We start from the raw sequence: 57,671 nt of genomic DNA, 5'->3' as shown, positions 1-57,671 counted from the left end.
GACGATGAAGCCGAAGAAGCCCCGGCCCCTGTAGACTCTGCGAAAGAATAAACAGCGCTCCCCGCCCGTGACACCTGCGTCGCGGCGCGGAGCTGTTGCGATGGAGAACTGCATGACCCGTTACGCTCTGATCACCGGCGCTTCCAGCGGCATCGGCCTGGCGATGGCCGAAGCGCTGGCCCGACGTGGCCGCAGCCTGATTCTGGTGGCCCGACAGCGTGATCAGCTGGAAAGTATTGCGATTGAACTGACTCAACGTTTTGGCGTGGAAGTACTTTTCCGTGCCTGCGACCTCGGCGAGCCGCTCCGGCTGTCAGGGTTTCTGCTGGAACTGGAGGAAGGTGACCGACAAATCGATTTGCTGGTCAATTGTGCCGGCATGGGTACCTGCGGTCCCTTTCTGGCTCAAGACTGGATGACCGAGCAGGACCTGATCGAAGTGAACATCCTGGCGCTCACCCGCCTGTGCCATGCCATCGGAAACAGCATGGCCTTGCAGGGTGGAGGGCAGATCCTCAATGTGGCCTCGGTCGCCGCATTTATCCCCGGCCCCTGGATGAGCACTTACTACGCCAGCAAGGCGTATGTGCTGCATTTTTCCGAAGGTCTGCGCGTCGAGCTGAAAAAATGCGCGGTCAAGGTCTCGGTGCTCTGCCCCGGCCCGACACGCACCGGTTTTTTCCTTACCGCGCAACTGGACACCGGCAAACTGATCGATAACAAAATGCTGATGAGCCCTGAAGAAGTGGCGCTGTACACCGTGCGGGCCCTGGAAAAAGATCGCGCGATCATTATCCCGGGCCGAGGGAACCGTTGGCGCGCCTTTCTGCCACGGCTCGGTTCTCGCTGGTTGAACAGGACAATCGTCGGCATGATCAACAAGGCTTACTGCCCTCGCTGAAGGGTCCTACGGTAAAACACTGGGCGGGGGCATTCCCCATGAGTACACTCGGGCCAGCCAAAACAACGGAGAAAACAGCTGTGGATACTCTGTTCACCAAGATCATCAACCGGGAAATCCCGGCCAGGATCATCTACGAGGACGACCAGGTACTGGCCTTCCACGACATCGCCCCACAGGCACCGGTGCATTTTCTGGTGATCCCGAAAAAACCGGTGCGCACCCTTAACGACCTCACCGAGGACGACAAGGCCCTGGCCGGACATATTCTGTTCACCGCCCAACGCCTGGCCCTGGAATTGGGCTGCGAAAAAGGCTTTCGCGTTGTCATGAACTGCAATGAAGAAGGTGGGCAAACCGTCTATCACATTCACATGCACGTGCTGGGTCAGCGCCAGATGCATTGGCCGCCGGGCTGATTGCAATTGATCCTGTGGGCGTGGTGCACCGCCGCTCCCACAACGGCATCACAGCACTGTCACAACAACTGCAGCACAATGACCCAGCGCAAACCTTCCCCCGGCCGATTGGGTTAAACTGGCCGCCGAGATTTTCCCGGAGGTCAGCATGACTACCCAACGTCACTATTCGCCGATTGATCGTCTTCTGCTGCAAGCCGATGCCGCCATGCGCACCCTGCTGCCCTTCAGTGGCCAGCCGTACCGTCCGTCGCCAGCCATCGTCCAGCCAGATGCGCAAATGAGCGATGAAGACACCCGCCACGTGGCCGGTCTGATGCGCATCAACCACACCGGCGAAGTCTGCGCCCAGGCGTTGTACCAAGGGCAAGCCCTGACCGCCAAGCTGCCCCATGTGCGCGAGGCAATGGAACATGCAGCAGAAGAAGAAATCGACCATCTGGTCTGGTGCGAGCAACGCATCCATCAATTGGGCAGCCATACCAGCATTCTTAATCCGCTGTTTTACGGCATGTCGTTCGGGATTGGCGCAGTTGCCGGGTTGATCAGCGACAAAGTCAGCCTCGGGTTCGTTGCCGCCACCGAACATCAAGTGTGCAAACACTTGAACGAACACCTTGAGCAATTGCCGGCGGGAGATGAAAAATCCCGGGCGATTCTCGAGCAGATGCGCATTGATGAAGAACATCATGCGGAAAGCGCACTGGATGCTGGCGGCTTCCGCTTCCCGGCACCGGTGAAGTTCGGGATGAGCCTGTTGGCCAAAGTGATGACCAAGAGTACTTATCGGATCTGACCGTAGGAGCATGGCTTGCCCGCGATGGCGATCTCGAGGACGCTATCGCGGGCAAGCCATGCTCCTACGAAGGTTTTGCGACAGACATAAAAAAGGCGACTGCCGTGAGGGAGTCGCCTTTTTTTGCCCGTAAATCTTACGCCATGTTGCGTGCGTAGAAGATCTCTAGCATTTCGTGTTTCACACGGTCAGTCACCTGAGCACGTTGCTCGGAAGACAGGTTGCTGGTGGCGTCACCGAACAGGTAGTTATCCAGTTCGAAATTCTTCAGCAGCATTTTGGTGTGGAACAGGTTTTCCTGGTACACGTTTACGTCGGTCATCTGGTACGCGTCGTAAGTGTCGTCGGACAGGTAGTTCTGGATCGAGTTGATCTCGTGATCGATGAAGTGCTTCTTGCCTTCAACATCGCGGGTAAAGCCGCGCACACGATAGTCCACGGTCACGATGTCCGAATCGAACTGGTGAATCAGGAAGTTGAGCGCTTTAAGCGGTGAAATGACCCCGCAAGTCGACACGTCGATGTCCACACGGAACGTTGCAATACCGCTGACCGGATGGATTTCCGGGTAGGTGTGCACCGTGATGTGGCTCTTGTCGAGGTGGGCCAGGATAATTTCAGGCAGTGGGCCCGGGGACTCTTCGATCTGGCTGTCGGTCGGGGTCACCGGCTCTTCAGAGATCAGAATTGTGACGCTGGCACCCTGTGGTTCGTAGTCCTGACTGGCGATGTTCAGGATGTTGGCACCAATGATATCGACAACTTCCGTGAGGATCTGCGTCAGGCGTTTCGCGTTGTACTCTTTATTGATGTACTCAACGTAGGCCTGTTGGTCTTGCGGGGTTTCCGCGTAGCAGATGTCATAGATGTTGAAGCTCAAGGTCTTTGTCAGGTTATTGAACCCGTGGAGCTTGAGTTTGCTTTTCACCGTTAAAAACTCTCTATGTATTGCGGCCCGGCCGCGTGATCAAGCATGCCCGTCAGATGCGAACGACGCACCTGCGTAGGACGGTTAACACCTCTTCGCGATGGCGATTTTGGTTGTCTGTTCGGGACTGCGGCCTGTCGGTTGACAGGCCACGACCCTGAAAAAAGTGGCGCATTATGCAGACGTCAGCTTGGGTTCGCCAGAGTCTGCACCGCTTTTATGATAGTTGAATGTCGACTCAACCGAGTTCGATGATCTCGTAGTCGTGGGTAATCGCCACGCCTGCCGCGCCGAGCATGATCGAAGCCGAGCAATACTTCTCAGCCGACAGCTCAATAGCGCGTTTGACCTGGGCTTCTTTCAGCCCACGGCCCTTGACCACGAAGTGCATGTGAATCTTGGTGAAGACCTTCGGGTCTTCGGTGGCACGCTCGGCTTCGAGGAAGGCTTCACAGCTTTCGACGGCCTGGCGGGACTTCTTGAGGATGCTCACCACGTCGAAGTTACTGCAACCGCCGACACCCAGCAGGAGCATTTCCATCGGCCGGACACCCAGGTTACGACCGCCGGCATCGGGCGGACCGTCCATGACCACGACATGACCGCTGCCGGATTCACCGAGGAACATGGCTTCGCCAGCCCATTGGATGCGTGCCTTCATCGCCAAGACTCCACTGTCTAAAAAAAGGGTCGCCAGCTTAGCACAGGGCCCTGGTTTGACAGCGTTTCGCCTTCCTGGGACGCAAGTGTCGACGCCGTAGGTAAATGTTCGAATGTTGCAGGAAGTGTCTGTTAAGCTGACGCCAATTCACTGGCGCATGGCCAGCTTTGCATTGACCATTGTCAGCGACTCATAAAAAAACCAAAACACACCGTGAAGTCTTTTCGGGATACAACCATGGTTGCTATTGCCCCAACACCCAAAATCAAGAACCTCGACAAGCTGTTGATGCATTGTCAGCGTCGGCGCTATGCGGCCAAGAGCAACATCATTTGTGCGGGTGATCGCTCGGAAACGTTGTTCTTCATCATCAAAGGCTCTGTCACGATCCTGATTGAGGATGACGATGGTCGTGAAATGATCATCGCCTACCTGAACGCCGGGGACTTTTTTGGTGAGTTGGGCCTGTTTGAACAGGCTGGCCTGGAACAGCAGCGCAGCGCCTGGGTACGCGCCAAGATTGAATGCGAAGTCGCGGAAATCAGCTACGCGAAATTCCGCGAGCTGTCCCAGCAAGACCCCGACATTCTTTACGTGCTTAGCGGACAAATCGCACAGCGTCTGCGCAACACCACGAAAAAGGTCGGAGACCTGGCGTTCTTCGACGTCACTGGGCGCGTCGCCCGCTGCCTGCTGGAACTGTGCAAACAGCCCGACGCGATGACTCACCCGGACGGCATGCAGATCAAAGTGACCCGCCAGGAAATCGGGCGGATTGTCGGCTGTTCGCGAGAAATGGTCGGCCGCGTGCTCAAGGATCTGGAAGAGCGCAACCTGGTGGACGTCAAAGGCAAGACCATGGTGGTCTTCGGCACGCGTTAACCTTCAAACATCCCTGCCAGCAACTGGCGATACAGCGTGTCGAGCCGCCCGAGTGCATCGGGCGCGGCGAACTTCTCATGCAAGGCGATATGGCTTTCGGCGCGAACCCGCTGCTCCAGACCGCAGGCTTCATTGAAGCGGTTGACCGCCGCAACCATCGACTCACGCTCGTTATCCAGCAACAAAGCACCGTGAACCAACCCGACCGGACGCGTACCGCCCTTGCTCTGGCGCCAGCGTTGAGCGGTGCCGACCATTTTGCGACCGTCGAGGTTGACGTTGAAACGGCCATCGCAGAACGCGCCATCGATTTCGCCAAGGGACGACTTGCCGCCCAACTCTTCCAGTAACTGACAGATCGGATCGCAGAGTCGGCGATAAGCGGTTTCAATCCGGTTCTGGTCACCTTCACTGCGGGGTGGCGCGTAGACCAGGGCAATGTTGATAGTGGACGCCGATTGCGGCACCGGCTCACCGCCGGTTTCACGCAGAAGAACCGGCCAACCGGCTGCTGCGGACACTTCACACGCAGTCTCGAAACCGGGCAAGCGATTCAAACGGCGCGGCATGACCAGCGCCCGATCACTCGGCTGCCAGAACAGCAGGCCGAACTCGGCGTCGCCGGCGCAGACCGAGGCCAACAGATCCTGTTCGGCTTGCAGGCCGGTTTCGACGGTCAGAGAGAGGATTGAGGTCATAAGGTATTCCGTTGGACATGAAGTCTGTGGTGGTACTTATGCCGCCATCGTCGGAACGCCGCCCGGAGACAAGCTCGGCTCCTACATGGGTTCTCCTGTAGGAGCCGAGCCTGCTCGGCGATGGGGTCGACTCGGTCTGCGTGTAATCAGTCGAGTGTAGAACCACTCACCGCGGTACCACGCTCCGGGAAGAACAGACGTTGCAGCTCGGTCCCCGGGCTTTCGGCGCGCATGAACGCTTCGCCGACCAGGAAGGCGTAGACGTCGCTGATTTCCATCAGTTCGACATCGGCACGGTTGAGAATGCCGCTCTCGGTGATGACCAGGCGATCACGCGGGATACGCGGCAACAAGTCGAGGGTGGTTTCCAGGCTGACATCGAAGGTGTGCAGGTTGCGGTTGTTGATGCCGACCAGTGGGGTGTCGAGGGTTTTCAAGGCCCGCTCCAGCTCGTCGCCATCGTGGACTTCCACCAGCACATCGAGATTGACGCTTTTGGCCACGGCCGCCAACTCGGCCATCTTCACGTCATCCAGCGCGGAGACGATCAACAGCACGCAGTCGGCTCCCAGCGCCCGGGCTTCGACGATCTGGTAAGGATCGATCATGAAGTCCTTGCGGATCACCGGCAGTTTGCACGCGGCCCGGGCCTGTTGCAGGTAGGCATCGGCGCCTTGGAAAAAATCGATATCGGTCAGCACCGACAAACACGTCGCGCCGCCCTTCTCGTAGCTTTTGGCGATGTCGGCAGGAACGAAGTTCTCGCGGATCACGCCCTTGCTCGGCGAGGCTTTCTTGATTTCGGCAATCACCGCTGGCTGCTTGAGCTTGGCTTGCGCCAACATCGCCTTGGCAAAACCACGGGGTGCATCGGCCGCCTTGGCCAGACTTTCCAGCTCGGCCAGGCTCACACGAGCGCTACGCTCGGCGACTTCCTGGACCTTGCGCGCCAGAATGTTTTCCAGAACCGTCGGTACACTCATCCTTCATTCTCCACTTTGAATACCGCGGTAAATGCACCCAACTCCTCCAGCTTCTCGCGAGCGAGGCCTGTGTGCAGCGCATCGTGCGCCAGGGCAACGCCTTCTTTCAAACTGGTTGCATGGTCAGCGGCATACAACGCGGCACCGGCATTGAGCATGATCATTTCGGCAGCTTTCTGACCGCTTTCGGTTTTGCGTTTGCCCAAGGCATCGCGAATCAGCTCCAGCGAAGCATCCGGGCTATCGACGGCCAGCCCATGCAGGCTCTGGCTCTTCATGCCGAGGTCTTCCGGCTCGACCCAATACTCGGTGATCTGGTCATTCTTCAATTCGGCCACAAAGGTCGGCGCTGCCAGACTGAATTCGTCCAGGCCATCCTTCGAGTGCACCACCAGCACATGCTTGCTGCCCAGTCGCTGCAGGACTTCAGCCAATGGCCGGCACAACGCCTGGTTGAACACGCCCACCACCTGATGCTTCACACCGGCCGGATTCGTAAGCGGGCCGAGCATGTTGAACAAGGTACGCAGGCCAAGATCCTTGCGCGGACCGGCGGCGTACTTCATGGCACGGTGGTGAGTCTGGGCGAACATGAAACCGATGCCGACGTTGTCGATACAGCGTGCGACTTGAACCGGGGTCAGGTTCAGGTAGATGCCCGCCGCTTCCAGCAGATCGGCGCTGCCGCTTTTGCCCGACACCGCACGATTGCCATGCTTGGCCACGGTGCAACCGGCCGCCGCAACGACGAAGGCAGAAGCGGTCGACACGTTGAAGATATTCGCACCGTCACCGCCGGTACCGACCACATCGACCACGCCGTCGAGTGTCTTGAGTTCGACCTTGTCCGCCAGCTCGCGCATGACCGACACGGCGCCGACGATTTCGTCGATGCTTTCGCTCTTCATGCGCATGGCCATCATGAACGCGCCAATCTGTGCGTCGGTGCATTGGCCGGTCATGATTTCGCGCATCACATCGCGCATCTCATCGGTGCTGAGGTCGAGGTGATCGACGATACGGCCCAGGGCTGTCTTGATATTCATGAAAAGTCCTTAGCGCGTGCCGCCGGTTTGTTTGAGGAAGTTAGCGAACAATTCGTGGCCCTGTTCGGTGAGGATCGACTCAGGGTGGAACTGCACGCCTTCGATGTTCAGTGTCTTGTGGCGCAACCCCATAATCTCGTCGACCGAACCGTCTTCAAGCTGCGTCCATGCCGTCAACTCCAGGCAATCGGGCAGGGTTTCGCGCTTGACGATCAGCGAGTGATAACGGGTCACGGTCAATGGGCGATTCAGCCCTGCGAATACGCCCTTGTCCTCGTGGAATACCGGGCTAGTCTTACCGTGCATGACTTGACGGGCGCGGACCACATCACCACCAAAGGCCTGGCCGATGGACTGGTGGCCGAGACAGACGCCCAGAATAGGCAGTTTGCCGGCGAAATGCTTGATCGCTTCGATCGAGATACCGGCTTCGGTCGGGGTGCAAGGACCGGGGGACACCACGATGCGCTCGGGGTTGAGGGCTTCGATTTCAGCGATGGTCAGCTCATCGTTGCGCACAACCTTGACCTGGGAGCCAAGCTCACCGAGGTACTGCACAACGTTGTAGGTAAAGGAGTCGTAGTTATCGATCATCAGCAACATGGCGTTTTTGAACCTCTTGAATTCACTGACTTTAAAGATGGCCTTCGAATGATCGACCCGCAGGGCGCTGCGCTTTATCAGGTGCTGGAGTAGCGCCAGCAAAGCGGCATTTCAAACGGGTAAAGGCAAAGCGGTACAGGTCCGGCGGGGCCGGCAAAAGAATTCAGGCGCGCCAACGCCAGCGGGCGTGTGCCTTGATGACTTGATCCAGGAGTTTACTGATGATCAACACGGGGAAGGTCTCATTCATACGTCTCGGCACAGTAACTTAGCTGGGCAGAGCGTGCAATATGGCCGGGGCTGCTGCTTGCGAAACTATCAAAGGCTTCGCGACGGATGGCAAAAGGCCGGAAGTTTTTGGTACTGTCGTTTCGTTCACCTAAAACAATAAATAAACGGACTTGCTCATGATCAAACAGACGTTGTTTGTACCGCTCGCAGGATGCTTGCTCGCAATGGCCTGCGCCCAGGCGTACGCCGCGCCGAATCCATACACCAGTTTCGTCGTCTTCGGCGACAGCCTCAACGACGCCGGGACCTTTGCCGACACCGGCGGACCTGCCGGGGCGACACAACGCTTTACCAACCGGACGGGGCCGGTTTATCTGGATGGCAGCGGCGAAGTCCGCTCACTCAACTCCACGCAGATACTGGGTGGAAAACTCGGGTTCACGGCGGACCAGACCGCTTCATCGAACTCGGCGGTCCGCGCCAGCAACGGCCAGCCCGATGGTAATAACTGGGCCGTCGGCGGTTATCGCACCGATCAGATTCTCGATTCGATCACCACCACGTCCGACACGGGGGCTCGTGTCCGTGCCGGATACTTGCCGTCGAACAACTTCCGTGCCGACCCGAACGCACTGTATTACCTGTCGGGTGGCGGTAACGACTTCCTGCAAGGTCGCGTTACCAGCCTGCCCCAAGCCAGTGCCGCCGCCGACCGACTGGCCGACAGCGTGCAGACGCTGCAAGGCGCCGGCGCCCGCTACGTCATGGTCTGGCTGCTGCCCGACATCGGCTTCACCCCTGCATTCAACGGTTCCCCGCTGCAAGCATTCACGTCTCAGCTCAGCGCCCAGTTCAACACCGAACTGGTCAGCCGACTGCAGAACATCAATGCTGAAATCATCCCGCTCAACATTCCGGTACTGCTCAAAGAGACGTTCGCCAACCCGGCGCAATTTGGCTTGGCCACCGACCAGAACCTGAGTGCCACCTGCTTCAGCGGCAACAGCTGCACTGAAAACGCCCGTTACGGCATCAACAGCGCCACACCCGATCCGACCAAGCTGATCTACAACGACGCGGTGCACCCCACCGAAACCGGGCAGCGCTTGATTGCCGATTACGCGTACTCGCTGTTGGCGGCGCCGTGGGAGCTGACGCTATTGCCGCAAATGGCCCAAGGCACCTTGCGTGCGCATCAGGATGAACTGCGCAACCAATGGCTGGCCGATTGGGAAAACTGGCAAGGCGTCGGCCAATGGCGCGCCATTGTTGCCGGCGGTGGCCAGCATCAGGACTTTGACGGGCAGGACAGTGTCGTCAGCGCCGACGGTAACGGTTACAACCTGAACATCGGTGGCAGCTACCGCCTCAACGATGCCTGGCGCGTCGGCGTGGCCGCCGGTTTCTATGACCAGAAACTCGAAGCCGGTGCGAGCGACTCCGACTACAAGCTCAACACGTATATGGGCACGGCATTCGCCCAGTACCAGGAAAACCGCGTATGGGCTGACGCAGCGTTGACCGCCGGGCATCTGGATTACGACAGCCTCAAGCGTAAATTCCAGTTGGGTGCCAATGAACGCGGTGAAAAAGGCGATACCAGTGGCTACGTCGAAGCCTTCAGCGCTCGCATTGGTTATGACATTGCGCAGCAAGCCAGCAGTCCTTGGCACCTGTCGCCCTTTGTCAGCGCTGATTTCGCCAAGGTGAAGGTCGACGGTTACTCGGAAGACGGCGCTGATGCCACAGCGCTGACCTTTGCCGATCAAGAGAGCATCTCCCGGCGCCTGGGTATCGGTTTGCAGGGCAAATACCAGATCACGCCACAAACCCAGGTGTTTGGCGAAGTGGCTCACGAGCGTGAGTACAACGACGACGCCCAGGACGTGTCCATTCACCTCAACAGCCTGCCGAACAATCAGTTCACGCTGGAAGGCTACACCCCGCAAACCAACCTGAACCGTGTGAACCTGGGTGTGAGCCACAACCTCACCAAGGACCTGGCACTGCGCGCCAGCTACGTCATTCGCAAGGATGACGACTTCACTCAACAAGGCATCAACGTGGGCGTTGCGCTGGACTTCTAAATCGCAGGTCATAAAAAACGCGGCGCCCTCACAGGCGCCGCGTTTTTTTATGCCCGCAAATCCAATGTGGGAGCGAGCCGGCTCGCGATAGCGGAGTGTCAGTCGACATCAATAGTGAATGTCAGTCCGTCATCGCGAGCAGGCTCGCTCCTACAGGGGGTATTGCGTGAACTCAGGCGTCCGGGGTCTGTTCTGCCAAAGCTACGGCACGGAACATTGCGCGGCGTTTGTTCAGGGTTTCTTCCCATTCCAGCGCCGGGACCGAGTCGGCGACGATGCCGCCACCGGCCTGCACGTGCAGTTCGCCGTTCTTGATCACGGCGGTACGGATCGCAATCGCCGTGTCCATGTTGCCGTTCCAGGCAAAGTAACCGACCGCGCCGCCGTAGACACCGCGCTTCACCGGTTCCAGCTCATCGATGATCTCCATCGCGCGAATCTTCGGTGCACCCGACAACGTACCGGCCGGCAGAATCGCCCGCAGCGCGTCCATCGCCGTCAGCCCGGCCTTCAACTGCCCGGTAACGTTGGACACGATGTGCATCACGTTGGAATAACGCTCAATGACCATCTTCTCGGTGAGTTTCACCGATCCGATTTCCGAGACCCTACCGGTGTCGTTACGACCCAGGTCGATCAGCATCAAGTGCTCGGCGATTTCCTTGTCATCGGACAGCAGGTCTTTTTCCAGCGCCAGATCGGCTTCTTCGTTGGCCCCGCGTGGACGGGTACCGGCAATCGGGCGCACGGTAATCAGGTTGTCTTCGACCCGCACCAGCACTTCCGGGGAACTGCCAACGACATGGAAGTCGCCGAAGTTGAAGAAGTACATGTAAGGCGTCGGGTTGAAGCAGCGCAACGCCCGGTACAGATCGATAGGTGCTGCCTTGAAGTCAATCGACATGCGCTGGGACGGTACGACCTGCATGCAGTCACCGGCCAGGATGTATTCCTTGATGGTGTCGACAGCTTTTTCGTAATCGTCCTGGGTGAAGCTCGAACGGAACACCGGATCAGCCGACTGTTGCTTGCTGAAATCCAGGCCACGGCGCGGCGTGATCGGCTGACGGAGTTTTTCCAGCAGCTCTTCCAGACGCTCCTGGCCTTGCTCGAACGCACCGGCCTGCGATGGATCGGCGAGCACAATCGCGTGCATCTTGCCGGCGAGGTTGTCGAACACCACTACTGCATCCGAAACCATCAGCAGAATGTCCGGCACGCCCAGTGGATCCGGGTTCGGGCATTTGCCCAGACGCTTCTCCACATACCGCACGCAGTCATAACCGAAATAGCCCACCAGACCGCCGTTGAAACGTGGCAGACCAGCGATGGTCGGCACGTTGTAACGGGCCTTGAAGGTTTCGACGAACGCCAGCGGGTCTTCAACGTCGTGGCTTTCGGTCTCGACACCGTCGACGGTCACACTGACATGATGGTCATGCACCCGAAGAACGGTGCGGCATGGCAGGCCGATAATCGAATAACGGCCCCACTTCTCCCCGCCCTGAACCGATTCCAGCAGGTAGGAGTTCGGCTCGTCGGCCAGTTTCAGGTAGATCGACAGCGGCGTGTCGAAGTCAGCCAGGGTTTCGCAGGCAAGCGGGATGCGGTTGTAGCCGGCAGCGGCCAAACGCAGGAATTCTTCGCGGATCATGGGGTAGCCTCGTGGCTTGAGGGTCTAACAGTCAGGTATGCAAACGCGCCGGTATGCCGGCCAGGAACAAGTCAGGCGCGCCAACGCCAGCGGGCCAGGGCCTTGATGACTTTCATCCAGAGTTTGCGAGTGACCACCACGATGGCGTTTCCAGCAGGGGGTTGAACAGCGTCGAGCAACGTTATCTCAGCGGCCGGATCCAGGCAACCGGGAATTAGCTTGCGCAAATCGTCGATGACCAGCGCTGGCGATTCCTCGGCAATCGGCCGGCCATGGTTGTAGCCATAACTGAGCGCCACACACTTGACCCCCGCCGCTTTTGCCGCCTGCACATCGCTGCGCGAATCGCCGACGAACAAGGATTGCGAAGCCGGAATGTTGGCCATTTTCATTACGAAAAACAGCGCGGCCGGATCGGGTTTTTTCTGCGGCAGGGTATCGCCGCCGATGATCCATTTGAAGTAGCGGCCGATTTTCATCTGATCCAGCAGCGGCGCGACGAAACGCTCCGGCTTGTTGGTGATCAGCGCCATCTCGACACCCTGCTTGTGCAGCCACTTCAAGGTGTCGCGCACACCGGGATAGACCACGGTCAGCTCATGGCTAGCGCCATAGGCCTGCATGAAAATTTCCAGCGCGTGTTCGGCCTCGACGTCATCGACGGCCGCATGCTCGATGCCACCCGCCAATGCACGACGCACCAATACCGGCGCGCCGTTACCGACCCATTCACGGACCGACTCGATGCCGGCAGGCTTGCGGCCCAGCTTGAGCAGCATGTGATCCACAGCCGCTGCGAGGTCCGGGACCGAATCGATCAGCGTGCCATCCAGATCGAACATCACCAGCCGCGGCAGACGCCCCGGGAACAGCTGCTCAAAACCACTCATGGGCGAGCCAACGCCAGCTCGGCGCGCATCTTCTCGATCACTTCCTGATAGTTCGGTGCGTTGAAAATTGCCGAACCGGCGACGAAGGTGTCAGCCCCCGCCGCCGCGATTTCACGAATGTTGTTCACGTTCACGCCGCCGTCGATTTCCAGGCGAATGTCACGCCCGGAGGCATCGATCAACGCCCGTGCTTCACGCAGTTTGTCGAGGGTGCCGGGTATGAACTTCTGCCCGCCGAAGCCCGGGTTGACGCTCATCAGCAAGATCATGTCGACCTTGTCCATCACGTACTTGAGCACGTCGAGCGGGGTCGCCGGGTTGAACACCAGGCCCGACTTGCAGCCGCCCTCGCGGATCAATTGCAGCGAGCGGTCGACGTGCTGCGAGGCTTCCGGGTGGAAGGTGATGTAAGTCGCGCCGGCTTCGATGAAGTCACCGACGATACGGTCCACCGGGCTGACCATCAGGTGCGCGTCGATCGGCGCGGTCACGCCGTATTTGCGCAACGCAGCGCACACCATCGGGCCAATGGTCAGGTTCGGTACGTAGTGGTTGTCCATGACATCGAAGTGCACGAAGTCGGCGCCGGCGGCCAGGACGTTGTCCACTTCTTCACCCAGGCGGGCGAAGTCGGCGGAGAGAATCGACGGAGCAATGACGAAGGGCTGCATGACGCACCTTTTTTGAGCAGAATCACGATGGCGCGCATTGTATACCTCATACTTTGGCGCGCGCACTGTGACCGCGATGATTGGGGCTGCCTTCGATCAATAAGTCACGAGGAGCTCTAGTACGCCGCCCGATAGATTTTCTCGATATCGACGGCGCTCAATTTGCGCGGATTGTTGCGCATCAGGCGCTCGATCCCCGCCGCTTCTGCGGCCATCGCCGGGATGGCGTCTTCGGGAACGCCGAAGCTGCGCAGCCCCTGCGGAATTTCCACCGCAGCGCACAACCCGGTCATCGCCTCCACGGCTTTATCTGCCGCTTCGTTGGCACTCAGATGAGAGGTCTTCACCCCCATGGCCTCGGCAATATCCTGCATGCGTTCGACGCAGGCCATCTTGTTCCAGGTCATGACATAGGGCAGCAGCAAGGCGTTGCTGACGCCGTGGGCGATGTTGAAACGTCCGCCCAGCGGATACGCCAACGCATGCACCGCGCCGACCCCGGCATTACCGAATGCCATGCCGGCCATCAGGCTGGCGGTGGCCATGTCTTCGCGGGCTTGCAGGTTGGACGGATTGGCATAGGCCTTGGGCAGCGCCTTGGCGATCAGTTTGATGGCGCCGATGGCGAGGGCGTCGGTGATCGGCGAAGCGTTGACGGACAGGTAGGATTCAATGGCATGCACCAGCGCATCGACGCCGCTGGCAGCGGTGACACCGCGCGGGCAAGTCAGGGTCATTTGCGGGCTGACCAGCGCCACGTCCGGCAACAGATAGTCGCTGACGATGCCTTTTTTCAGCTGCGCGACCTTGTCGGAAAGGATCGCCACGTTGGTGACTTCAGAGCCGGTGCCGGCGGTGGTCGGGATCGCGATCAGCGGCGGCCCTTTGCGCGGCACCTGGTCGATGCCGAACAAATCTTCCAGCGCGCCGTGGTAACCGGCATACGCCGCCACGCTCTTGGCAATGTCGATGGCACTGCCGCCGCCCAGACCGATCAAGCCGTCATGCCCGCCGTCGCGATACACCCGCATGCAATCTTCGACGATCGCGATTTCCGGGTCTGGCAGCACCCGATCAAATATCTCGTAGGTCCGGTCCCCCAGCTGTGCCAGCGCCAGTTCGACCGTGCCGGACTTGACCAGCGCCGCGTCAGTGACAATCAGCGGGTTATCGACATCCAGACGCGTCAGTTCAGCGGCGAGCTGCTCGATGGCACCTGCGCCGGTGATCAGTTTGTGAGCGATTTTGAAAGAGGAAAGACTCATCGTGCGCAGCCTCTTATAGGTAGGGGAGCTGGGCACAATAGTAGCTGGGGATTGGGGTTTGTCTGCTATTCAGGTCGTGAATAACCGAGTGGCCATTCCGATTGTTCCCACGCTCTGCGTGGGAATGCTTCAACGGACACTCTGCGTTCGGCTCGAAACGGGACGCAGAGCGTCTTGGGCTGCATTCCCACGCGGAGCGTGGGAACGATCATCGGTGTGAAATCTTAGACCTGGGCGGTGCGCAGTTTTTCGCTGCGACCGCGCAGCCATTCCAGGGTCAGCAGCAGGATCACCGAGAAGGCGATCAACAGCGTCGCTGCGGCGGCGATGGTCGGGCTGAGGTTTTCGCGGATCCCGCTGAACATCTGCCGTGGCAGGGTGGCTTGCTCGGGACCGGCGAGGAACAACGTCACCACCACTTCATCGAACGAGGTTGCGAAGGCAAACAGCGCCCCCGAAATCACGCCCGGCGCAATCAGCGGCAACGTCACCCGGCGAAACGCGGTCAGCGGCGATGCACCGAGGCTTGCAGCGGCACGCACCAGGTTATGGTTGAAGCCCTGCAACGTCGCCGACACGGTGATGATCACAAACGGCACACCCAACACCGCGTGCACCACGATCAGCGAGAAGAAGCTGTTGCCCAATCCGAGCGGGGCAAAGAACAGGTAACTCGCCACGCCAATGATCACCACCGGCACCACCATCGGCGAAATCACCAGTGCCATGACCAGCGCCTTGCCAGGAAAATCACCGCGGGTCAGGCCAATCGCCGCGAGTGTGCCGAAGACCATCGCCAGCACCGTCGCCGCCGGGGCAACAATGATGCTGTTCTTCAGTGCGCGCATCCATTCGGCCGAGGCGAAGAAGTCCTGATACCAGTGCAGCGAAAAGCCTTGCAGCGGGTACACCAGGAAACTGCCTGAGTTGAACGACAGCGGAATGATCACCAGCACCGGCAGAATCAGGAACAACAGAATCAAGCCGCAGAGAATCCGCAAACTGTAGAACCACACCCGCTCGACGGGCGACATATAAGGACTCAGCATTTCGTTCTCCCCTTAGCTCAGGCGCAGGCGGCTGGCGCCCACCAGCCAGCTGTAAATCAGATAAAGCACCACCGTCGCCAGGAGCAGCAGGCCGCCGAGTGCGGTCGCCATGCCCCAGTTGATGCTGGTGTTGGTGTAGAAGGCGACGAAGTAGCTGACCATCTGATCGTTCGGGCTGCCCAGCAATGCCGGGGTGATGTAGTAGCCGATGGCGAGGATGAACACCAACAGGCAACCGGCGCCGACACCGGCATAGGTCTGCGGGAAGTACACCCGCCAGAAGCTTGCAAACGGATGGCAGCCGAGGGAAATCGCGGCACGCATGTAGGTGGGCGAGATGCCTTTCATCACGCTGTAGATCGGCAGGATCATGAACGGCAGCAGAATGTGCACCATCGAGATGTAGACGCCGACACGGTTGAACACCAGCTCCAGCGGTTTATCGATGATGCCCATGGCCATCAGGCCGCTGTTAATCAGGCCGCCCGATTGCAACAACACGATCCATGCCGCAACACGCACCAGGATCGAGGTCCAGAACGGCAGCAGCACCAGAATCATCAACAGGTTGCTTTGACGCGAAGGCAGGTTCGCCAGCAGGTAGGCCAGTGGATACGCCAGCACCAGGCAAATGGCCGTGATGATCAGCCCCATCCAGAAAGTCCGGGCGAAAATATCGAGGTAGATCGCCTGGTCGGGCGTGGCCGGGGCAATTTCGCCGAGGTCATCGATGCGATGATCGACAGCCGCCAGCAAGTAGTAAGGCGTAATGCTGCTGACGTTGCGGCGTACCGCCTGCCAGTAGGCTGGATCACCCCAACGCTCGTCGAGACCTTCCAGCGCTTCTTTATAGGAGGTCGGTTCGGTGGCGAACGGCAAGGCGCGAGCCGTTTTGGTCAGCAGGCTGCGATAGCCGGCCAATTCCATGTTCAGGCGCTTGGACAAATCGCCCAGGGTTTGATTCTTGCGGGCTTCGGCGAGGTCTTCGCTGGCCGCTTTGTATACCGGTTCAGCGGGCAAGCCTCGGCCGTCCCAGCTGGCGATGGCCGACACGGTGCGCGGCATGCCGCCGACCACTTCCGGGTTGCCCACGCTTTTGTAGAGCAGCGCCACGATGGGCACCAGGAACACCAGCAACAGAAACAGCACCAAGGGCGCGATCAAGGCCTGGGCTTTCCAGCGGTTGACCCGCTCGGCGTGCTTGAGTCGCTGCTTCAAGGTGGGGTCAGTGCCCGCGTTCAGGGGAATGGCGGTGGCCATGGCGTACTCCGGAAATCTTTGATCGTTACAGAGGCAGGCGCTCCCTGTAAGGGAGGCCACCTCTGTTCTTGTTAGCTACACATCGCCCCTGTAGGAGCATGGCTTGCCCGCGATAGCGTCGGCACATTCAACATGAATGTTGAATGACACACCTTCATCGCGGGCAAGCCTTGCTCCTACAGGAGTGGATAAGCCCACAGGGTGGTCTTATTTTGCAGCCCAGGAGTTGAAACGCTGCTCCAGTTGCTCGCCGTTGTCAGCCCAGAAGCTGACGTCGATCTGCACCTGGTTGGCGATGTTTTCCGGGGTGGTCGGCATGTCTTTCAGGACATCCTTGGACAGCAACGGAACGGCTTGGGTGTTGGCCGGGCCGTAAGCGATGTTTTCCGAGTAGGTCTTCTGCTGCTGTGGCATCACCGAGAAAGCGATGAATTTCTTCGCCGCTTCAGCGCGTGCCTTGTCCAGGCCTTTTGGAATCGCCCATGCGTCGAAGTCGTAGATGCCGCCATTCCACACGACTTTCAGGTTGCTTTCTTTCTGCACGGCAGCGATCCGGCCGTTGTAGGCCGAACTCATGACCACGTCACCGGAGGCGAGGTACTGCGGCGGTTGTGCGCCAGCTTCCCACCACTGGATGCTTGGCTTGAGTTCATCGAGCTTCTTGAACGCGCGGTCCTGACCATCTTTGCCGGCCAGCACTTTGTAGACGTCTTTCGGCGCAACGCCGTCGGCCATCAGAGCGAATTCCAGGGTGTACTTGGCGCCTTTACGCAGGCCACGTTTGCCCGGGAATTTCTTGGTGTCCCAGAAATCCACCCAGCTGGTTGGCGCGGAAGCCAGTTTGTCGGCGTTGTAGGCCAGCACGGTCGACCACACGAAGAAGCCTACGCCGCATGGCTGGATGGCGCCTTTGACGTAGTCTTCGGTTTTGCCGAACAACTTCGGATCCAGCTGCTCGAACATGTCTTCGTCGCAACCACGGGACAGTTCTGGCGATTCAACTTCGACCAGGTCCCAGGACACGCTCTTGGTGTCGACCATGGCTTTGACCTTGGCCATTTCACCGTTGTACTCGCCCGCCACGATCTTGCCGTTGCCTGCCGCTTCCCACGGTGCGTAGAAGGCTTTGACCTGCGCAGCCTTGTTCGCCCCGCCAAAGGACACCACGGTCAGGTCCGGGCCGGCAGCCATTGCGCTTGCCGCCCCCATCATGCCCAGTGCCAGAGCGGTGAATTTCAGGGATCTCAACATTTATTGTTCTCTCCACGTGCAGGGTTGGTGTTGTTGAAGCCGGGGCGATCAGTTCGCCTCTAAAAGTGGGTCGAGCGCGCGAACGTGTTCGACCTGCCAGCCAAGCGGTACCACGTCGCCGACAGCCAGCGCGGGATCGAGCTCGGCAATCGGTTGTTTCACGAAGAAGTCAGTCTTGCCGCAGACTTCCAGGCGAACCCGGACGTGGTCGCCCAGATAGATGAATTCCGCCACCCTCCCTGAGAAGCGGTTGACGCATGACTCGCTGGAACCATTGAGGCTGATACGCTCGGGGCGAATCGACAGGGTGACGGGTTCGCCGGTCTTGCCGACGTTGACCGCCAGCGCTTCAACCTTCTCGCCGCGACCCAGTTCAACGATGCAGCGGTCGCCGGTCTGGCTATGCAAGCGGCCGTTGAGGCGGTTGTTCTCGCCGATGAAGTTGGCGACGAAGGTGTTTTTCGGTTCTTCGTAAAGCGTACGCGGCGGTGCGATCTGTTGAATTTCACCTTGATGGAACACCGCAACCCGGTCAGACATCGTCAGGGCTTCGCCCTGGTCGTGAGTCACGTAGACCACGGTCACACCGAGGCGTTGATGCAGGTGCTTGATCTCCATCTGCATGTGTTCGCGCAGTTGTTTGTCGAGTGCGCCGAGCGGTTCGTCCATCAGCACCAGTTGCGGCTCGAACACCAACGCACGGGCCAACGCCACACGCTGTTGCTGACCGCCGGACAGTTGGGCCGGATAACGTTGAGCAAAGGCGTCGAGTTGCACCATGCTCAGGACGCGCTTGACCTTGTCGCTGACATCGCTCTTGTTCAGACCGCGCACGGTCAACGGGAACGCGAGGTTCTCGGCGACCGTCATGTGCGGGAACAATGCGTAGTTCTGGAACACCATGCCAATGTCGCGCTTGTGCGGCGGCACGTTATTGATGGCGCGCCCGGCCAACAGGATTTCGCCCGCGGTCGGGGTTTCGAAACCGGCGAGCATCATCAGGCTGGTGGTCTTGCCGGAGCCGGACGGCCCGAGCAAGGTGAGGAATTCGCCTTTGCGAATGTCCAGGTTGAGGTCTTTGACGATCAGGTTCTCGCCGTCGTAGCTTTTTTGCACTCCACGAAAGCTGACCAGAATATCGCTGGCCCCTGCGCTTGAATCGACCTGGCTCATACCCACACCTTTGTTATTGATGACTGCTGTGGGACTAAGCCTAGTGGACCCTGCCGACCACGCAAATCGGGGTGCAGGAGAGAATCGCCTCAGCCGGATGGAAGTTTGGGGGTAGGGATTGCCCTACAAGGATCAAACTATGTCGACTGACACACCGCAATCGCGAGCAGGCTCACTCCTACACTGTTCGGTGGCGGGTTTTAGAGGAGTTTGTGTTCCATCGCGTACTTCACCAGTTCCGCCAGGGACGTGATGTTGAGCTTCTGCATCAGCCGCGCCTTGTGGGTGCTGATGGTTTTGTTGCTCAGTGCCAATTGCTGGGCGATGTCATTGACGTTAACGCCTTGGGCAAGACGTTCGAACACCGAAAACTCGCGCTCTGAAAGCAATGAATGCAATGGCCGTGAATCGGTCAGGCCGACTTCGAACACCATGCGGTCGGCGAGGTCCGGATCGATATAGCGCCCGCCCGCCGCCACTTTGCGGATCGCCGTCAGCAGCAGGGCCGGATCGCTGTCCTTGGTCGCATACCCCGCAGCGCCGACCTTCAACGCCCGGGCGGCCATTTGTGCTTCGTCGTGCATCGACAGCACCAGGATGGCGGGTGGATTGTTTAGTGCACGAATGCGCGGAATCGCTTCCAGGCCATTGACGCCCGGCATGGAGATATCCAGCAATACCACCTCGCAGGGCACATGCCGCAAGGTCTCGAGCAACTGTTCGCCATTGCTCGCCTCCCCCACCACCAGCAAGTCCTTGGCCAGGCCAATCAATTGCTTGATGCCTTCGCGAACGATGGTGTGGTCTTCAGCTACCAGTACACGGATCACAGTCTTCTCCATATTCAAGATCATTCGCGAGCAGGCTCGCGAAGGCGTCAATACAACCAACACCTATTCTTCAAACTTCATCCACCGGCACGCGCACACTCAGGGTGGTGCCTTCACCCGGTTCACTTTCAAGCGACAACTGCCCGCCCATGATCAACACCCGCTCACGCATGCCGACAATCCCGAAGGAGGTCGGCCTGCCGGTCGCGGCGACAAATCCTACGCCATCATCGCTGACCGTCAGACACAACTCGTCGCCGTCCAGCGACAATGACAGTTCGACAGTATGCGCCTGGGCATGACGCATGACATTGGTCAGGGCCTCCTGAAGGATCCGGAACAAACCAATTGCCCTCGCATCGCTGAGCAGTGGCAGATTGTCCGGCACCTGCACCAAACAAGGGATTTGTGTGCGCGCCTCGAAACGCCGGGCCTGCCATTCGATGGCAGACGCGATCCCGGCATCCAGGATCGGTGGTCGCAGCGCCGTGGCCACGTCGCGCACCAATTGGAACAGCTGGGCGATCAAGCGCTTCATGCTGTTCAAGCGTTCGTTCAGACCCGGGTCGAGTTGGGCGTAGGCCAATTCGCACATGGACGTTTCCAGTTTGAGCACGGTCAGCATCTGACCCAGTTCGTCGTGGACTTCCCTGGCGATACGGGCCTTTTCCTCTTCGCGCACGCTCTCCAGATGGGCAGACAACTCGCGCAACTGCTCGCGGGAGCTGGCGAGTTCCAGCTCAATACGCTTGCTCTCGCTGATGTCCCAGACGATACCGTCCCAGACATAGGTGCCGTCTTCGAGCCGACGGGTGATGGCTTTGATTTCGGCCCAACGCTGTTCACCCGAACGGGTCAGGATCCGTCCTTGCCACGACCAGTCGCTGTCAGTATCGAGCGCAAGGTCCTGAGTCTGGTGATAGCTCGCCTTGTCGTCCGGGTGTACCAGGCTGCGCAAGCCTTTGTCGCGATGGGCCAGGGTAGCCGGCGAGTACCCTACCAGGCTTTCACTGCCTTCACTGATGTAGGCAAAGTCGATTTGCCCTGTCACCAGCGCGCGCTCCAGGCGAAAGACCAGCCCGGGAACGTTGGCAGCGATCCCCTGCAACCGGGCCTCGCTTTCCTGCAACGCGGCCAATGCCCGACGACGCTCGGTGACGTCATTGAGGTAGACCACCAGGTATTCGCCATCACGGAAGCGCATAAAGCTCAACGAAACATCCGTCGGCAAAATGCTGCCATCGGCCCGCACGCACTGGGTTTCGAAACTTTGCGGTCCGTCCTCGCTGGCCCGTGCGCGCTTCCATAAGTTCAGCCAGCGATCCATGTGCAAACCAGGCTCGAAGTCGATCAGCGGCCGATCAATGATCCCGCCCGGTGGGTAGCCGAGCATGGTTTCTGCGGCGCGGTTGGCGTAACGCACATGGCTGTCCCAGTTGACCCAGAGAATACCGACGGTGCTCTGATCGATGGAAAACTGCGTCAGGCGCAGCGCTTCTTCGCTGGCCTCACGCAGGGCAATGTCTTCGCGCGCGGCCAACAGGCGCTGCTCCAGACTGTGTTGTTGGCGCCGCTGCCAGATCACCACGGCCATGCTGCTCAGCATCACCACGGCGAGCAGCAGACAGAGGTTTTGCCAGAAACCCGGGGACTCGGAGAACCTTGGATACTTGGGCTGCAGCCATTGGTTGTGCAGTTGCTCCAGGTCTTTTGCCGGGATTGCCCGCAGCGCACTTTCGACGATGCCGGCCAGCTCAGGCCAATCCCGGCGAGTGGCCACTCGCAGCAATTGCGGCAAGCCGATATCGCCCACCACGACCAGCCCGGCGAATTCGGGTTCAGCAATCAAACGCCCCAGCTGTGCTTCATCGACCACCGCGTAGCCGGCCTGCTGACTCAGCAACAATTGCAGCGCCTGGCGCTCGATCGGTACGCCTTGCAGATTCAGATGCGGGTAATTGCTGCGCAGATAATCGGCGGTCGCGCTGGGCATGCGCACCGCTACGCGGGTCTGGCTGTCGAGCTTCTCCAACTCCACGACACCGGTGCCTTTCTGATCGCTGACCACCAGTTGCGGCACCCGCATGTACGGGTCGGTAAATTGCCAAAGCCGCAAACCGGCCGGGGTTTGAGTCAACCCTACCGCGATGTCGACTTCCCCCTCGCGCGCGGCGTCTTCCAGTTGTGCGACATCAGGAAAATTGCGCCAGCGCAGCTCAACATTGAGGGCCTGGGCCAGCCACTTCATCAACTCGATGTTAACCCCTGACAGCCGTTGCAAGCGCCGATCATATTGAGCATACGGGGCCTGCAACACCACGCCGACCCGCAATTCATCATGGGTGGCCAGCCATTGCTGTTGCACAGGTGATAGCCGTGCGACATGGGTCGGTGGTGCAGACCCCGCCCACCCCATCAAGGGAAACCATAAACAGCCGATAACCCACAGGCAGCGAAAACGCATCATCGAAGTCTCACACACTGACAAACACTGACTAACCCATTAGGCTGCCGGAATCACTTCTGGCCTGGAATATCCGATGCCCCCTGTCTACCGCCTGGCACTGCCAGCATTGTGCCTGTCGCTGATCCTGCCTTGTGCCTTTTCTGTCGAGGCCGCCGACCCGGCGCCTGTCGTTGAAGAAAAACCCGCAGAAGAAAAACCGGTCGAACGCCAGCCATTGCTTGAGCGTAGTCAGGAAGAAGCGACAGCACTTGAGCGAAAAATCCCTGCTCAGGAACAGCAACAACTGCAAGCCGGCACCGACAATTTTCTCGCCTTGTGGAAGCCGGCCAATACCGCCGAGCCCAAGGGCGCAGTGATTATCATCCCTGGCGCCGGCGAAACAGTTGACTGGCCTCAAGCAATCGGCCCATTGCGCCGTCAATTGCCCAACGCCCAATGGAGCAGCCTGAGTATCACCTTGCCCGACTTGCAAAGCGACGCCATTGCACCTCGCATCGTCGAAGTCGCGCCGGCACCTAAAGTGCCGGAAGCCGTCAGCAAAGACTCCACCACCGCAGCCCCGATCGAGCAGGCTGCTGGCGGTGAAGCAGACGTGGCGGACAAGGCCATCGCCGAAACCAGCGAGGAGCAAGCCAAGGCCGACGCCGAACGAATCTTCGCGCGTATCGACGCCGCCATTGCCTATGCCGAACAACAAAGCGCCCGCAGCATTGTCGTGCTGGGCCATGGTACGGGCGCTTACTGGGCCGCGCGCTACTTGAGTGAGAAGCAGCCCTCGCAAGTGGAAAAATTTGTGATGGTCGCCGCCCAGACGCCGGTTGCGGCGAAGCCTGAGCTGGCCGAATTGACGCCGACGTTGAAGCTGCCGACGGCTGATCTGTTCTATAAGGACAAAGTAGCGGATCGCAACGCAGCGCTGGAGCGTTTGCAGGCCAGCAAGCGTTTGAAGGCATCGGCGTTCAGCCAGGTTTCGCTCAAGGCATTGCCCGGCGATGCCAAGGCGGAGCAAGAGCAACTGGTGCGCCGGGTGCGCGGCTGGTTGAATCCGCAAAACGCGGCGGACTGACAGACCGCATCGCCCGATTCGCGGGCAGGCTCACTCCCACATTTCAACCTGCGAACACAGGTCCATTGTGGGAGCGTGGCTTGCCCGCGATCGCGGCATCACCGGCGACAGATCTCTTTCCTGCTAACGAAAATCCCGCCGCTCACGAATCAACGTGTAAGCCGTGTGCAGATCACGCGTCTTGTCCGTTGCCTCGCGAACCTGCAATGCCGTCGCCCCGCTGCCGGCAATCTTGTCCGGGTGATGGCGACTCAGCAGGCGCCGATACGCGCGCTTGATCTGCGCTGGCTCACTGGTGGTCGACACGCCCAAAAGCCGCAACGCATCCTGATAGGTAATGGCGTTGCTGACCTGTGGCCGTTTGTGCTGCTCATAATCGGTCGCCAGCGCCTGAACCTGGTGCGGCGTCCAGCCCAGCCACTTCCCCCACTGGGCAATCAGCTCGCGCTCGCGGTGACCGGCCCGGCCATCGGCCCAGACCATCCGCCAACAGGCGCGCAAGACACCTTCTGCTGCATGAGGCTGAGCACTCAGGCGCCGCAGATAGCCGCGTAACCGGTCATTCCCCGACTTGCCCCGATTGAACGCGGCAATGGCACGCCGCTGCGCCGAATCAGACATGTCCAAAGAGCGCATCTCTTGGCGAGCCTGCTGGATGTGACCCTCCACCACCCGACCATCGCACTTGGCCAACCGACCCAACAACACGAACAGCAGTTCATCGTTGCGCAGCATCGGACGACCGCCGAGCTTTTCCAGCAAATGCCCAACGCTTTGCAGGTGCAAGCGCCGATCCAGCGCCTGCCCCAATAAGGCACCGAGCATGGCCCCCGGAATGCTGGCTATGGCAAAACCAGCTCCGGCTCCGATCAGAGTCCCTGGCCACAACATCTCAGCGGCTCGCTTCTATCAGTGTTTCAACTTCGGCCAGGCGTTCGTGCGTGCCGACATCCACCCACAGGCCTTTGAGCCGCTCACCGCTGACTTGCCCCTCTGCCATGGCTTTGCGCAACAGCGGCGCGAGCTTGAAAGCCCCGTCCGAACACCCCTCGAACAACTGCGGATGCAGCACTGCGATGCCGCTGTAAGTCAGGGTTGCTGCGCCCGGTTGGCCATCGCTCACGTGCCCGTCGGCCAACGTGAAATCGCCGACCGGGTGATGGGCCGGGTTGTTTGCCAATACCAGGTGAGCCAGCCCGGCAATGGGCTGGTGCAGCACGCTGAAATCGTAGTCGGTCCAGATGTCACCGTTGACCACCACAAAAGCATCGTCACCCAGCAACGGCAGTGCCCGGAAAATCCCGCCACCGGTTTCCAGCGGCTCACCTTCGGGCGAGTACGCAATGCTGACGCCGTAGCGCGAACCGTCGCCCAGATAATCTTCGATCTGCTGACCGAGCCAGGCATGGTTGATCACGATCTCGGTAAAACCGGCTGCCGCCAGGGCGCGCAGGTGATACTCGATCAGCGGCACGCCGCCAGCGCGAACCAGCGGCTTGGGAGTGGTCAGGGTCAGCGGGCGCATGCGCTCGCCTTTGCCTGCGGCCAGAATCATTGCCTTCATGCATGGACTCCGGCGCGCAGACTGGCGAGCAGTACATCCAGTTCCGCCAGTTCAGGACGGCGGGCGATCACCGCCTCTATATAAGCAAAGAAGCGCGGCACGTCGGCCAGGTAGCGCGGCTTGCCGTCACGATGGCAAATGCGGGCGAAGATGCCGATGACTTTCAAGTGACGTTGCACGCCCATCAGGTCGCTGGCACGCAGGAAATCCTCGAAGTCCGGTTGAACCGGAATGTCGAGCGCAGCAGCTTGCTGCCAGTAATTTTCAAGCCAGCCGCGCACACGCTCTTCAGGCCAGCTGAGGAAGGCGTCCTTGAACAGGCAGGTCACGTCGTAGGTCACGGGACCATACACCGCGTCCTGGAAATCCAGCACACCCGGGTTCGGTTCGCTGAGCATGAGGTTGCGTGGCATGTAGTCGCGGTGCACCAGGACTTTGGGCTGCGCCAGAGCGCTGTCGATCAGCAGATCGCTGACCTGCTGCCACAACACTTTCTGCGCAGCATCGAACTCGATGCCCAGTTCGTGTTTGACGTACCAGTCAGGGAACAACTCCAGCTCGCGACGCAGCAGCGCGACGTCGTAACTCGGCAACGGCGCCACCATCGGCAACTGCTGAAAAGCCAACAACGCTTGCAGGGCGTCGTTGAACAAATCGTCGGCGTTTTCGCTGTCGATCACGTCCAGGTAAGTCTTGTTGCCCAGGTCATTGAGCAAAAGAAAACCGCGCTCAAGGTCTTCGGCATAAATTTTCGGCACATTTATTCCGGATTTCGCCAGCAAAAAAGCGATATCCACGAAGGGTTTGCAGTTTTCCTGGGGCGGCGGAGCGTCCATCACGATGAAGCTTTTGCCCTCGCCTTCCCAGCGAAAATAGCGCCGAAAACTCGCGTCACTACTGGCCGCAGTCAGTGTGGCCGGGGGTACGACGCCCCAACCTTGTTCTGCAAAGAGAATCGCCAACTGCTCATCGAGCCAAACTTTCAGGTGTTGCAAACGTACATCTTGGTCAGGCATTGCAAGGGTCTCCGACGGCGCTAGCCGTCAAGCGGGTCATGCTTTATTATCCAGCATCTTTTTCAGACCATCGAGAGGCGTGCGGCCCACACCGCGGGCAGATGGCACGCAGGAAGCCCGGACTAATAAGATGGCATTGAAATCCCCCGCGTTTCGTAAAAAATTTCCGTTGTTGGTTACCGGCAGTCTGCTGGCCCTGCAACCCCTAGCCACTTCATTCGTGGTCGCCGCGGAACAGTATGACTGCTCAGTCTCTGCTTCGGGCTCCTGGGACTGTGCGCCAAAATCGCCGGCGGCGGCATTGCCACCGCGTCCCATCCATGAGGGCAGCGCAGTTTCCGCCACTGGCGAAGCCGCAGCCGAGAACGGCTCCAGCGAAGACACCGGCGCCAAGCCCGCACTCGTTACCGAGGCCAAAGGCCGCGGCATGAAGTCGCGCAGTGAAGATTACAGCCACCTCGACTGGGTGCCACGCGAAAATCTCACTGCCGCGCAATTGGCTGAAACCGGTCCTTACTGCTCTGGTTCCTATATCGAACCGATTCGTCCTGGCATGAATGACAAGACGAATAAAAGTGACGCGCCCACCTTTATCGGTGCCAAGGCCTCACGCTACAACACCGAAGATCAAGTCGGCACGCTGGCCGGAGACGTCGTGTTGCGTCAGGGCAGCATGCAGGTCGAGTCCGACGAGGCCAGCCTGTATCAGGCCGAGAGCCGCGCCGAACTCAATGGCGACGTGCGTATTCGCGACAACGGCGCGCTGATCGTCGGCGACCACGCCGATGTGCAGCTCGACACCGGTGAAGCCAAGGTCGACAACGCCGAATACGTGATGCACAAATCCCGCATCCGCGGTAACGCGCTGTACGCCAAACGTGCGGAAAACGCGATCATCCGCCTCAAGGATGGTACGTACACCACCTGCGAACCGAACAGCAACGCCTGGCAGCTAAAGGGTAACAACATCACCCTGAACCCGGCGACCGGCTTCGGCACCGCGACCAACGTGACATTGCGGGTCAAGGACATTCCTGTCCTGTACACGCCGTACATCTACTTCCCGATCGACGACCGTCGCCAGTCCGGCTTCCTGCCGCCGACCATCGGCACCGGCAGCGATACCGGCTTCATGCTGGTCACACCGTATTACTTCAACCTGGCACCGAACTACGATGCCACGTTGTACCCGCGCTACATGGAAAAGCATGGCTTGCTGATGGAAGGCGAATTCCGCTACCTGACCAAGTCCAGCGAAGGTCAGTTCGGTGCTGCGTACCTCAACGACGAAGATACCGATCGCAGCAAGCAGACCGACTACCAGAAAGACCGCTACATGTATAACTGGCAGCACAAGGGTGGTCTCGACTCGCGAGTACTCACGCAGGTCGATTACACCAAGATCAGCGATCCGTATTACTTCCAGGATCTGCAGACTGACCAGATCGGTGTAAAAAGCGCCGACTACGTGAACCAGCAAGGCTCGGTCACCTACCGTGGCGACGACTATGTCGCCCGTATCAACGCTCAGGCCTATCAGCTGGCGACCGTTTCCAACATCACGCCGTATGATCGTTTGCCGCAGATCACTTTCAATGGTGCTTTGCCAAATCATCCCGGCGGGCTTAATTTCGCGTACGACACAGAAATCGTGCGGTTTGACCGTGACCTGGAAAACGGCACGTTCACCGACGAGGACGGCAATGTGTCGCCGCGCCTGGACACCAACGTTCAAGGCCTGGCACGTGCCACCGGTGATCGTCTTAACCTGGCACCCTCTATGAGTCTGCCAATGAGCACGACGTATGGTTTCCTGACGCCAAAGCTCAAGTACCAGTACACGCAGTACCAACTGGACCTCGACAGCATCGGCAAGTCTCAGATTGCTGCACAGACCCCAGAGGTGGACAAGCTCAACGGTACTTTCGACAACAGTCAAAACCGTGGCGTACCGATTGCCAGTATCGACAGCGGCTTGTACTTCGATCGCAACACCCAATGGTTCGGCAAGAACTATCGCCAGACCCTTGAGCCGCGTCTGTACTACCTCTATGTGCCAGAAGTGGACCAGGAAGACATTCCTGTTTTCGACACCAGTGAATACACCTTCAACTACGCGTCGCTGTTCCGTGACAACCGCTTCTCCGGGTCCGACCGTGTCGGCGACGAGAACAAGCTGTCGCTGGGCGTCACCAACCGCTGGATCGAAGACGATGGTTTCGAACGTCAGCGCATCAGCGTAGGCCAGGCCTTGTACTTCAAGGATCGCGAAGTCCAGTTGCCGGGTATCGACGCAAAAACCCGCACCGATGCGCAGTCAAATGTTTCGCCTTACGCACTGGAATACGAATACCGCTGGAACCGCGATTGGCGCACCACGGCCGACTACAACTGGGACCCGGACAGCCGCAGCCCTCGCTCGGGCAGCGCGATGTTCCACTACCAGCCTGAGGACAACCCGAACAAAGTCATCAACGCCGGCTATCGCTATCGCAATGACCAGGTCCGTTATGACCAGAACACCGGTAAGTGGTCCGTGGGTGGCGGTGACTATGGCACCCCTGGCCAGCCTGGCTACGTGAAGGACTACTACAAGATCGAGCAGCACGACTTTTCGGTTATCTGGCCGATCGTGCCTCAATGGAACGCCATCAGCCGCTGGCAGTATGACTACAACCGTGACCGTACCCTGGAAGCCTTCGGTGGTTTCGAGTACGACAACTGCTGCTGGAAACTGCGCCTGATCAACCGTTACTGGGTTTCCTATGACGAGTTCAGTCAGCAGGCTCCACAAAACGAAAAAGGCGACCACGGCGTCTTCCTCCAAATTGTTCTGAAGGGACTCGGCGGCCTCACCGGCGCCAAAGTAGAGAGTTTCCTCGACAAAGGCATCCAAGGTTATCGTGAACGTGAAGACCAAGCTTTCTGATTGTCTGCGCCCGCTCTTGCTGGGCGCGCTGTTCCTGGGTACTGCGGCCAACGCCGCCGTACAGTCCATCGATAAAGTGGTGGCCATCGTCGACAACGACGTGGTCATGCAGAGCCAACTGGACCAACGCGTCCGTGAAGTTCAGCAAACCATTGCCAAGCGCGGCACTGCCGTGCCACCAGCCAGCGTGCTGGAGCAGCAGGTGCTTGAGCGTCTGATCGTCGAAAACCTGCAACTGCAGATCGGCGAACGTTCGGGCATCCGCATTACCGATGAAGAACTGAACCAGGCGGTTGGCACCATTGCCCAGCGCAATAACATGTCGGTGGATCAATTCCGCGCGGCCCTGACTCATGACGGCCTGTCTTACGACGACGCCCGTGAACAGATTCGCCGTGAAATGGTCATCAGCCGTGTGCGTCAGCGTCGTGTGGCCGAGCGCATCCAGGTGTCGGAACAGGAAGTGAAGAACTTCCTCGCGTCCGACCTCGGCAAGATGCAACTGTCCGAAGAGTTCCGCCTGGCCAACATCCTGATCCCGACACCGGAAAGCGCCAACTCCGATGCGATTCAGAATGCCGCCAAGCAGGCCGATTCGATTTACCAGCAGCTCAAGCAAGGCGCTGACTTCAGTCAGTTGGCAATCGCCAAATCCGCCAGCGAAACCGCACTGGAAGGCGGCGACATGGGCTGGCGTAAAGCCGCTCAATTGCCCCCTCCGTTCGATCGCATGCTGAGCTCGATGTCCATTGGCGAAGTCACACAACCGATGCGCACACCGGGCGGCTTCATCATCCTGAAGATCCTCGAAAAGCGTGGCGGCCAGACCCAGGTACGCGACGAAGTGCACGTGCGCCACATCCTGGTCAAACCAAGTCCGATCCGCGATGAAGCCAAAACCAAGGCTCTGGCTCAGTCGCTCTACTCGCGCATCGAGGCGGGGGAAGATTTCAGCGAACTGGCGAAGAGCTACTCGGAAGACCCGGGTTCCGCCCTCAACGGCGGTGACCTGAACTGGGTCGACCCGAACGCACTGGTACCGGAATTCCGCGAAGTGATGGCCAAGACCCCACAAGGTCAGTTGTCCAAGCCATTCCAGACCCAATACGGCTGGCACGTTCTGGAAGTCCTTGGCCGTCGCGCCACTGACAGCACTGCCCAGGCTCGTGAGCAACAGGCGATGACCGTACTGCGTAACCGCAAATACGACGAAGAGCTGCAAACCTGGCTGCGTCAGATCCGTGACGAAGCGTACGTAGAGATCAAACTTCCTGGTGCAGACCAGGCAGCGCAGTGAAACCCAAGCGTTTCGCGCTGACACCCGGCGAACCGGCCGGCATAGGCCCTGACCTGTGCCTGCTGCTCGCCTCGCAAGCCCAGCCACACCCCCTGATTGCCATTACCAGCCGCGACCTGCTCCTTGAGCGGGCCGCGCAGCTGGGTGTGGTTGTCGATGTATTGCCGGTCACCCCGGACAGTTGGCCGGATGTACCCGCACCCGCCAACAGCCTGTATGTCTGGGATACACCGCTCAATGCACCGGTCACCGCCGGCCAACTGGACAAGGCCAATGCCGCTTTCGTCCTGGAAACCCTGACCCGCGCGGGCCAAGGCTGCCTGGACGGGCATTTCGCCGGCATGATCACCGCCCCCGTGCACAAGGGCGTGATCAACGAATCCGGCATTGCCTTTTCCGGGCACACGGAGTTTCTCGCTGACCTGACCCATACCGCCCAAGTGGTGATGATGCTTGCCACCCGCGGATTGCGCGTGGCACTGGTCACCACTCACCTGCCCCTTCGCGAGATTGCCGATGCAATCACACCGGAGCGTCTGGAGCGGGTCACACGAATCCTGCATGCCGACCTGCAAGACAAATTCGGCATCGCCCAGCCACGCATCCTGGTCTGCGGGCTTAACCCGCATGCCGGCGAAGGCGGACACCTGGGCCATGAAGAAATCGACATCATCGAACCTACATTAGAGCGCCTGCGCGGTGAAGGCATGGACCTTCGCGGCCCCCTGCCCGCCGACACTCTGTTTACCCCCAAATATCTGGAGCACTGCGACGCGGTGCTGGCGATGTACCACGACCAGGGGCTGCCTGTGCTGAAATACAAAGGCTTCGGCGCGGCAGTCAACGTGACCCTCGGCTTGCCGATCATCCGCACGTCAGTCGACCACGGCACCGCCCTGGATCTGGCCGGCAGTGGCAGAATCGACACCGGCAGCCTGCAAGTCGCCCTGGAAACCGCCTACCAGATGGCCGAGACCCGTTTATGACCGAGCATTACCAACACAAGGCGCGCAAACGCTTTGGCCAGAACTTCCTGCACGATGCCGGTGTTATCGACCGCATCCTGCGCTCCATCCATGCCAAAGCCGAAGACCGCGTATTGGAAATCGGCCCGGGCCAGGGTGCGCTGACTCAGGGCCTGCTCAACAGCGGCGCCCAGCTGGACGTAGTGGAACTGGACAAGGACCTGGTCCCGATCCTCAATCAGCAGTTCGCCGGCAGGAGCAACTTCAGCCTGCATCAGGGTGACGCCCTGAAGTTCGACTTCAACAGCCTGAATGCCGCGCCGGGCAGTCTGCGCGTGGTCGGCAACCTGCCGTACAACATCTCTACACCGCTGATTTTTCACCTGTTGCACAACGCCAGCCTGATCCGCGACATGCACTTCATGCTGCAAAAAGAAGTGGTCGAGCGCATGGCGGCGGGTCCTGGTGGCGGTGACTGGGGCCGCCTGTCGATCATGGTTCAGTACCACTGCCGGGTTGAGCATCTGTTCAACGTCGGACCGGGCGCATTCAATCCGCCGCCAAAAGTTGATTCGGCCATTGTGCGCCTGGTGCCACACGCGGTACTGCCGCATCCGGCCAAAGACCACAAACTGCTGGAACGCGTCGTTCGCGAAGCGTTCAACCAGCGCCGCAAGACCCTGCGCAACACCCTCAAGTTGCTCCTGAGCAATGCCGAGATCGAAGCGGCTGGCGTCGATGGCAGCCTGCGTCCCGAGCAGCTCGACCTGGCCGCTTTCGTGCGCCTGGCCGACAAGCTCAGCGAACAAGTCCTGAACAAACCCGCCGCCGACTGACAGGTGACGAGCGTTATCGGGTAGGACGCCAGACGCGATGTCTGGTTTACTACCCGATACTTGGCCTAGACTGAACTCCATCAGCTAAGCCCCGCGTCCCGCTTCGTTTTTAAGGCCTCTTGCATGTCCGATCCTCGTTATCAGGTCGACGTCAGCGTCGTCACCCGCTATCTGGCAGAACAATCGCAACCCGAGCAAAGCCGCTTTGCCTTTGCGTACACCATTACCGTGCACAACAACGGCGAGTTACCGGCCAAACTGCTGTCGCGGCATTGGGTGATCACCGATGGTGACGGGCATGTCGAAGAGGTTCGCGGTGCCGGCGTGGTTGGCCAGCAACCGTTGATCGAGGTGGGCGAGAGCCACACGTACAGCAGCGGCACGGTCATGACCACCAAGGTCGGCACCATGCAAGGCACTTATCAGATGATTGCCGACGACGGTAAGCATTTCGACGCCATCATCGCTCCATTCCGTCTGGCGGTGCCCGGAGCCTTGCACTGATGGCAACGTACGCGGTCGGCGACTTGCAAGGCTGCCTCGAGCCCCTGCAATGCTTGCTTGAACAAGTCGCCTTCGACCCTGCAAAGGATCACCTCTGGCTGGTAGGCGACCTGGTCAACCGCGGCCCGCAGTCGCTGGCGACACTGCGCTTTCTCTACGGCATTCGCGAATCGCTGGTGTGTGTCCTGGGCAACCACGACCTGCACTTGCTGGCCGCCGGGCATAACATTGAACGCCTGAAGAAAGCCGACACCCTGCGCGAGATACTCGAAGCGCCTGATCGCGCGGAACTGCTGGAATGGCTGCGCCAGCAAAAGCTCATGCACTACGACGAACTGCGCAACATCGCACTGGTTCATGCCGGCATCCCGCCCCAGTGGTCGTTGCGCAAAGCCCTGAAATACGCCGCCGAAGTTGAAGAGGCGCTGCACGACGACAACCGTATCGCGCCGTACCTCGACGGTATGTATGGCAACGAACCGGTGAAATGGGACAACGACCTCAAGGGTGTAGCCCGCCTGCGTGTCATCACCAACTATTTCACCCGCATGCGTTTCTGCACTCGCGAGGGCAAACTCGACCTCAAGAGCAAGGAAGGCGCCGACACTGCACTACCGGGCTATAAGCCATGGTTCACTTACAAAGAGCGCAAGACCAAAGACCTGAAGATCATCTTCGGTCATTGGGCTGCACTCGAAGGCCAGTGTGACGAGCCGGGGATCTTTGCCCTCGATACCGGTTGTGTGTGGGGTGGCGCCATGACGCTGATGAATGTCGACACCGGCGAGCGCCTGCAATGCAAATGCGACGACCAGGGCCATAGCACTCCACCAATCGCCCCAATCACTACCGAACAATCGCCAGCCAGCGCCCCGCGCCAGACTGCGTTACCGACGAGCCACAGGAGCCCGCCATGAGCGAATTCAAACGTATCCCCCCAGAGCAGGCTCAGGCCCTGCGTGAACAAGGCGCCGTGGTGGTCGATGTTCGCGACCCTGCTACCTTCGCCGCGCTGCATATCAGCGGCTCGAAGCATCTGGACAACCATTCCCTGCATGCCTTTATCCAGGGCGCAGACCTGGACGCCCCCACCGTCGTGGTCTGCTACCACGGCAATTCCAGCCAGGGCGCCGCGGCCTACCTGATTAGCCAGGGATTCTCGGACGTCTACAGCATGGATGGCGGTTTTGAGCTGTGGCGCACGACCTATCCTGCGGAAACAGCGCAAGGCACCTCGGAATAATTTTTTTGTAACGTGCGAGCCCCCGTGCCCCGCGGGCTCGCGCGATGGCAGACGAACGGTCTGGCATAACTTATTACGTATCTCGCCTTTACCTCCCGAATTCCCAACTATCCTTAAGCGCAGGCCATCCAAAACAGGGGAGAGCCGGTACACCGGCGCGCGGGTCATCGGGAGTAGCTTTCGGCGTAGTCAGCACCGAAAGAGTTCTGGGGGGTAAACAGCAACCGCCTGTTCGGTTGCTGCCAGCATCGACTGAGTGATCCGGCGTCGGCTCCACGTATCGAGCGAGGTGACGTCATGAGTATCTTTAGCCACTTCCAACAACGCTTCGAGTCCACACGCCAGGAAGAACTCTCACTGCAAGAGTATCTTGAGCTGTGCAAAAAGGACCGCAGCGCCTACGTTTCCGCCGCCGAGCGTCTGCTGCTGGCCATCGGAGAACCGGAGCTGCTCGACACCTCGACCAACTCGAGACTGTCGCGAATCTTTTCCAACAAAGTGATCCGTCGCTATCCGGCCTTTGAAGACTTCCACGGGATGGAAGAATGCATCGACCAGATCGTGTCGTATTTCCGTCATGCCGCTCAGGGCCTGGAAGAAAAGAAACAGATCCTCTACTTGCTTGGCCCCGTCGGTGGCGGTAAGTCATCCCTGGCCGAGAAGCTGAAACAACTGATCGAAAAAGTGCCCTTCTACGCAATCAAGGGCTCACCGGTATTCGAGTCGCCACTGGGTCTGTTCAACGCCACCGAAGATGGCGCGATCCTCGAAGAAGACTTCGGCATCCCGCGGCGCTACCTCAACACCATCATGTCGCCATGGGCCACCAAGCGCCTGGCCGAATTCGGCGGCGACATCAGCCAGTTCCGGGTGGTGAAACTCTATCCGTCGATCCTCAATCAGATCGCCGTGGCCAAGACCGAGCCGGGTGACGAGAACAACCAGGACATCTCGGCTCTGGTGGGCAAGGTCGATATCCGCAAACTGGAAGAATACCCACAGAACGACGCCGATGCTTACAGCTACTCGGGCGCCCTGTGCCGCGCCAACCAGGGGCTGATGGAATTCGTCGAAATGTTCAAGGCGCCGATCAAGGTGCTGCACCCATTGCTGACCGCCACCCAGGAAGGTAACTACAACAGTACCGAAGGCCTCGGGGCGATCCCGTTTACCGGGATCCTGCTGGCCCACTCCAACGAATCGGAATGGCACACCTTCCGCAACAACAAGAACAACGAAGCGTTTATCGACCGGATCTACATCGTCAAAGTGCCGTACTGCCTGCGGGTCAGCGACGAAGTGAAGATCTACGACAAGCTGCTGTTCAACAGTTCGCTGGCCAAGGCCCATTGCGCGCCCGACACCCTGAAAATGCTTGCCCAGTTCACCGTGCTCTCGCGCCTCAAGGAGCCGGAAAACTCGAACATCTACTCCAAGATGCGTGTGTACGACGGTGAAAACCTCAAGGACACCGATCCGAAGGCCAAGTCGATCCAGGAATACCGCGACAACGCTGGTGTCGACGAAGGCATGAACGGTCTTTCGACCCGCTTCGCGTTCAAGATCCTGTCGAAGGTCTTCAACTTCGATCCGCACGAAATCGCCGCCAACCCGGTGCATTTGCTGTACGTGCTGGAACAACAGATCGAACAGGAACAGTTCCAGGCTGAAACCCGCGAGCGCTACCTGCGCTTCCTCAAGGAGTACCTGGCACCGCGTTACATCGAGTTCATCGGCAAGGAAATCCAGACCGCTTACCTCGAATCGTACAGCGAGTACGGCCAGAACATCTTCGATCGCTACGTGCTGTACGCCGACTTCTGGATCCAGGACCAGGAATACCGCGACCCGGAAACCGGCGAAATCCTCAATCGTGTCGCCCTGAACGAAGAGTTGGAGAAAATCGAGAAACCGGCCGGCATCAGCAATCCGAAGGATTTCCGCAACGAAATCGTCAACTTCGTGCTGCGCGCCCGGGCCAACAACAACGGCAAGAACCCGACCTGGCTCAGCTACGAAAAACTTCGGGTGGTCATCGAGAAGAAAATGTTCTCCAACACCGAGGACCTCCTGCCGGTCATCAGCTTCAACGCCAAGGCCAGCAAAGAGGACCAGCAGAAGCACAACGACTTCGTCACACGGATGGTCGAGCGCGGTTACACCGACAAACAGGTCCGACTGCTGTCCGAGTGGTACCTGCGGGTCAGAAAATCACAATAACCCGCTGCCGGTCAGACCGGTTGTCGTCAGCCAGAGGCCTGTGCATGCATTTTCTGTTACACAAGCCTCTGGAAGGTGTTCGAAAGTCGGTAGCGAGTTCAAGCAGCATCCACAGCGCTTGGGGGAGCGTCGCATATCCCTTGGCCCTCGGTTCGATGCTGCACCACCGCTCGCCCCTTTCAGGACAGCTTCTAAGGAGCAGTCATGAGCTATGTGATCGACCGACGTCTCAATGGCAAGAACAAGAGCACGGTGAACCGTCAGCGGTTTCTGCGGCGTTACCGTGACCACATCAAAAAGGCTGTCGAAGAGGCGGTCAGCCGGCGGTCCATTACCGACATGGAACACGGCGAACAGATCAGCATTCCCGGTCGGGACATCGACGAACCGGTGCTTCATCACGGTCGCGGCGGCAAACAAACCGTCGTACATCCAGGCAACAAGGAGTTCACCAGCGGCGAGCACATCGCCCGCCCACCCGGAGGTGGCGGCGGCAGAGGCCCCGGCAAGGCTGGCAACTCGGGTGAAGGGATGGACGAATTCGTCTTCCAGATCACCCAGGAAGAATTCCTCGAGTTCATGTTCGAAGACCTCGAATTGCCGAATCTGGTCAAACGCAACCTGACCGGCACCGACACGTTCAAAACGGTGCGTGCAGGCATCAGCAACGAAGGCAACCCGTCGCGCATCAACATCATCCGCACCCTGCGTTCGGCCCACGCACGGCGCATTGCCCTGTCCGGCAGCAGCCGGGCGAAACTGCGTGAAGCCAAAGAAGAACTTCTGCGCCTGAAGCTGGAAGAACCGGACAACTTCGGCGATATCCAGAAAATCGAAGAAGAAATCGAAAAACTCAGTGCGCGCATTCATCGCATCCCGTTCCTCGATACGTTCGACCTCAAGTACAACCTGCTCATCAAGCAGCCCAATCCCAGTTCCAAAGCGGTGATGTTCTGCCTGATGGACGTCTCCGGCTCCATGACGCAGGCGACCAAGGACATCGCCAAGCGCTTCTTTATCCTGCTGTACCTGTTTCTCAAGCGTAACTACGACAAGATCGACGTCGTGTTCATCCGCCACCACACCAGTGCCCGCGAAGTGGATGAAGAAGAGTTCTTCTACTCGCGCGAAACCGGCGGCACCATCGTGTCCAGTGCCTTGAAACTGATGCAGGAGATCATGGCCGAGCGTTATCCGAGCAACGAGTGGAACATTTATGCCGCCCAGGCTTCGGACGGCGACAACTGGAATGACGATTCGCCGATCTGCCGTGACATTCTGATCAACCAGATAATGCCGTTCGTGCAGTACTACACTTACGTTGAGATCACCCCGCGCGAACATCAGGCCCTGTGGTTCGAGTACGAGCGCATAGCCGAAGCCTTTTCTGACACTTTCGCCCAGCAGCAACTGGTCTCGGCCGGGGATATCTACCCGGTCTTCCGTGAACTCTTCCAGCGCAGGTTAGTGACATGACCGCCAAAGAGCAGAAGCGCCAACCCATTTCCACCGGCTCCGAATGGACGTTCGAGCTGATCCAGGCCTATGACCGCGAAATCAGCCGCCTGGCAGCTCGTTACGCACTCGATACGTACCCCAACCAGATCGAAGTCATCACCGCCGAGCAGATGATGGACGCCTACGCCTCGGTCGGTATGCCACTGGGGTACCACCATTGGTCCTACGGCAAACACTTCCTCAGCACGGAAAAGTCCTACAGTCGCGGGCAGATGGGGCTGGCCTACGAGATCGTGATCAACTCAGACCCGTGCATCGCTTACCTGATGGAAGAAAACACCATCTGCATGCAGGCGCTCGTCGTGGCACATGCCTGCTACGGGCATAACAGCTTTTTCAAAGGCAATTACCTGTTCCGCACCTGGACCGACGCCAGCTCGATCATTGATTACCTGGTGTTTGCCAAGCAGTACATCATGCAGTGCGAGGAGCGCCACGGCATCGACGCGGTGGAGGACTTGCTGGACTCCTGCCACGCACTGATGAACTACGGTGTCGACCGCTACAAACGCCCCTACCCGATTTCCGCTGAAGAAGAACGGCGCCGGCAAAAGGATCGGGAAGAGCATTTGCAGAAACAGATCAATGATTTGTGGCGCACGATTCCAAAAGGCGCAGACAAGTACAGCGACAAGGACAATGCACGCTTCCCCGCCGAACCTCAGGAAAATATCCTGTACTTCATCGAAAAACACGCGCCGCTACTGGAGCCTTGGCAGCGGGAAATCGTGCGGATCGTGCGCAAGATCGCTCAGTATTTTTACCCTCAGCGCCAGACCCAGGTGATGAACGAAGGCTGGGCCACGTTCTGGCACTACACGTTGATGAACGACCTGTACGACGAAGGCCTGGTCACCGACGGCTTCATGATGGAGTTCCTGACATCCCACACCAGCGTTGTGTTTCAACCCGGCTTTGACAGCCCTTACTACAGCGGAATCAACCCTTACACCCTCGGGTTTGCCATGTACCGGGACATCCGGCGGATGTGCGAAGAACCCACCGATGAAGATCGCCACTGGTTCCCGGAAATTGCCGGCACCGACTGGCTGTCAACCATCAAGTTCGCCATGAGCAGCTTCAAGGATGAGAGTTTTATCCTTCAGTACCTGTCACCGAAAGTGATTCGCGACCTGAAACTGTTCAGCATTCTCGATGACGATCAAAAGGACGACCTGCTCGTACCAGCGATTCACGATGAAGAAGGCTACCGAATCATCCGTGAAACCCTGGCGGCGCAGTACAACCTGGGCAATCGCGAACCCAACGTGCAGATTTACAGCATTGACCGGCGCGGCGACCGCTCCCTGACCCTGCGCCACCAGCAACACGACCGCAAACCGCTGGGCGAGTCCACCGAGGAAGTGCTCAAGCACCTGCACCGCCTGTGGGGTTTTGATATCCACCTGGAAACCTTGCAAGGCGATCAGGTGATGAAAACCCATCACGTTCCACCCAGAAACGAGCATAGCGAAGGGGATTACGGCCGGCTGGACTTGGCCGTCATTCATCTTTGAGCGGGTTTGAGCCTCCGAAAGTTCGACGCAACGGTTATTCTGTCGAGCTAACGGAGGTTTTTTATGCAGATTTATAAAGTCGGCGGTGCCGTACGTGATCGCCTGCTCGGCAAACCTGTCACCGATATCGACTGGGTCGTGGTGGGCGCCACCACTGAAGAGATGCTCGCCAAGGGATTTCGCCCGGTCGGGGCGGACTTCCCGGTATTTCTTCACCCTAAAAGCGGTGAGGAATATGCCCTTGCCCGTACCGAACGCAAGAGTGGACGCGGATATGGCGGTTTCGCCTTTCACGCCAGTCCCGAAGTCACCCTCGAAGAAGACCTGATCCGTCGCGACCTGACGATTAACGCCATGGCCGAGGACGATCAGCAAAACCTGACCGACCCCTACCATGGCCAGCGCGATCTGGAAGCCCGCCTTCTTCGTCACGTTTCCCCCGCGTTCGCCGAAGATCCGCTCCGTGTCCTGCGCGTCGCCCGTTTTGCAGCACGCTATGCGCCGCTAGGTTTCAACGTCGCGCCCGAGACCATGGAGTTGATGCGCCAGCTCAGCGAATCGGGCGAACTGGAAGCGCTGACCGCCGAACGCAGCTGGAAAGAAATTTCCCGAGCATTGATGGAAGATCAGCCGCAAGTGTTCATCGAAGTGCTGCGCGGGTGCGGCGCTCTCAAGGTGCTGATGCCTGAAGTTGACGCGTTGTTTGGCGTCCCCCAGCCCGAGGCTCATCACCCGGAAATCGACACCGGGGTGCATACGCTGAGCGTGCTCGAGCAAGCGGCGCATCACAAACAACCGCTGACCGTGCGCTGGGCCTGCCTGCTGCATGACCTGGGCAAAGGACTGACACCCGAAGAAGACTGGCCCCGGCACATTGCCCATGAACACAGGGGTTTGAAGCTGATCAAAGCGGTCAACGAACGGTTCAAGGCACCGAGAGATTGCCAGGAACTGGCACTGCTGGTGGGCGAATATCATACCCATGGTCATCGCGCCCTGGAGCTGAAGCCTTCGACGCTGCTGGATTTGCTACAGAGTTTTGACGTCTACCGACGACCTCAGCGGTTCGAAGAATTTATCCACGCGTGTGAGATGGATGCACGCGGACGCAAAGGTCTGGAACAGAGAACTTATCCACAGGCGGATTATTTGCGCGGTGCGGCGACGGCAGCCAGAAGCGTGGCGGTCCAGCCGCTGCTGGAGAAGGGCTTCAAAGGGCCGGAGTTGGGTGAAGCGATCAAGCGTGAACGACTGAAGGCGCTGAAGGCCTACAAAGAAGCGGCGTCTGTCTGAAAGCTATCGCGGGCAAGCCCGCTCCCACAGGTACGATGCAACCCTTGTGGGAGCGGGCTTGCCCGCGATGATGTCAGTCAAATCACAGCAAATTCGAAGGTGTTAGCTGCTCGCCACGCCACTCAAACGCAACCGGCGCCAATACTTGATCAATCTGCGCTTCGCCCCACAAGGTCGCAAAGCTCTTTCCTACACCCGGATGCACGCGATCAGGCGCAATCAGCGATAACGGCCACAGCACGAAAGCGTTCTTCAAAATTTCGGCTCGCGGCAGGATCAAACCATCAAAATTACCCACCAGATCACCAAACAGCAGGACGTCGATATCCAGCGGCAATCCCTTGCGGTCCGGTGCGTAGCGACCGTTGTCCGCCTCGATGAATTTCAATCGACGGTCGAGCTCCATCAGCGGCAGATCGGTGTAAGCCGACACCACGAAATTGAAGAACGGCCCGCTCTTGATGCCCACTGGCTGGCTTTCGAACACCGCCGAACAGCGGATATCCACCAGAAACTCCGCAAGGGCATCCAGACCTGCCTGCAAATGGGTTTCACGCTCGATATTGCTACCGAGCCCGAGGTACACCTGAGTCAGCGACATCCGCGCTCGATCTCCACGCCCACACCACCGGTGGCCGCCGGGACAGCGCCAGGCTTGGTCAGCTTGAGGCGCATCCAGGTGATCTTGAATTCATTCATCAGCACTTCAACCAGACGCTCGGCAAAAGTCTCGACCAGTTGGTATTGCGCCTGCTCGGCAAACGCCTGGATGCGCGACGACACACTGGCGTAATCGAGCGCCAGGGTCAGGTCGTCACCGGCGGCGGCCGGGCGATTGTCCCAGGCGAAGCTCAGATCAAGACGCAGGCACTGTCGGATGCCTCGCTCCCAGTCGTAGGCACCGATCACGGTGTCGACTTCCAGGCCCTCGATAAACACTCTGTCCAAGCACTTTTCTCCGCTGCACGACAAGGGCGCAATGCGCCGTTAGAATCAGGGCGTCCTCGCCCGGAATAGTTAGCATGTTTTGGTTATTGGCGATCCTCGCCTACCTGCTCGGCTCGCTGTCCTTCGCCATTTTGCTCAGCCGCCTGACCGGGAGTCCCGATCCGCGAATGAGTGGCTCAGGCAATGCCGGTGCCACCAACATGTTGCGCCTGGCCGGCAAGAAACTCGCCGTCCTGACCCTTCTCGGCGACCTCTGCAAAGGCTTGCTGCCCGTGCTGATCGCCGCTCTTGCCGGTCTTTCGCTGCAAGAACAGGCCTGGATCGGCATCTGCGCCGTCATCGGCCATCTGTTTCCAGTGTACTTTCGCTTTCGCGGTGGCAAAGGTGTCGCCACCGCGGCCGGCATGTTGCTGGGGCTATACCCGCCCGCCGCGTTGCTGGCGGTCTGCGCCTGGCTGCTGACATTCTACCTGACCCGCACCAGCTCACTCGCCGCCCTGATCGCCACACCCCTGACGCTGCCGCTGCTTGCCTGGCAAGAACCGGCGGCGTTGCTGCCCATGAGCGTGCTCACCGGGCTGATTGTCTGGCGTCATCGCGGCAATCTACGCGACCTGTTTGCCGGGCGCGAACGGCATTTTTAAATACCGGACGTGAGCGCGGCTCATCAAAGCGCAGACAACTGCTCCATCGGCCAACGCGCCTGCACGCTGATCGCCAAAGATTCATGCTGGCCGGCCTGCAAGCGCTGGCAACCGGCAAACGCGATCATCGCGCCATTGTCGGTGCAGAACTCCGGGCGGGCATAAAACACATCACCCTTCATGTCGCCGAGCATTTTCTCCAGCGAGGTGCGCAGGGCCTTGTTGGCGCTGACGCCCCCGGCAATCACCAGGCGCTTCATGCCCGCTTGCTTCAGGGCTCGCTTGCACTTGATGGTCAAAGTCTCCACCACGGCCTGCTGGAACGCCAGAGAGATGTCGCAACGGGCTTGCTCGCTGTCGTCCCCGGCGCTGACGCTTTGCTGCCAGGTGTTCAGGGCGAAGGTTTTCAAGCCACTGAAACTGAATGCCAGGCCTGGACGGTCGCACATCGGACGCGGAAACGTGAATCGTCCCGCAACACCTTGCTCGGCCAGACGCGCGATTTCCGGGCCGCCCGGATAATTGAGCCCCATCATCTTCGCGGTCTTGTCAAAGGCCTCACCGGCGGCATCATCCAGCGTCTCGCCCAAAAGCGTGTACTGACCGATCCCGTCGACCTGAACCAACTGCGTATGACCACCGGACACCAACAAAGCGACGAACGGGAATTCGGGCGGTTGCGTCTCCAGCATAGGCGCCAGCAAGTGGCCTTCCATGTGGTGCACACCCAAGGCCGGAATACCCCAGGCAAAGGCCAGCGCCTGGGCGCAGGAAGCCCCCACCAGCAACGCCCCAACCAGGCCAGGACCCGCGGTATAAGCGATCGCGTCGATCTCGGTCGGCACACAGTCAGCTTCGGCCAACACCTGACGAATCAAGGGCAGCATCCGTTTCACGTGATCGCGCGAGGCCAGCTCCGGCACCACACCACCATAGGCGCGGTGCAAGTCGATCTGACTGAACAGTGCGTCGGCCAACAGCCCGCGTTCACTGTCATATAATGCGACGCCGGTTTCGTCGCAGGAGGTTTCTAATCCCAGTACTAGCATGGGTTTGCGCCTTGTTTAGGCTGAATTCGAAGGCGCGCATAATAGTCGCCGCGTGATGCCCCGACCAGCGGTTTTCGATCAGAGGCTTTGCATTCCGAGCGATGAGGAGTTAACATCCGCAACCCTTAAAAACCGACGTCTTCAAGTGCTCTTTTGCCGCGAGGATGTTGACCCCGGTAATGAATGAAGGTAGCTCTGGATGCCAGCCGTCAAAGTAAAAGAGAACGAACCCTTCGACGTAGCTCTGCGTCGTTTCAAGCGCTCCTGCGAAAAAGCCGGTGTACTGGCTGAAGTTCGTAGCCGCGAATTTTACGAGAAGCCAACTTCCGAGCGTAAGCGCAAAGCAGCAGCCGCTGTTAAGCGTCACGCGAAGAAAGTTCAGCGCGAACAGCGCCGCGCCGTTCGTCTGTACTAATACACAGACGATCGTAGCAAGCTTCTGCCAAGCCCGGCTCTCAGCCGGGCTAATGGCATTTGCGTAAAACGCTTGATGCTTCACTGTCGAAGCCGCAGACGCGACCAAGACAAACCTGCTTTACAGCGTCAGACCTGGCTCTTTTGCCAGCGGTGCACGTCTTTTCTGACGAGCCTTCCAAGGCTACTGACGAGCACACCCACTGATTCCTCTCACGACGATCAGCCCAAGGCACCTGCTTGCGTGCCCGCTTATTGAGCTATCCGAGGCCATCGACAGGCCGCAGCGGATTCAGCGCAACACTTTCAAACAGTCGATTACTGATTGGTATTAACGTCAGTGGATTTTCGGCAGATACACTCCCCGATAGCGATTACGCAGACGACACCGGTCGAGCCGCACTTTTTGCGCGCCTCAAACAACGACCCGCGTCCGGCCGCCCTTCGTTAAAGGTCCATTTCAGCGCAGATGACGAGAACGCCATGGCCGGGCTAATTCCCCAGAGCTTCATTGACGACCTTCTGAACCGCACCGACATCGTCGATGTGGTCAGCTCGCGCCTGCAATTGAAAAAGGCCGGCAAGAACCACACCGCTTGCTGCCCGTTCCACAAAGAGAAAACCCCGTCTTTCAGCGTCAGCCCCGACAAACAGTTCTATTACTGCTTCGGCTGCGGTGCTGGCGGTAACGCCCTCGGCTTCATCATGGACCACGACAACCTGGATTTCGTCCAGGCCGTCGAAGAACTGGCCAAAGCAGCCGGTATGGAAATCCCCCGTGAAGAAAGCGGTCGGGCGCACAAACCGCGGCAACCAACCGATTCGCCGCTGTATCCGCTGCTCACCGCTGCCGCCGACTTTTATCGTCAGGCGCTGAAAAGCCATCCGTCACGCAAAGCCGCGGTGGATTACTTGAAGGGCCGCGGACTGACCGGCGAGATTGCCCGCGACTTCGGCCTCGGCTTTGCCCCGCCGGGCTGGGACAACCTGTTCAAGCACTTGAGCAGCGATACCCTGCAACAAAAAGCCATGGTCGACGCCGGGCTGCTGATCGAGAACGCCGAAACAGGCAAACGCTATGACCGCTTCCGCGATCGCGTGATGTTCCCGATTCGCGACAGCCGTGGGCGCATCATCGCTTTCGGCGGCAGGGTACTGGGCGACGACAAACCGAAATACCTGAACTCACCGGAAACACCGGTCTTCCATAAAGGCCAGGAACTCTACGGTCTTTATGAAGCACGCAAAAACAACCGCAACCTCGACGAAATCATCGTCGTCGAAGGCTATATGGACGTCATCGCCCTCGCCCAGCAAGGCCTGCGCAATGCCGTCGCGACCCTGGGCACCGCCACCAGCGAAGAGCACTTGAAGCGTCTGTTTCGCGTCGTGCCCAACGTGCTGTTCTGTTTCGACGGCGACCAGGCTGGCCGTAATGCCGCCTGGCGGGCACTGGAAGCGACACTGCCCTGCCTACAAGACGGGCGGCGCGCACGCTTTCTGTTCCTGCCGGAAGGCGAAGACCCGGATACATTGGTTCGCTCCGAAGGCACGGATGCCTTCCGTGCGCGAATCAACCAGCACGCCCAGCCACTGGCGGATTATTTCTTCCAGCAGTTGACCGAGGAGTCGGACCCGCGCTCGCTGGAAGGAAAGGCCCACATGGCCACCCTCGCCGCGCCGCTGATCGACAAGGTACCGGGTGCCAACCTGCGCATCCTGATGCGCCAGCGTCTGAGCGAAATCACCGGGCTTAGCGGTGAAGCCGTCAGCCAACTGGCGCAAAGCGCCCCGCAGGAAGCGCCACCGGCATACGATCCAGGCATCGATTACGACGCCATGCCCGATTACAGCGACTACCATCAGCCGCAGTCACAAGAGATGTACGCGCCGCAGCAGGAGTGGACGCCGAAAAAACCCGGCGCTGGCGGCAAGAAGTGGGACAAGAAACCCTGGGACAAGAATGGCAAACGCGGTGGCGATCGTGATCAACCGAGCGCCCCGCGCACTCCAATTGCCGTGGAAGCCCCAACGCTGATCGCACTTCGAACCCTCATTCATCATCCAGACCTGGCCGGCCGGGTAGAAACCGCCGACCATTTCGCCAATGAGAGCAATACCTACGCACAGCTGCTGGTCGCACTGATCGAAGCGGTGCAAAAAAATCCTAAGCTAAACTCAATTCAGCTTATGGCCCGCTGGCACGGGACTGAGCAGGGGCGTTTGCTCAAGGCATTGGCGGAAAAGGAATGGCTGATTGCAGGTGACAACCTTGAACAACAGTTTTTAGACACCATTACTAGGCTATCAGCCGCTCAACACACGGATAGCCTGGAAGTACTAATCAGGAAAGCAAGGCAGCCAGGATTGACCGCGGAGGAAGCAAATCAGATAGCAAATCAGATGCGCGACCTATTAAAACGCAATATGGCTGTATCAAACCCGACCTCAACTGGCGCGTGAGGTCATAGCTCAGGTATAATCCTCGGCTTGTTTTTTGCCCGCCAAGACCTTCAGTGGATAGGGTGTTATGTCCGGAAAAGCGCAACAGCAGTCTCGTATCAAAGAGTTGATCACACTTGGTCGTGAGCAGGGTTACCTGACTTACGCGGAGGTCAACGACCACCTGCCGGAGGATATTTCAGATCCGGAACAGGTGGAAGACATCATCCGCATGATCAATGACATGGGGATCAACGTATTCGAGGTTGCGCCAGATAAGGATTCCCTTATGCTGGCCGACGCCGATACCGACGAAGCCGCGGCCGAAGAGGCAGCAGCAGCGTTGGCAGCGGTCGAGACCGACATTGGTCGCACCACCGACCCAGTGCGCATGTACATGCGTGAAATGGGTACGGTAGAGCTCCTCACACGTGAAGGCGAAATCGAAATCGCCAAACGTATTGAAGAGGGCATCCGCGAAGTGATGGGCGCAATTGCGCACTTCCCTGGCACGGTTGACCATATTCTCTCCGAATACACTCGCGTCACCACCGAAGGTGGCCGCCTGTCCGACGTCCTGAGCGGTTATATCGACCCGGACGACGGCATTGCACCGCCTGCTGCAGAAGTGCCACCGCCGATCGATCCGAAAGCCGCTCCCGCTGCCGACGACACCGACGACGATGACGCCGAAGCAACGGATGACGAAGAAGAAGCCGAAAGCGGCCCGGATCCGATCATCGCTGCACAGCGTTTTGGCGCTGTCTCCGATCAGATGGAAATCACCCGCAAGGCGCTGAAAAAGCACGGTCGTGGCAATAAGCTGGCAATCGCCGAGCTGTTGGCCCTGGCTGAGCTGTTCATGCCGATCAAACTGGTTCCGAAGCAATTCGAAGGCCTGGTCGAGCGTGTTCGCAGTGCCCTGGATCGTCTGCGTCAGCAAGAGCGCGCGATCATGCAACTTTGCGTTCGTGATGCCCGCATGCCGCGTGCCGACTTCCTGCGCCAGTTCCCAGGCAATGAAGTTGACGAAAGCTGGACCGATGCACTGGCCAAAGGCAAGAGCAAATACGCTGAAGCCATTGGTCGCCTGCAACCGGACATCATTCGTTGCCAGCAGAAGCTGACCGCGCTGGAAACCGAAACCGGTTTGACGATCGCCGAGATCAAGGACATCAACCGTCGCATGTCGATCGGTGAGGCCAAGGCCCGCCGCGCGAAGAAAGAGATGGTCGAAGCGAACTTGCGTCTGGTGATCTCCATCGCCAAGAAGTACACCAACCGTGGCCTGCAATTCCTCGATCTGATCCAGGAAGGCAACATCGGCTTGATGAAAGCGGTAGACAAGTTCGAATACCGCCGCGGCTACAAATTCTCGACTTATGCCACCTGGTGGATCCGTCAGGCGATCACTCGCTCGATCGCCGACCAGGCCCGCACCATCCGTATTCCGGTGCACATGATCGAGACGATCAACAAGCTCAACCGTATTTCCCGTCAGATGTTGCAGGAAATGGGTCGCGAACCGACTCCGGAAGAGCTGGGCGAACGCATGGAAATGCCTGAGGACAAGATCCGCAAGGTATTGAAGATCGCTAAAGAGCCGATCTCCATGGAAACCCCGATCGGTGATGACGAGGACTCCCATCTGGGTGACTTCATCGAAGACTCGACCATGCAGTCGCCAATCGATGTCGCCACTGTTGAGAGCCTTAAAGAAGCGACTCGCGAAGTGCTGTCCGGCCTCACTGCACGTGAAGCCAAGGTTCTGCGCATGCGCTTCGGTATCGACATGAATACCGACCACACCCTTGAGGAAGTTGGTAAGCAGTTCGACGTGACCCGTGAACGGATTCGTCAGATCGAAGCCAAGGCACTGCGCAAGCTGCGCCACCCGACGAGAAGCGAGCATTTGCGCTCCTTCCTCGACGAGTAACAACAGAACCCCCGGCCCAGGCCGGGGGTTTTGCTTTATGCAGATTAAATCCCCCGCACATCCCCCCCACCGCTTAGCCCGTCTACACTCGAAACATTCCCCCGAGCCATAACGAGACCGTTATGCCCAGACTGCCGACCGTGCTTTTTTTGCTGTCGCTGATGACCTGGACCGCAACGGCTGGCGCGCTGACTCTGACCGACGACGAACGTAGCTGGCTGACCGCACACCCGGATTTACGCTTGGGTGTGGACGCGTCATGGCCGCCATTTGAGTTCCGCGACGAACAGGGCCGCTATCAAGGCCTGGCCGCGGACTACATCAACGTGATCCGCCAAAGGCTGGCGATCAAACTCACGCCCATCGAGCCGGTCAGTTGGACGGTCGTACTGGAACAGGCCAAGCAAGGCAAGCTAGACATGTTACCGGGCATCATGTCGACCCCGGAACGCCAGTCATACCTGTCGTTTACGCGCCCCTACCTCGACTTTCCGATTGTCATCCTGGCCCATGTCGGCGGCGCCCAACCGCACAAGCTCGAAGACCTGTACGGGCTAAAGATTGCCGTGGTGGAAAACTATGCGCCGCATGAGCTACTGCGCACCCACCACCCAGACTTGAATCTGGTGCCGATGTCCAATGTGAGTTCAGCCTTGCAGGCGCTGGCCACCGATGAAGTAGACGCCGTGGTGGGCGATCTCGCTTCCAGCGTCTGGAGCCTTCGTCAGCTCAAGCTCGAAGGGTTGTATGTCAGCGGCGAAACCCCGTATCGCTATCAACTGGCAATGGCCGTGCCCCCCAACAACAAGGTGCTGGTCGGCATTCTGGATAAAGTGCTGGCGGACATGAGCCCGAGTGAAATCAGCGCCATTCAGGAACACTGGGTCGGAAATGTCCTGGATCACCGTAGCTTCTGGTCGGATCTGCTGGCTTACGGCTTGCCGGGGCTGCTGTTTCTGATGGTCATGCTGGCCGTGGTGATTCGGATCAATCGTCGACTGAGTTCTGAAATTGCTCGTCGGGTCGACCTCGAACAGGAGCTGCGCAGCAGCGAGTACCACTATCGCGGGCTGGTCGAGAGTCTGTCGGCCATCGCGTGGGAAGCACGGATCAGCGATTACACCTACAGCTACGTGTCGCCACACGCCGAAGACCTGCTGGGATATCCCCTGTCCCATTGGCTGATTCCGGGGTTCTGGCGCAATATCATCCACCCTGCGGACCTGACACGGGCTCAAACCTACTGCGATCACGAAGTGCTGGCCGGGCGCGATCACAGCGTTGATTACCGGGTCATCACCGCCGATGGCCGCTGCCTGTGGGTGCGCGACATCGTCAGCCTGATCGAGCACGGCCATGAGCCGGTGTTGCGCGGGTTGATGATCGACATCAGTGATGCCAAGCGCACTGAAGAGGCGCTAAGCCTTTCCGAGCAAAAATTCGCCTCGGTATTCCAGCAGTGCCCGGACATCCTGGTGATCGCGCGGCTTAGTGACGGTTGTCTGCTGGAGGTCAACAAAGCGTTCGAAGAACAGATTGGTCTCAAGGCCGAAGAGGTCATAGGCCAGACCGCCACCGACCTGAACATCTGGGGCATACCCGGTGTGGGTCCCGGCCTGCTGCAACGTCTGCAGGCCGGCAGTATCCGCAACCTGGAAATGCCCTTTCGTCGCAGTAATGGCCACGTGTTTACCGGCCTGATTTCCGCCGAACCCTTTGATCTCGATACCACTCCCGCCCTCGTAGTGGTGGTGCGTGACATCAGCCAGCTAAAAGAAACCCAGCAACAACTGCAAACCTCCGAAGAGAAATTCGCCAAGGCCTTTCATGCTTCCCCAGACGGTTTGTTGCTGTCGCGCCAGAGCGACGGGTTACTGCTGGAGGTCAATGAAGGATTCAGCCGCATTACCGGTTTCAACAGCGCAATGTCCGTGGACCGGTCGGCCCTGGACCTGGGGATATGGGTCAACCTCAACGAACGCAAGCAAATGCTCGACCTGCTGCACCGCGATGGCTTCGTCCGCGACTTCAGCTGCCACATCCGCCGCAGCGACGGGCAGATCCGCCTCTGCGAGGTATCGAGCCGTCCGCTGCCGATCGGCGATGAAGATTGCATGCTGACCATTGCCCGGGACATTACCGAGCGGCACCTCATGCAGGAAAAGCTGCAACAGGCCGCCACCGTGTTCGAAAGCACAGCCGAAGGTGTGTTGATCACCGACACCCAACAGCACATCAGCGCGGTCAACCGTGCCTTTACCGAGATTACCGGCTACAGCGAGAGCGAAGCGCTGGGCCACACCCCTCGCCTGCTCGCTTCGGGCCTCCACGACAGCGCATTCTATGCCGCGATGTGGCATCAGTTGACAGCCGAAGGTCATTGGCAAGGCGAGATTTCCAACCGCCGCAAGAACGGCGAACTCTATCCGAGCTGGCTGACCATCAACGCTGTGCGCAACCGGGAAAAATTCATCACCCACTTTGTGGCGGTATTTGCCGATATTTCCAGCCTCAAACACGCCCAGGCCAAACTCGACTACCAGGCGCATCACGACCCACTGACCGGCCTGCCAAACCGCACGCTGTTCGAAAGCCGACTACAAACCGCACTCAACTCGCAGAAGGAAAACGGCGGCCAGGGCGCAGTGCTGTTCCTCGACCTGGACCGCTTCAAGCACATCAACGACAGCCTCGGCCACCCGGTCGGTGACCTGCTGCTCAAAGGCATCGCCGTGCGCCTCAAAGAGCAGTTGCGCGATATCGATACCGTTGCGCGCCTTGGTGGTGACGAATTCATCATTCTGCTACCGGGCCTTCAGCAATCCAGCGATGCCGACAATATTGCGACCAAGCTGCTCAACTGTTTCTCCGCGCCCTTCCAGGCCGGGGAGCATGAGTTTTTCATCAGCGCCAGTATCGGCACCAGCCTGTACCCCAACGACGGCTGGGACGTCGCCACGCTGGTCAAAAACGCCGACGCGGCGATGTACCGCTCCAAGGCCAAGGGGCGTAACCGGGTTGAAAGCTACACCCGCGACCTCACCGCACAGGCCAGCGAACGCGTGGCGCTGGAACATGAGCTGCGGCGCGCCATCGAGCGCAACGAACTATTCCTGCATTACCAACCGAAAATCAGCCTCGCCGACCATCGACTGGTCGGCGCCGAAGCGCTGATTCGCTGGCATCACCCGACCTTCGGCACCGTGCCGCCGGAACACTTCATTCCCCTGGCCGAAGAAAACGGCATGATTCTGCAAATTGGCGACTGGGTACTCGAGACGGCTTGCCGGCAGATGCAAGAGTGGAATCAGGTGTATGAATGCCTCGGCCCGCTCTCGGTCAACCTCGCAGGCGCCCAACTGCGCCAACCGAACCTGTTGGGGCGGATCGAACAACTGCTCAAGGACAGCCATCTCGCGCCGGGTTTTCTGCAACTGGAGATTACCGAAAACTTCATCATGAGCCAGGCCGAAGAAGCGCTGGCGGTGCTGCACCAACTCAAACAACTGGGTGTTCAGTTGGCCATCGATGACTTCGGTACGGGCTATTCGTCGCTGAGCTACCTCAAGCGCTTGCCGCTGGATATTCTCAAGATCGATCAGTCGTTCGTCCGCGGCCTGCCTGACGATCCGCACGATGCGGCGATCGTTCGCGCGATCATCGCGCTGGGCCGCAGCATGCAATTTACCGTCATTGCCGAAGGCGTCGAGACCGTGGCCCAACAGGAATTCCTCACTGCCGAAGGCTGTGAACAGATCCAGGGCTACATCGTCAGCCTGCCGCTGCCCCCCGACGAATTTGCCGCGACGTTTCTTCGTATAGCCGTATCCGATTTTTCGGATAGCACAGCCGAGAAACCGTCGCTATAATCCGCGACCTACTGAGGGCCTATAGCTCAGTTGGTTAGAGCAGAGGACTCATAATCCTTTGGTCCACGGTTCAAGTCCGTGTGGGCCCACCAAACAAAAAAGCCGCGCTAATGCGCGGCTTTTTCGTATGCGACGAGCTGGTTTTCTTTAAGTTGTATGTCGCAGCTATCAGATGACGCCCGCCAAGGTTGTAGGCAACATCTGATTATCTTGTGATGGGCACTTTGCTGCCTTGTTGCGCTTTTGTTCGACGGGATACTCTCCGGACGTCACTGCCAATGCAGTGATCGGGCTTGGAAACCCGTCGAATCAAAACGTAACAGCGCCCCTGATTACGATTGCAGCAGCTTATCTGCAACCTGAGTTATGGCGGCTGTGCGCGGGACGTCTTAGGGCGTGCCGGTTCCTTGATTCCCGGTTTTCCAACCTGCGCACAGCTGCCACCCATTCGCTTGGAAACGAAATTGGCATCTCCTCAAATCAAGGAAGTTGACCATGAACAACCAATCAGAACTAAAAACCATTGGCTTCACTCCGTTCATATACTGCTCGGATCAGGCGTTATTCAACGTCAGGCCCGGTGTCCCCATCGTCGAAGCATTGGCACAGGCCTCCAATCTGCTATTCCTCGCCAAGGCATTTGCCGAGGATGCCGCCTACACAAAGGACACCGACCACCACGCTTGGGCCGCGCATTATCTGACGGCGATGAGCAAGGCGGTAATTGATGATGTGGTGAAAGTGCTGACACCGCGACCTGCGCGGACCGCGACGGAATCCGAGTAACAGCACTCAACAGGATTATGCCCCGAGTATTCGAGACCTTCAGCTCATCGTCACGAGTGTCGTGACGCATTCGCCGATACGCGACCTGGCACTCACTACTGGCCAATCACTATCAACGTTGTGTATGTTCGCGCCTCATCGTCGAAGGGCACGTTCGACTCAATCGAGACAAAAGGAATTTGCGGATGAAGAAAGCCATTTTTACCAGCCTGTTCACAGCACTGATTGTTGCAGGCAGCCCTGCGATTGCCCAAGCGAAAGCCAGCGTTGCCGATGTTTTTAATGGAAAAATGTTGGGCACTAATCTGCGTCACTTCGAATCGGTTGCCGGCGTCGCACGTGAGAGTTCGGGCGATCATCACTCTTATGAGGTTCAAGGTTGCCAAATTACGGCGACTGCCGGTGGCGGCACAATAAGTGAACTGCGCATGGAGCTTTCGCCGACCTGCCAAGCCGACTTGAAATCCTTCATCGGTGAATCGTTCGCACCGGCCGCCAACAAGCCCCTGACCTTCGGAAACTTTCAACAAGCGGCTGGGGACCTGAATTTCTACGCGGACTGCCTGACCATGTGCGGCAACGCTGCCGATCCGTCGGTTTTTGCGCTATGGGACGGCCCGCGAGCTGTGGACTTCCGTCAGGTGTTGCTGGAAGTTGTGCTGGTCAGCGATCAAGCGCTGAAAGCCTCTAACCAGTGGCAGGCCAGCATGACCAAGGTCAAGGGCGAAGATTTTGTCACCGATACTCGTTTTAACTGTGAGAGAGATTTCGACGCGCAGGCGCAGCAAAGCTTCCAGGCTGTGCAGGTTACCGCGATTACCATCGGCTCCGAACTGCCGACTCCTGGCTGCTGAGCGGCCAAACAGAAAAGCCGCGCTAATGCGCGGCTTTTTCACGCCCGTGATTCAGCCGTCACTTGGGCAATGTCTAGCAATCACATAGCCCCAGTTCGAATATCGACCACAAGCGCCCCGCCGAACGAGTCTGTAACATGCTCAGCCATTGAACCGTGCCACTGGAGCCACCCCTTGCCTGACATCCGCCCGCCCGTGCTTGATGAAATCGACCGCCAATTGATCGCAGCCTTGCAGATCAACGCCCGCGAGAGCGTGGCCATGCTGGCCCGGCAATTGGGCATCGCGCGCACGACCGTCACGTCGCGACTGGCGCGCCTGGAAAAGGCCAAAGTCATCACCGGTTATGGCGTGCGCCTCGGTCAGCGCGTGGTCGATGGCGGATTGCAGGCGTATGTCGGGATTACCGTGCAACCGCGCTCTGGCAAGGAAGTGCTGCGCCGGCTCAGTGCGATGGCTCAGGTTCAGCAGTTGTGTGCGGTAAGTGGCGAATTTGATTATGTGGCGTGGTTGCGTACCGACTCGCCAGAGCAGCTGGATCAGTTGCTGGATCAGATCGGCAGTGTGGATGGGGTGGAGAAGACGACGACTTCGATCATTCTGAGCAGCAAGATTGATCGGGGGCAGCCGGTTTGACATTCCAACTCAGGTTTCATGGGCGCCTGAGCTGACGCCATCGCGAGCACGCTCGCGCCTACAGGGGATCGAATTGTCATTCTGATTCAACGCCACGTCATATTGACCATTAAAATGGCAAATCGACGACATATTGCGTCTTATTAACGTGTTCTACGCTCACTAGAATGGCTGCCATCTTTTCCTATACTCAGACGCGCATCCCGCGTCGGGTCGCCAGCAAGGTCAGCCATGAACAAGAACAATCGCCATCCTGCAGACGGTAAAAAACCAGTCACCATTTTCGGCCCGGACTTTCCTTTCGCCTTCGACGACTGGATCGAACACCCGGCGGGTCTGGGCAGCATTCCTGCGCACAACCACGGTGCCGAAGTAGCGATTGTCGGTGCTGGTATCGCCGGCTTGGTGGCGGCTTACGAATTGATGAAACTGGGCCTCAAACCCGTCGTCTACGAAGCCTCGAAAATGGGCGGGCGCCTGCGTTCCCAAGCGTTCAATGGCGCTGAAGGCATCATCGCCGAGCTCGGTGGCATGCGTTTTCCGGTCTCGTCCACCGCGTTCTATCACTACGTCGACAAGCTCGGTCTTGAGACCAAACCCTTCCCGAACCCGCTGACCCCCGCGTCGGGCAGCACCGTGATCGATCTGGAAGGCAAAACCCATTACGCACAAAAACTGGCAGATCTTCCTGCACTGTTCCAGGAAGTAGCTGACGCCTGGGCCGACGCCCTGGAAGCCGGCTCGCAGTTCTCCGATATCCAGCAAGCGATCCGCGACCGCGACGTGCCACGCCTCAAGGAGCTGTGGAACACCCTCGTCCCGCTGTGGGACGACCGCACCTTCTACGACTTCGTCGCCACCTCCAAAGCGTTCGCCAAGCTGTCGTTCCATCACCGCGAAGTGTTCGGCCAGGTCGGTTTCGGCACCGGCGGCTGGGACTCGGATTTCCCCAACTCGATGCTGGAAATCTTCCGCGTGGTGATGACCAACTGCGACGATCATCAGCACTTGGTGGTCGGTGGGGTGGAACAGGTGCCACAGGGTATCTGGCGCCATGTGCCGGAACGTTGCGTGCACTGGCCTGAAGGCACCAGCCTCAGCTCCCTGCACAACGGAGCACCGCGTACCGGCGTGAAGAAGATTGCCCATGCACCGGGTGGCCGTTTCGCCGTCACCGACAACTGGGGTGATACCCGCGAATACGCCGCGGTGCTGACCACTTGCCAGAGCTGGCTGCTGACCACCCAGATCGAATGCGACGAAAGCCTGTTCTCGCAAAAAATGTGGATGGCGCTGGATCGCACGCGCTACATGCAATCGTCGAAGACGTTCGTGATGGTCGACCGCCCGTTCTGGAAGGACAAGGACCCGGAAACCGGCCGCGACTTGATGAGCATGACGCTCACCGATCGCCTGACCCGTGGCACCTACCTGTTCGATAACGGCGACGATAAGCCGGGGGTGATTTGCCTGTCGTACTCGTGGATGAGCGACGCACTGAAAATGTTGCCGCAGCCGGTGGAAAAACGCGTGAAGCTGGCGCTGGACGCGTTGAAAAAGATCTACCCGAAAGTCGACATCGCAGCGCGCATCATCGGCGATCCGATCACCGTATCCTGGGAAGCCGACCCGCATTTCCTCGGGGCCTTCAAAGGCGCCCTGCCCGGCCACTATCGCTATAACCAGCGCATGTACGCGCATTTCATGCAAGACGAGATGCCAGCCGAGCAACGCGGGATTTTCATCGCTGGCGACGACGTTTCGTGGACGCCGGCCTGGGTTGAAGGCGCGGTGCAGACCTCACTCAACGCGGTGTGGGGCATCATGAAACATTTCGGCGGTGAAACTCACGCCGAGAACCCGGGTCCAGGTGATGTGTTCAACGAGATCGGACCGATCGCCCTGCCCGAGTAAGAGGAGTCCGAAATGCGCGTAGCCCTTTACCAATGTCCACCGCTGCCCCTGGACGTCGCCGGCAATCTGCAACGTCTGCAGCAATTGGCCCAGGAAGCGAAAGGCGCCGATTTGCTGGTAGTGCCGGAGATGTTCCTGACCGGCTACAACATCGGCGTCGACGCCGTCAGCGTCCTCGCGGAGGTGCACAACGGTGAATCGGCGCAACACATTGCGCGCATTGCCAAGTCTGCCGGGATCGCCATTTTATATGGCTACCCGGAGCGCACCGAAGACGGGCAGATCTACAACGCCGTGCAGTTGATCGACGCCCAGGGCGAGCGGTTGTGCAACTACCGCAAGACTCACTTGTTCGGCGACCTCGATCACTCGATGTTCAGTGCTGGCGAAGATGACTTTCCAGTGATTGAGCTCAATGGCTGGAAGCTGGGCTTCCTGATTTGCTACGACATGGAGTTTCCGGAAAACGCTCGACGCCTGGCGCTGGCCGGTGCCGAGCTGATCCTGGTGCCGACGGCAAACATGATTCCCTTCGACTTCGTCGCCGACGTCACCGTCCGCGCCCGTGCTTTCGAAAACCAGTGCTATGTGGCCTACGCCAATTACTGCGGCCATGAAGGCGACATCCACTACTGCGGCCAGAGCAGCATCGCCGCGCCGGATGGCAGCCGCATCGCCCAGGCTGGCCTCGATGAAGCGCTGATCGTCGGCGAGCTGGATCGGCAGTTGATGACCGACTCTCGCGCCGCCAATCGCTACTTGCTGGACCGCCGTCCCGAGCTTTACGGCGACCTTAACAAGCGCTGAGCCCCTGTAATCCGCTAGCATTAGCGCTTCTCTGTTCTGGAAGTGCTCATGCCTGCGCTGAATCACCCTCGCCCCCACACTGAAACCCTGGCCAACGGCTTGCGGGTGACGCTGCGTCATGCCCCGAATTTGAAGCGCTGCGCGGCGGCACTCCGGGTTGCGGCGGGCAGTCACGATGTGCCGCTGGCCTGGCCCGGCCTGGCGCATTTTCTGGAGCATTTGCTGTTTCTGGGGACTGAGCGCTTTCCTGCGGGCCAAGGGCTGATGGCCTATGTGCAACGTCACGGCGGGCAGGTCAACGCACGAACCAGCGAACGCACGACCGACTTCTTTTTCGAACTGCCGCCTCAGGCATTTCTCGGCGGGCTGGAGCGTCTGTCAGACATGCTCGCCCATCCACGTATGAATCCGGAGGATCAGTTGCGCGAGCGCGAAGTGTTGCAAGCCGAGTTTGTCGCCTGGTCACAGGACGCGGCGGCGCAACGGCAATTGACGCTGCTCGATGGGTTGACGTCGACCCATCCCTTGCGCGGTTTCCATGCCGGAAATCGCGATAGCCTGCCGGTGGAGCTCCCTGAGTTTCAGCAGGCCTTGAAGGATTTTCATCAACGGTTTTATCAGACCGGGCAACTGACACTGAGCCTCGCCGGGCCGCAGAG

Annotated in this window: 51 protein-coding genes and 1 tRNA gene (2 of these 52 cut by a window edge); 30 read left to right on the top strand and 22 right to left on the bottom strand. The window is 59.0% G+C overall.

The annotated features are described in order from the left end of the window. From AC1D2P_RS04295 to coq7, 4 genes are all read left to right on the top strand, one after another. On the top strand, positions 1 to 51 hold the final stretch of the coding sequence (locus tag AC1D2P_RS04295) for a DUF805 domain-containing protein (RefSeq protein WP_109785538.1). 927 nt of this gene lie to the left of the window's left edge; only the last 51 of its 978 coding nucleotides appear in the window; the start codon falls outside the window, past its left edge; it ends in the stop codon at positions 49 to 51. Between the two features lie 61 nt (positions 52 to 112). After that, positions 113 to 901 carry an SDR family NAD(P)-dependent oxidoreductase gene (locus tag AC1D2P_RS04290; protein WP_477757405.1) on the top strand — a complete coding sequence of 263 codons (789 nt, stop codon included), beginning with the start codon at positions 113 to 115 and terminating at the stop codon, positions 899 to 901. A gap of 80 nt (positions 902 to 981) precedes the next feature. Further along, positions 982 to 1,320: a histidine triad nucleotide-binding protein gene (locus tag AC1D2P_RS04285; protein WP_046030041.1), complete on the top strand. Its 339-nt coding sequence runs from the start codon at positions 982 to 984 to the stop codon at positions 1,318 to 1,320. 148 nt (positions 1,321 to 1,468) lie between these two features. Next, a complete protein-coding gene (coq7, locus tag AC1D2P_RS04280) occupies positions 1,469 to 2,116 on the top strand; it encodes a 2-polyprenyl-3-methyl-6-methoxy-1,4-benzoquinone monooxygenase (RefSeq protein WP_046030035.1) in 648 nt (215 codons plus the stop codon). 136 nt (positions 2,117 to 2,252) lie between these two features. On the opposite strand, the gene speD is transcribed toward coq7, so the two are convergent. Both speD and AC1D2P_RS04270 read right to left on the bottom strand, forming a co-directional pair. Further along, positions 2,253 to 3,044 carry an adenosylmethionine decarboxylase gene (gene speD, locus AC1D2P_RS04275; protein ID WP_109785539.1) on the bottom strand — a complete coding sequence of 264 codons (792 nt, stop codon included), beginning with the start codon at positions 3,042 to 3,044 and terminating at the stop codon, positions 2,253 to 2,255. Between the two features lie 238 nt (positions 3,045 to 3,282). Beyond that, entirely contained in the window at positions 3,283 to 3,705 is a 423-nt protein-coding gene (locus AC1D2P_RS04270) for an OsmC family protein (protein WP_007941657.1), read from the bottom strand. A gap of 237 nt (positions 3,706 to 3,942) precedes the next feature. Here AC1D2P_RS04270 and crp point away from each other — a divergent pair, with 237 nt between their 5' ends. Further along, positions 3,943 to 4,587: a cAMP-activated global transcriptional regulator CRP gene (crp, locus tag AC1D2P_RS04265; protein WP_046030029.1), complete on the top strand. Its 645-nt coding sequence runs from the start codon at positions 3,943 to 3,945 to the stop codon at positions 4,585 to 4,587. Here crp and AC1D2P_RS04260 read toward each other — a convergent pair. The 4 genes from AC1D2P_RS04260 to AC1D2P_RS04245 form a co-directional block, all read right to left on the bottom strand. Next, positions 4,584 to 5,285 carry a lipoate--protein ligase family protein gene (locus tag AC1D2P_RS04260; RefSeq protein ID WP_109785540.1) on the bottom strand — a complete coding sequence of 234 codons (702 nt, stop codon included), beginning with the start codon at positions 5,283 to 5,285 and terminating at the stop codon, positions 4,584 to 4,586. The genes crp and AC1D2P_RS04260 overlap by 4 nt on opposite strands. 146 nt (positions 5,286 to 5,431) lie before the next feature. Next, positions 5,432 to 6,268: an indole-3-glycerol phosphate synthase TrpC gene (gene trpC, locus AC1D2P_RS04255; RefSeq protein ID WP_223522825.1), complete on the bottom strand. Its 837-nt coding sequence runs from the start codon at positions 6,266 to 6,268 to the stop codon at positions 5,432 to 5,434. Beyond that, positions 6,265 to 7,314, bottom strand: coding sequence for an anthranilate phosphoribosyltransferase (gene trpD, locus AC1D2P_RS04250; RefSeq protein WP_223522826.1), 1,050 nt, complete (start codon positions 7,312 to 7,314; stop codon positions 6,265 to 6,267). Before trpD ends, trpC begins: the two co-directional genes overlap by 4 nt. Positions 7,315 to 7,323: 9 nt before the next feature. Beyond that, positions 7,324 to 7,917 (bottom strand): aminodeoxychorismate/anthranilate synthase component II, encoded by a 594-nt coding sequence (locus AC1D2P_RS04245; protein WP_007980194.1) that lies wholly within the window; start codon positions 7,915 to 7,917, stop codon positions 7,324 to 7,326. Between the two features lie 407 nt (positions 7,918 to 8,324). Here AC1D2P_RS04245 and estP point away from each other — a divergent pair, with 407 nt between their 5' ends. Then, positions 8,325 to 10,235, top strand: a complete 1,911-nt coding sequence (gene estP / locus AC1D2P_RS04240; RefSeq protein WP_223522828.1) for an esterase EstP — start codon at positions 8,325 to 8,327, stop codon at positions 10,233 to 10,235. A gap of 172 nt (positions 10,236 to 10,407) precedes the next feature. Here the strand turns inward: estP and trpE are convergent, their stop codons facing one another. The 10 genes from trpE to AC1D2P_RS04190 form a co-directional block, all read right to left on the bottom strand. Continuing rightward, positions 10,408 to 11,889 carry an anthranilate synthase component I gene (gene trpE / locus AC1D2P_RS04235; protein WP_109785542.1) on the bottom strand — a complete coding sequence of 494 codons (1,482 nt, stop codon included), beginning with the start codon at positions 11,887 to 11,889 and terminating at the stop codon, positions 10,408 to 10,410. A 71-nt stretch (positions 11,890 to 11,960) separates the two neighbouring features. Beyond that, positions 11,961 to 12,779, bottom strand: coding sequence for a phosphoglycolate phosphatase (locus AC1D2P_RS04230; RefSeq protein ID WP_046030020.1), 819 nt, complete (start codon positions 12,777 to 12,779; stop codon positions 11,961 to 11,963). After that, on the bottom strand, positions 12,776 to 13,450 hold the full coding sequence (rpe, locus tag AC1D2P_RS04225) for a ribulose-phosphate 3-epimerase (RefSeq protein ID WP_046030019.1): 675 nt from the start codon (positions 13,448 to 13,450) through the stop codon (positions 12,776 to 12,778). Before rpe ends, AC1D2P_RS04230 begins: the two co-directional genes overlap by 4 nt. Before the next feature lie 116 nt (positions 13,451 to 13,566). Then, positions 13,567 to 14,715 (bottom strand): iron-containing alcohol dehydrogenase, encoded by a 1,149-nt coding sequence (locus tag AC1D2P_RS04220; RefSeq protein WP_223522830.1) that lies wholly within the window; start codon positions 14,713 to 14,715, stop codon positions 13,567 to 13,569. Positions 14,716 to 14,939: 224 nt separating this feature from the next. Then, complete coding sequence (locus AC1D2P_RS04215) at positions 14,940 to 15,764, bottom strand: ABC transporter permease (protein ID WP_027926741.1); 825 nt, start codon at positions 15,762 to 15,764, stop codon at positions 14,940 to 14,942. Positions 15,765 to 15,776: 12 nt separating this feature from the next. Beyond that, a complete protein-coding gene (locus AC1D2P_RS04210; protein WP_046030015.1) occupies positions 15,777 to 17,024 on the bottom strand; it encodes an ABC transporter permease in 1,248 nt (415 codons plus the stop codon). Between the two features lie 207 nt (positions 17,025 to 17,231). Then, the gene (locus AC1D2P_RS04205; RefSeq protein WP_046030014.1) at positions 17,232 to 18,275 is read right to left on the bottom strand and encodes an ABC transporter substrate-binding protein; all 1,044 of its coding nucleotides are present in this window, start codon (positions 18,273 to 18,275) and stop codon (positions 17,232 to 17,234) included. Positions 18,276 to 18,323: 48 nt separating this feature from the next. Then, on the bottom strand, positions 18,324 to 19,448 hold the full coding sequence (locus AC1D2P_RS04200) for an ABC transporter ATP-binding protein (protein WP_046030013.1): 1,125 nt from the start codon (positions 19,446 to 19,448) through the stop codon (positions 18,324 to 18,326). A 200-nt stretch (positions 19,449 to 19,648) separates the two neighbouring features. Then, positions 19,649 to 20,290 carry a response regulator gene (locus AC1D2P_RS04195; protein ID WP_477757406.1) on the bottom strand — a complete coding sequence of 214 codons (642 nt, stop codon included), beginning with the start codon at positions 20,288 to 20,290 and terminating at the stop codon, positions 19,649 to 19,651. A gap of 58 nt (positions 20,291 to 20,348) precedes the next feature. Beyond that, positions 20,349 to 22,745, bottom strand: a complete 2,397-nt coding sequence (locus AC1D2P_RS04190; protein ID WP_223522832.1) for a PAS domain-containing sensor histidine kinase — start codon at positions 22,743 to 22,745, stop codon at positions 20,349 to 20,351. 73 nt (positions 22,746 to 22,818) lie between these two features. Between AC1D2P_RS04190 and AC1D2P_RS04185 the strand changes: the two genes are divergently transcribed. After that, on the top strand, positions 22,819 to 23,811 hold the full coding sequence (locus AC1D2P_RS04185) for an alpha/beta hydrolase family protein (RefSeq protein WP_477757407.1): 993 nt from the start codon (positions 22,819 to 22,821) through the stop codon (positions 23,809 to 23,811). Positions 23,812 to 23,934: 123 nt separating this feature from the next. Here AC1D2P_RS04185 and AC1D2P_RS04180 read toward each other — a convergent pair whose 3' ends face one another. From AC1D2P_RS04180 to AC1D2P_RS04170, 3 genes are read right to left on the bottom strand one after another with little or no spacing between them, the layout of a single operon-like run. Then, positions 23,935 to 24,702 carry a TerB family tellurite resistance protein gene (locus AC1D2P_RS04180; RefSeq protein ID WP_109785546.1) on the bottom strand — a complete coding sequence of 256 codons (768 nt, stop codon included), beginning with the start codon at positions 24,700 to 24,702 and terminating at the stop codon, positions 23,935 to 23,937. A 1-nt stretch (position 24,703) separates the two neighbouring features. Further along, complete coding sequence (gene murU, locus AC1D2P_RS04175) at positions 24,704 to 25,375, bottom strand: N-acetylmuramate alpha-1-phosphate uridylyltransferase MurU (protein ID WP_477757408.1); 672 nt, start codon at positions 25,373 to 25,375, stop codon at positions 24,704 to 24,706. After that, on the bottom strand, positions 25,372 to 26,391 hold the full coding sequence (locus AC1D2P_RS04170; protein WP_046030002.1) for an aminoglycoside phosphotransferase family protein: 1,020 nt from the start codon (positions 26,389 to 26,391) through the stop codon (positions 25,372 to 25,374). The genes murU and AC1D2P_RS04170 overlap by 4 nt, the downstream gene beginning before the upstream one ends. Before the next feature lie 130 nt (positions 26,392 to 26,521). Here AC1D2P_RS04170 and AC1D2P_RS04165 point away from each other — a divergent pair, with 130 nt between their 5' ends. The 11 genes from AC1D2P_RS04165 (at position 26,522) to AC1D2P_RS04115 (ending at position 40,713) form a co-directional block, all read left to right on the top strand. Further along, entirely contained in the window at positions 26,522 to 29,320 is a 2,799-nt protein-coding gene (locus tag AC1D2P_RS04165) for an LPS-assembly protein LptD (protein WP_109785549.1), read from the top strand. Beyond that, a complete protein-coding gene (surA, locus tag AC1D2P_RS04160; RefSeq protein WP_109785766.1) occupies positions 29,301 to 30,617 on the top strand; it encodes a peptidylprolyl isomerase SurA in 1,317 nt (438 codons plus the stop codon). Before AC1D2P_RS04165 ends, surA begins: the two co-directional genes overlap by 20 nt. Then, a complete protein-coding gene (pdxA, locus tag AC1D2P_RS04155) occupies positions 30,614 to 31,603 on the top strand; it encodes a 4-hydroxythreonine-4-phosphate dehydrogenase PdxA (RefSeq protein WP_046029996.1) in 990 nt (329 codons plus the stop codon). The genes surA and pdxA overlap by 4 nt, the downstream gene beginning before the upstream one ends. Beyond that, on the top strand, positions 31,600 to 32,418 hold the full coding sequence (rsmA, locus tag AC1D2P_RS04150; protein WP_109785550.1) for a 16S rRNA (adenine(1518)-N(6)/adenine(1519)-N(6))-dimethyltransferase RsmA: 819 nt from the start codon (positions 31,600 to 31,602) through the stop codon (positions 32,416 to 32,418). The genes pdxA and rsmA overlap by 4 nt, the downstream gene beginning before the upstream one ends. Positions 32,419 to 32,541: 123 nt before the next feature. Beyond that, the gene (apaG, locus tag AC1D2P_RS04145; RefSeq protein ID WP_109785551.1) at positions 32,542 to 32,922 is read left to right on the top strand and encodes a Co2+/Mg2+ efflux protein ApaG; all 381 of its coding nucleotides are present in this window, start codon (positions 32,542 to 32,544) and stop codon (positions 32,920 to 32,922) included. After that, a complete protein-coding gene (locus AC1D2P_RS04140; RefSeq protein ID WP_109785552.1) occupies positions 32,922 to 33,839 on the top strand; it encodes a symmetrical bis(5'-nucleosyl)-tetraphosphatase in 918 nt (305 codons plus the stop codon). The genes apaG and AC1D2P_RS04140 overlap by 1 nt, the downstream gene beginning before the upstream one ends. Beyond that, a complete protein-coding gene (gene glpE, locus AC1D2P_RS04135; protein WP_008061556.1) occupies positions 33,836 to 34,165 on the top strand; it encodes a thiosulfate sulfurtransferase GlpE in 330 nt (109 codons plus the stop codon). The genes AC1D2P_RS04140 and glpE overlap by 4 nt, the downstream gene beginning before the upstream one ends. Positions 34,166 to 34,462: 297 nt before the next feature. Continuing rightward, positions 34,463 to 36,385 carry a PrkA family serine protein kinase gene (locus AC1D2P_RS04130; protein ID WP_046029985.1) on the top strand — a complete coding sequence of 641 codons (1,923 nt, stop codon included), beginning with the start codon at positions 34,463 to 34,465 and terminating at the stop codon, positions 36,383 to 36,385. Between the two features lie 204 nt (positions 36,386 to 36,589). Continuing rightward, a complete protein-coding gene (locus AC1D2P_RS04125) occupies positions 36,590 to 37,861 on the top strand; it encodes a YeaH/YhbH family protein (RefSeq protein ID WP_046029982.1) in 1,272 nt (423 codons plus the stop codon). After that, positions 37,858 to 39,420, top strand: a complete 1,563-nt coding sequence (locus AC1D2P_RS04120; protein WP_046029980.1) for a SpoVR family protein — start codon at positions 37,858 to 37,860, stop codon at positions 39,418 to 39,420. Before AC1D2P_RS04125 ends, AC1D2P_RS04120 begins: the two co-directional genes overlap by 4 nt. A gap of 63 nt (positions 39,421 to 39,483) precedes the next feature. Further along, a complete protein-coding gene (locus tag AC1D2P_RS04115) occupies positions 39,484 to 40,713 on the top strand; it encodes a multifunctional CCA addition/repair protein (RefSeq protein WP_477757409.1) in 1,230 nt (409 codons plus the stop codon). A gap of 82 nt (positions 40,714 to 40,795) precedes the next feature. Here AC1D2P_RS04115 and folK read toward each other — a convergent pair whose 3' ends face one another. Then, on the bottom strand, positions 40,796 to 41,314 hold the full coding sequence (gene folK, locus AC1D2P_RS04110) for a 2-amino-4-hydroxy-6-hydroxymethyldihydropteridine diphosphokinase (protein ID WP_077431165.1): 519 nt from the start codon (positions 41,312 to 41,314) through the stop codon (positions 40,796 to 40,798). Continuing rightward, a complete protein-coding gene (folB, locus tag AC1D2P_RS04105; RefSeq protein ID WP_077431164.1) occupies positions 41,305 to 41,661 on the bottom strand; it encodes a dihydroneopterin aldolase in 357 nt (118 codons plus the stop codon). Before folB ends, folK begins: the two co-directional genes overlap by 10 nt. A 74-nt stretch (positions 41,662 to 41,735) precedes the next feature. Between folB and plsY the strand changes: the two genes are divergently transcribed. Next, positions 41,736 to 42,305 (top strand): glycerol-3-phosphate 1-O-acyltransferase PlsY, encoded by a 570-nt coding sequence (plsY, locus tag AC1D2P_RS04100; RefSeq protein ID WP_046029970.1) that lies wholly within the window; start codon positions 41,736 to 41,738, stop codon positions 42,303 to 42,305. A 23-nt stretch (positions 42,306 to 42,328) separates the two neighbouring features. On the opposite strand, the gene tsaD is transcribed toward plsY, so the two are convergent. Continuing rightward, on the bottom strand, positions 42,329 to 43,354 hold the full coding sequence (tsaD, locus tag AC1D2P_RS04095) for a tRNA (adenosine(37)-N6)-threonylcarbamoyltransferase complex transferase subunit TsaD (protein WP_027926719.1): 1,026 nt from the start codon (positions 43,352 to 43,354) through the stop codon (positions 42,329 to 42,331). Positions 43,355 to 43,553: 199 nt separating this feature from the next. Here tsaD and rpsU point away from each other — a divergent pair, with 199 nt between their 5' ends. The 11 genes from rpsU to pqqF all read left to right on the top strand — a co-directional run. After that, on the top strand, positions 43,554 to 43,769 hold the full coding sequence (rpsU, locus tag AC1D2P_RS04090; protein WP_002551877.1) for a 30S ribosomal protein S21: 216 nt from the start codon (positions 43,554 to 43,556) through the stop codon (positions 43,767 to 43,769). Between the two features lie 482 nt (positions 43,770 to 44,251). After that, complete coding sequence (gene dnaG / locus AC1D2P_RS04085) at positions 44,252 to 46,231, top strand: DNA primase (protein WP_223522844.1); 1,980 nt, start codon at positions 44,252 to 44,254, stop codon at positions 46,229 to 46,231. Between the two features lie 67 nt (positions 46,232 to 46,298). Beyond that, complete coding sequence (rpoD, locus tag AC1D2P_RS04080; RefSeq protein WP_046029963.1) at positions 46,299 to 48,146, top strand: RNA polymerase sigma factor RpoD; 1,848 nt, start codon at positions 46,299 to 46,301, stop codon at positions 48,144 to 48,146. A gap of 122 nt (positions 48,147 to 48,268) precedes the next feature. Further along, on the top strand, positions 48,269 to 52,015 hold the full coding sequence (locus tag AC1D2P_RS04075; protein WP_109785556.1) for a bifunctional diguanylate cyclase/phosphodiesterase: 3,747 nt from the start codon (positions 48,269 to 48,271) through the stop codon (positions 52,013 to 52,015). 15 nt (positions 52,016 to 52,030) lie between these two features. Continuing rightward, a tRNA-Ile gene (locus tag AC1D2P_RS04070) sits at positions 52,031 to 52,107 on the top strand. Between the two features lie 403 nt (positions 52,108 to 52,510). Next, on the top strand, positions 52,511 to 52,801 hold the full coding sequence (locus AC1D2P_RS04065) for a DUF3077 domain-containing protein (protein ID WP_109785558.1): 291 nt from the start codon (positions 52,511 to 52,513) through the stop codon (positions 52,799 to 52,801). Positions 52,802 to 52,986: 185 nt separating this feature from the next. Beyond that, positions 52,987 to 53,655, top strand: coding sequence for a hypothetical protein (locus AC1D2P_RS04060; protein WP_046029957.1), 669 nt, complete (start codon positions 52,987 to 52,989; stop codon positions 53,653 to 53,655). A 174-nt stretch (positions 53,656 to 53,829) separates the two neighbouring features. Continuing rightward, positions 53,830 to 54,291 carry an Lrp/AsnC family transcriptional regulator gene (locus AC1D2P_RS04055; protein WP_046029956.1) on the top strand — a complete coding sequence of 154 codons (462 nt, stop codon included), beginning with the start codon at positions 53,830 to 53,832 and terminating at the stop codon, positions 54,289 to 54,291. A 231-nt stretch (positions 54,292 to 54,522) separates the two neighbouring features. Beyond that, positions 54,523 to 56,205: a flavin monoamine oxidase family protein gene (locus tag AC1D2P_RS04050; protein ID WP_046029954.1), complete on the top strand. Its 1,683-nt coding sequence runs from the start codon at positions 54,523 to 54,525 to the stop codon at positions 56,203 to 56,205. A gap of 12 nt (positions 56,206 to 56,217) precedes the next feature. Further along, positions 56,218 to 57,012, top strand: a complete 795-nt coding sequence (locus AC1D2P_RS04045) for a carbon-nitrogen hydrolase family protein (RefSeq protein ID WP_046029952.1) — start codon at positions 56,218 to 56,220, stop codon at positions 57,010 to 57,012. A gap of 48 nt (positions 57,013 to 57,060) precedes the next feature. Beyond that, positions 57,061 to 57,671, top strand: partial view of a pyrroloquinoline quinone biosynthesis protein PqqF gene (gene pqqF / locus AC1D2P_RS04040; protein WP_477757410.1) — the beginning only. The gene runs 1,816 nt beyond the window's last position; the window shows 611 of its 2,427 coding nt (coding positions 1-611); the start codon lies at positions 57,061 to 57,063; its stop codon lies beyond the right edge, outside the window.

The organism is Pseudomonas sp. P1_F1_2 (assembly GCF_056405815.1).
Note: the sequence above shows the minus strand (reverse complement) of the source record. Positions and strands in the feature narration are given on the sequence as shown.

Excerpts from the sequence above, each read along its gene's own strand:
- AC1D2P_RS04125 (WP_046029982.1), top strand. The coding sequence starts at position 36,590 with ATGAGCTATGTGATCGACCGACGTCTCAATGGCAAGAACAAGAGCACG.
- AC1D2P_RS04060 (WP_046029957.1), top strand. The coding sequence starts at position 52,987 with ATGAAGAAAGCCATTTTTACCAGCCTGTTCACAGCACTGATTGTTGCA.
- estP (WP_223522828.1), top strand. The coding sequence starts at position 8,325 with ATGATCAAACAGACGTTGTTTGTACCGCTCGCAGGATGCTTGCTCGCA.
- AC1D2P_RS04075 (WP_109785556.1), top strand. The coding sequence starts at position 48,269 with ATGCCCAGACTGCCGACCGTGCTTTTTTTGCTGTCGCTGATGACCTGG.
- AC1D2P_RS04140 (WP_109785552.1), top strand. The coding sequence starts at position 32,922 with ATGGCAACGTACGCGGTCGGCGACTTGCAAGGCTGCCTCGAGCCCCTG.
- AC1D2P_RS04045 (WP_046029952.1), top strand. The coding sequence starts at position 56,218 with ATGCGCGTAGCCCTTTACCAATGTCCACCGCTGCCCCTGGACGTCGCC.
- AC1D2P_RS04215 (WP_027926741.1), bottom strand. The coding sequence starts at position 15,764 with ATGCTGAGTCCTTATATGTCGCCCGTCGAGCGGGTGTGGTTCTACAGT.
- AC1D2P_RS04065 (WP_109785558.1), top strand. The coding sequence starts at position 52,511 with ATGAACAACCAATCAGAACTAAAAACCATTGGCTTCACTCCGTTCATA.
- AC1D2P_RS04205 (WP_046030014.1), bottom strand. The coding sequence starts at position 18,275 with ATGTTGAGATCCCTGAAATTCACCGCTCTGGCACTGGGCATGATGGGG.
- murU (WP_477757408.1), bottom strand. The coding sequence starts at position 25,375 with ATGAAGGCAATGATTCTGGCCGCAGGCAAAGGCGAGCGCATGCGCCCG.
- AC1D2P_RS04115 (WP_477757409.1), top strand. The coding sequence starts at position 39,484 with ATGCAGATTTATAAAGTCGGCGGTGCCGTACGTGATCGCCTGCTCGGC.
- coq7 (WP_046030035.1), top strand. The coding sequence starts at position 1,469 with ATGACTACCCAACGTCACTATTCGCCGATTGATCGTCTTCTGCTGCAA.
- AC1D2P_RS04195 (WP_477757406.1), bottom strand. The coding sequence starts at position 20,290 with ATGGAGAAGACTGTGATCCGTGTACTGGTAGCTGAAGACCACACCATC.
- AC1D2P_RS04230 (WP_046030020.1), bottom strand. The coding sequence starts at position 12,779 with ATGAGTGGTTTTGAGCAGCTGTTCCCGGGGCGTCTGCCGCGGCTGGTG.
- AC1D2P_RS04165 (WP_109785549.1), top strand. The coding sequence starts at position 26,522 with ATGGCATTGAAATCCCCCGCGTTTCGTAAAAAATTTCCGTTGTTGGTT.
- AC1D2P_RS04190 (WP_223522832.1), bottom strand. The coding sequence starts at position 22,745 with ATGATGCGTTTTCGCTGCCTGTGGGTTATCGGCTGTTTATGGTTTCCC.
- trpD (WP_223522826.1), bottom strand. The coding sequence starts at position 7,314 with ATGAATATCAAGACAGCCCTGGGCCGTATCGTCGATCACCTCGACCTC.
- trpE (WP_109785542.1), bottom strand. The coding sequence starts at position 11,889 with ATGATCCGCGAAGAATTCCTGCGTTTGGCCGCTGCCGGCTACAACCGC.
- AC1D2P_RS04120 (WP_046029980.1), top strand. The coding sequence starts at position 37,858 with ATGACCGCCAAAGAGCAGAAGCGCCAACCCATTTCCACCGGCTCCGAA.
- rpoD (WP_046029963.1), top strand. The coding sequence starts at position 46,299 with ATGTCCGGAAAAGCGCAACAGCAGTCTCGTATCAAAGAGTTGATCACA.
- AC1D2P_RS04220 (WP_223522830.1), bottom strand. The coding sequence starts at position 14,715 with ATGAGTCTTTCCTCTTTCAAAATCGCTCACAAACTGATCACCGGCGCA.
- AC1D2P_RS04130 (WP_046029985.1), top strand. The coding sequence starts at position 34,463 with ATGAGTATCTTTAGCCACTTCCAACAACGCTTCGAGTCCACACGCCAG.
- glpE (WP_008061556.1), top strand. The coding sequence starts at position 33,836 with ATGAGCGAATTCAAACGTATCCCCCCAGAGCAGGCTCAGGCCCTGCGT.
- trpC (WP_223522825.1), bottom strand. The coding sequence starts at position 6,268 with ATGAGTGTACCGACGGTTCTGGAAAACATTCTGGCGCGCAAGGTCCAG.
- rpe (WP_046030019.1), bottom strand. The coding sequence starts at position 13,450 with ATGCAGCCCTTCGTCATTGCTCCGTCGATTCTCTCCGCCGACTTCGCC.
- rsmA (WP_109785550.1), top strand. The coding sequence starts at position 31,600 with ATGACCGAGCATTACCAACACAAGGCGCGCAAACGCTTTGGCCAGAAC.
- crp (WP_046030029.1), top strand. The coding sequence starts at position 3,943 with ATGGTTGCTATTGCCCCAACACCCAAAATCAAGAACCTCGACAAGCTG.
- AC1D2P_RS04245 (WP_007980194.1), bottom strand. The coding sequence starts at position 7,917 with ATGTTGCTGATGATCGATAACTACGACTCCTTTACCTACAACGTTGTG.
- folK (WP_077431165.1), bottom strand. The coding sequence starts at position 41,314 with ATGTCGCTGACTCAGGTGTACCTCGGGCTCGGTAGCAATATCGAGCGT.
- plsY (WP_046029970.1), top strand. The coding sequence starts at position 41,736 with ATGTTTTGGTTATTGGCGATCCTCGCCTACCTGCTCGGCTCGCTGTCC.
- AC1D2P_RS04260 (WP_109785540.1), bottom strand. The coding sequence starts at position 5,285 with ATGACCTCAATCCTCTCTCTGACCGTCGAAACCGGCCTGCAAGCCGAA.
- AC1D2P_RS04200 (WP_046030013.1), bottom strand. The coding sequence starts at position 19,448 with ATGAGCCAGGTCGATTCAAGCGCAGGGGCCAGCGATATTCTGGTCAGC.
- AC1D2P_RS04170 (WP_046030002.1), bottom strand. The coding sequence starts at position 26,391 with ATGCCTGACCAAGATGTACGTTTGCAACACCTGAAAGTTTGGCTCGAT.
- dnaG (WP_223522844.1), top strand. The coding sequence starts at position 44,252 with ATGGCCGGGCTAATTCCCCAGAGCTTCATTGACGACCTTCTGAACCGC.
- AC1D2P_RS04270 (WP_007941657.1), bottom strand. The coding sequence starts at position 3,705 with ATGAAGGCACGCATCCAATGGGCTGGCGAAGCCATGTTCCTCGGTGAA.
- apaG (WP_109785551.1), top strand. The coding sequence starts at position 32,542 with ATGTCCGATCCTCGTTATCAGGTCGACGTCAGCGTCGTCACCCGCTAT.
- AC1D2P_RS04290 (WP_477757405.1), top strand. The coding sequence starts at position 113 with ATGACCCGTTACGCTCTGATCACCGGCGCTTCCAGCGGCATCGGCCTG.
- AC1D2P_RS04050 (WP_046029954.1), top strand. The coding sequence starts at position 54,523 with ATGAACAAGAACAATCGCCATCCTGCAGACGGTAAAAAACCAGTCACC.
- rpsU (WP_002551877.1), top strand. The coding sequence starts at position 43,554 with ATGCCAGCCGTCAAAGTAAAAGAGAACGAACCCTTCGACGTAGCTCTG.
- AC1D2P_RS04180 (WP_109785546.1), bottom strand. The coding sequence starts at position 24,702 with ATGTTGTGGCCAGGGACTCTGATCGGAGCCGGAGCTGGTTTTGCCATA.
- AC1D2P_RS04210 (WP_046030015.1), bottom strand. The coding sequence starts at position 17,024 with ATGGCCACCGCCATTCCCCTGAACGCGGGCACTGACCCCACCTTGAAG.
- tsaD (WP_027926719.1), bottom strand. The coding sequence starts at position 43,354 with ATGCTAGTACTGGGATTAGAAACCTCCTGCGACGAAACCGGCGTCGCA.
- AC1D2P_RS04185 (WP_477757407.1), top strand. The coding sequence starts at position 22,819 with ATGCCCCCTGTCTACCGCCTGGCACTGCCAGCATTGTGCCTGTCGCTG.